The sequence below is a fragment of the Nonomuraea sp. NPDC052116 genome, from assembly GCF_040680035.1.
In the GTDB taxonomy this organism is placed as follows: Bacteria; Actinomycetota; Actinomycetes; order Streptosporangiales; family Streptosporangiaceae; genus Nonomuraea; species Nonomuraea angiospora_A.
The window spans coordinates 1-55,537 of the sequence record NZ_JBFAWA010000009.1; the positions used below are offsets into that span (position 1 = coordinate 1).

56 protein-coding genes (1 of these 56 cut by a window edge) are annotated in these 55,537 nt (G+C 71.5%); 33 read left to right on the forward strand and 23 right to left on the reverse strand.

What is annotated here, in order from left to right; genetic code table 11:
• Positions 1 to 110: 110 nt before the first annotated feature.
• Together AB0L65_RS18540 and AB0L65_RS18545 are read right to left on the reverse strand one after the other, a co-directional pair.
• On the reverse strand, positions 111 to 1,421 hold the full coding sequence (locus AB0L65_RS18540; RefSeq protein ID WP_364246669.1) for an extracellular solute-binding protein: 1,311 nt from the start codon (positions 1,419 to 1,421) through the stop codon (positions 111 to 113).
• Positions 1,422 to 1,498: 77 nt separating this feature from the next.
• A complete protein-coding gene (locus tag AB0L65_RS18545; protein ID WP_364246672.1) occupies positions 1,499 to 2,764 on the reverse strand; it encodes an ROK family transcriptional regulator in 1,266 nt (421 codons plus the stop codon).
• Positions 2,765 to 2,852: 88 nt separating this feature from the next.
• Here AB0L65_RS18545 and AB0L65_RS18550 point away from each other — a divergent pair, with 88 nt between their 5' ends.
• The 3 genes from AB0L65_RS18550 to AB0L65_RS18560 are packed head-to-tail and all read left to right on the forward strand — an operon-like array spanning position 2,853 to position 6,891.
• Complete coding sequence (locus tag AB0L65_RS18550; RefSeq protein WP_364246675.1) at positions 2,853 to 4,991, forward strand: alpha-N-acetylglucosaminidase TIM-barrel domain-containing protein; 2,139 nt, start codon at positions 2,853 to 2,855, stop codon at positions 4,989 to 4,991.
• Between the two features lie 8 nt (positions 4,992 to 4,999).
• The gene (locus AB0L65_RS18555) at positions 5,000 to 5,902 is read left to right on the forward strand and encodes an N-acetylmuramic acid 6-phosphate etherase (protein WP_364246677.1); all 903 of its coding nucleotides are present in this window, start codon (positions 5,000 to 5,002) and stop codon (positions 5,900 to 5,902) included.
• Entirely contained in the window at positions 5,899 to 6,891 is a 993-nt protein-coding gene (locus AB0L65_RS18560; RefSeq protein WP_364246680.1) for a BadF/BadG/BcrA/BcrD ATPase family protein, read from the forward strand. The genes AB0L65_RS18555 and AB0L65_RS18560 overlap by 4 nt, the downstream gene beginning before the upstream one ends.
• On the opposite strand, the gene AB0L65_RS18565 is transcribed toward AB0L65_RS18560, so the two are convergent.
• Both AB0L65_RS18565 and AB0L65_RS18570 read right to left on the reverse strand, forming a co-directional pair.
• Entirely contained in the window at positions 6,836 to 7,966 is a 1,131-nt protein-coding gene (locus tag AB0L65_RS18565; protein ID WP_350726402.1) for a nitronate monooxygenase family protein, read from the reverse strand. The two genes, AB0L65_RS18560 and AB0L65_RS18565, sit on opposite strands and share 56 nt — an antisense overlap.
• 9 nt (positions 7,967 to 7,975) lie before the next feature.
• Entirely contained in the window at positions 7,976 to 8,659 is a 684-nt protein-coding gene (locus tag AB0L65_RS18570; protein ID WP_364246682.1) for an acyltransferase, read from the reverse strand.
• Positions 8,660 to 8,769: 110 nt separating this feature from the next.
• On the opposite strand from AB0L65_RS18570, the gene AB0L65_RS18575 reads away from it, so the two are divergent.
• From AB0L65_RS18575 to AB0L65_RS18630, 12 genes are all read left to right on the forward strand, one after another.
• On the forward strand, positions 8,770 to 10,434 hold the full coding sequence (locus tag AB0L65_RS18575) for a CTP synthase (RefSeq protein ID WP_350726406.1): 1,665 nt from the start codon (positions 8,770 to 8,772) through the stop codon (positions 10,432 to 10,434).
• Positions 10,431 to 11,033 (forward strand): NUDIX hydrolase, encoded by a 603-nt coding sequence (locus AB0L65_RS18580; protein ID WP_364246684.1) that lies wholly within the window; start codon positions 10,431 to 10,433, stop codon positions 11,031 to 11,033. Before AB0L65_RS18575 ends, AB0L65_RS18580 begins: the two co-directional genes overlap by 4 nt.
• Positions 11,034 to 11,048: 15 nt before the next feature.
• Positions 11,049 to 11,954, forward strand: coding sequence for a site-specific tyrosine recombinase XerD (locus AB0L65_RS18585; protein WP_364246686.1), 906 nt, complete (start codon positions 11,049 to 11,051; stop codon positions 11,952 to 11,954).
• A gap of 118 nt (positions 11,955 to 12,072) precedes the next feature.
• The gene (locus AB0L65_RS18590) at positions 12,073 to 13,014 is read left to right on the forward strand and encodes a ParA family protein (protein WP_350726412.1); all 942 of its coding nucleotides are present in this window, start codon (positions 12,073 to 12,075) and stop codon (positions 13,012 to 13,014) included.
• On the forward strand, positions 13,011 to 13,826 hold the full coding sequence (locus AB0L65_RS18595; RefSeq protein ID WP_364246689.1) for a segregation/condensation protein A: 816 nt from the start codon (positions 13,011 to 13,013) through the stop codon (positions 13,824 to 13,826). Before AB0L65_RS18590 ends, AB0L65_RS18595 begins: the two co-directional genes overlap by 4 nt.
• A gap of 769 nt (positions 13,827 to 14,595) precedes the next feature.
• Entirely contained in the window at positions 14,596 to 15,129 is a 534-nt protein-coding gene (gene scpB / locus AB0L65_RS18600; protein WP_350726906.1) for an SMC-Scp complex subunit ScpB, read from the forward strand.
• A 234-nt stretch (positions 15,130 to 15,363) separates the two neighbouring features.
• Entirely contained in the window at positions 15,364 to 16,311 is a 948-nt protein-coding gene (locus tag AB0L65_RS18605; protein WP_364246691.1) for a hypothetical protein, read from the forward strand.
• Complete coding sequence (locus AB0L65_RS18610; RefSeq protein ID WP_350726418.1) at positions 16,308 to 17,114, forward strand: pseudouridine synthase; 807 nt, start codon at positions 16,308 to 16,310, stop codon at positions 17,112 to 17,114. The genes AB0L65_RS18605 and AB0L65_RS18610 overlap by 4 nt, the downstream gene beginning before the upstream one ends.
• A gap of 69 nt (positions 17,115 to 17,183) precedes the next feature.
• The gene (gene aroH / locus AB0L65_RS18615; protein ID WP_185073133.1) at positions 17,184 to 17,543 is read left to right on the forward strand and encodes a chorismate mutase; all 360 of its coding nucleotides are present in this window, start codon (positions 17,184 to 17,186) and stop codon (positions 17,541 to 17,543) included.
• Positions 17,544 to 17,606: 63 nt separating this feature from the next.
• Positions 17,607 to 18,695, forward strand: coding sequence for a prephenate dehydrogenase (locus AB0L65_RS18620; RefSeq protein ID WP_363963897.1), 1,089 nt, complete (start codon positions 17,607 to 17,609; stop codon positions 18,693 to 18,695).
• A 437-nt stretch (positions 18,696 to 19,132) separates the two neighbouring features.
• Positions 19,133 to 19,471 (forward strand): hypothetical protein, encoded by a 339-nt coding sequence (locus tag AB0L65_RS18625; RefSeq protein ID WP_364246694.1) that lies wholly within the window; start codon positions 19,133 to 19,135, stop codon positions 19,469 to 19,471.
• 68 nt (positions 19,472 to 19,539) lie between these two features.
• Positions 19,540 to 20,700 (forward strand): FAD-dependent oxidoreductase, encoded by a 1,161-nt coding sequence (locus tag AB0L65_RS18630; protein WP_364246696.1) that lies wholly within the window; start codon positions 19,540 to 19,542, stop codon positions 20,698 to 20,700.
• A gap of 50 nt (positions 20,701 to 20,750) precedes the next feature.
• Here AB0L65_RS18630 and AB0L65_RS18635 read toward each other — a convergent pair whose 3' ends face one another.
• Together AB0L65_RS18635 and AB0L65_RS18640 are read right to left on the reverse strand one after the other, a co-directional pair.
• The gene (locus tag AB0L65_RS18635) at positions 20,751 to 20,951 is read right to left on the reverse strand and encodes a DUF2795 domain-containing protein (protein ID WP_364246698.1); all 201 of its coding nucleotides are present in this window, start codon (positions 20,949 to 20,951) and stop codon (positions 20,751 to 20,753) included.
• A gap of 40 nt (positions 20,952 to 20,991) precedes the next feature.
• The gene (locus AB0L65_RS18640; RefSeq protein ID WP_364246701.1) at positions 20,992 to 21,837 is read right to left on the reverse strand and encodes a glycosyltransferase; all 846 of its coding nucleotides are present in this window, start codon (positions 21,835 to 21,837) and stop codon (positions 20,992 to 20,994) included.
• 108 nt (positions 21,838 to 21,945) lie between these two features.
• Between AB0L65_RS18640 and AB0L65_RS18645 the strand changes: the two genes are divergently transcribed.
• The 5 genes from AB0L65_RS18645 to aspS all read left to right on the forward strand — a co-directional run bounded on the left by AB0L65_RS18645 (position 21,946) and on the right by aspS (position 27,714).
• Positions 21,946 to 22,557 carry a TetR/AcrR family transcriptional regulator gene (locus AB0L65_RS18645; RefSeq protein WP_364246704.1) on the forward strand — a complete coding sequence of 204 codons (612 nt, stop codon included), beginning with the start codon at positions 21,946 to 21,948 and terminating at the stop codon, positions 22,555 to 22,557.
• A 19-nt stretch (positions 22,558 to 22,576) separates the two neighbouring features.
• Positions 22,577 to 23,932, forward strand: coding sequence for a carotenoid oxygenase family protein (locus AB0L65_RS18650; RefSeq protein ID WP_364246707.1), 1,356 nt, complete (start codon positions 22,577 to 22,579; stop codon positions 23,930 to 23,932).
• A 61-nt stretch (positions 23,933 to 23,993) separates the two neighbouring features.
• Entirely contained in the window at positions 23,994 to 24,716 is a 723-nt protein-coding gene (gene cmk, locus AB0L65_RS18655; protein WP_364246710.1) for a (d)CMP kinase, read from the forward strand.
• Positions 24,717 to 24,791: 75 nt separating this feature from the next.
• On the forward strand, positions 24,792 to 26,138 hold the full coding sequence (der, locus tag AB0L65_RS18660) for a ribosome biogenesis GTPase Der (protein ID WP_364247454.1): 1,347 nt from the start codon (positions 24,792 to 24,794) through the stop codon (positions 26,136 to 26,138).
• A 313-nt stretch (positions 26,139 to 26,451) separates the two neighbouring features.
• Positions 26,452 to 27,714 carry an aspartate--tRNA(Asn) ligase gene (gene aspS, locus AB0L65_RS18665; RefSeq protein ID WP_364246713.1) on the forward strand — a complete coding sequence of 421 codons (1,263 nt, stop codon included), beginning with the start codon at positions 26,452 to 26,454 and terminating at the stop codon, positions 27,712 to 27,714.
• A 24-nt stretch (positions 27,715 to 27,738) separates the two neighbouring features.
• On the opposite strand, the gene AB0L65_RS18670 is transcribed toward aspS, so the two are convergent.
• The 3 genes from AB0L65_RS18670 to AB0L65_RS18680 all read right to left on the reverse strand — a co-directional run bounded on the left by AB0L65_RS18670 (position 27,739) and on the right by AB0L65_RS18680 (position 30,740).
• Entirely contained in the window at positions 27,739 to 29,550 is a 1,812-nt protein-coding gene (locus tag AB0L65_RS18670) for an MFS transporter (protein WP_364246716.1), read from the reverse strand.
• Positions 29,547 to 30,194, reverse strand: coding sequence for an LppX_LprAFG lipoprotein (locus AB0L65_RS18675; protein WP_364246720.1), 648 nt, complete (start codon positions 30,192 to 30,194; stop codon positions 29,547 to 29,549). Before AB0L65_RS18675 ends, AB0L65_RS18670 begins: the two co-directional genes overlap by 4 nt.
• A gap of 87 nt (positions 30,195 to 30,281) precedes the next feature.
• The gene (locus AB0L65_RS18680; protein WP_364246723.1) at positions 30,282 to 30,740 is read right to left on the reverse strand and encodes a MarR family transcriptional regulator; all 459 of its coding nucleotides are present in this window, start codon (positions 30,738 to 30,740) and stop codon (positions 30,282 to 30,284) included.
• Positions 30,741 to 30,774: 34 nt separating this feature from the next.
• Here AB0L65_RS18680 and AB0L65_RS18685 point away from each other — a divergent pair, with 34 nt between their 5' ends.
• Positions 30,775 to 31,704: a cation diffusion facilitator family transporter gene (locus AB0L65_RS18685; RefSeq protein WP_364246726.1), complete on the forward strand. Its 930-nt coding sequence runs from the start codon at positions 30,775 to 30,777 to the stop codon at positions 31,702 to 31,704.
• A gap of 17 nt (positions 31,705 to 31,721) precedes the next feature.
• Here AB0L65_RS18685 and AB0L65_RS18690 read toward each other — a convergent pair whose 3' ends face one another.
• The 11 genes from AB0L65_RS18690 to AB0L65_RS18740 are packed head-to-tail and all read right to left on the reverse strand — an operon-like array spanning position 31,722 to position 41,338.
• Positions 31,722 to 31,901: a hypothetical protein gene (locus AB0L65_RS18690; RefSeq protein WP_350726448.1), complete on the reverse strand. Its 180-nt coding sequence runs from the start codon at positions 31,899 to 31,901 to the stop codon at positions 31,722 to 31,724.
• A gap of 10 nt (positions 31,902 to 31,911) precedes the next feature.
• Complete coding sequence (locus AB0L65_RS18695) at positions 31,912 to 32,499, reverse strand: 4'-phosphopantetheinyl transferase superfamily protein (RefSeq protein WP_364246728.1); 588 nt, start codon at positions 32,497 to 32,499, stop codon at positions 31,912 to 31,914.
• A 17-nt stretch (positions 32,500 to 32,516) separates the two neighbouring features.
• Positions 32,517 to 33,215: a hypothetical protein gene (locus AB0L65_RS18700; RefSeq protein WP_364246731.1), complete on the reverse strand. Its 699-nt coding sequence runs from the start codon at positions 33,213 to 33,215 to the stop codon at positions 32,517 to 32,519.
• Positions 33,212 to 34,579 (reverse strand): MCE family protein, encoded by a 1,368-nt coding sequence (locus AB0L65_RS18705; RefSeq protein ID WP_364246734.1) that lies wholly within the window; start codon positions 34,577 to 34,579, stop codon positions 33,212 to 33,214. The genes AB0L65_RS18700 and AB0L65_RS18705 overlap by 4 nt, the downstream gene beginning before the upstream one ends.
• A complete protein-coding gene (locus AB0L65_RS18710; RefSeq protein WP_363963930.1) occupies positions 34,576 to 35,580 on the reverse strand; it encodes an MCE family protein in 1,005 nt (334 codons plus the stop codon). The genes AB0L65_RS18705 and AB0L65_RS18710 overlap by 4 nt, the downstream gene beginning before the upstream one ends.
• Complete coding sequence (locus AB0L65_RS18715) at positions 35,577 to 36,608, reverse strand: MCE family protein (RefSeq protein ID WP_355191969.1); 1,032 nt, start codon at positions 36,606 to 36,608, stop codon at positions 35,577 to 35,579. Before AB0L65_RS18715 ends, AB0L65_RS18710 begins: the two co-directional genes overlap by 4 nt.
• On the reverse strand, positions 36,605 to 37,630 hold the full coding sequence (locus tag AB0L65_RS18720; protein WP_364246737.1) for an MlaD family protein: 1,026 nt from the start codon (positions 37,628 to 37,630) through the stop codon (positions 36,605 to 36,607). Before AB0L65_RS18720 ends, AB0L65_RS18715 begins: the two co-directional genes overlap by 4 nt.
• Complete coding sequence (locus AB0L65_RS18725; protein ID WP_364246740.1) at positions 37,630 to 38,664, reverse strand: MlaD family protein; 1,035 nt, start codon at positions 38,662 to 38,664, stop codon at positions 37,630 to 37,632. Before AB0L65_RS18725 ends, AB0L65_RS18720 begins: the two co-directional genes overlap by 1 nt.
• Position 38,665: 1 nt before the next feature.
• The gene (locus AB0L65_RS18730; RefSeq protein WP_364246742.1) at positions 38,666 to 39,685 is read right to left on the reverse strand and encodes an MlaD family protein; all 1,020 of its coding nucleotides are present in this window, start codon (positions 39,683 to 39,685) and stop codon (positions 38,666 to 38,668) included.
• Between the two features lie 4 nt (positions 39,686 to 39,689).
• Positions 39,690 to 40,547 (reverse strand): ABC transporter permease, encoded by an 858-nt coding sequence (locus AB0L65_RS18735; protein WP_364246745.1) that lies wholly within the window; start codon positions 40,545 to 40,547, stop codon positions 39,690 to 39,692.
• Positions 40,547 to 41,338, reverse strand: a complete 792-nt coding sequence (locus AB0L65_RS18740) for an ABC transporter permease (protein WP_350726465.1) — start codon at positions 41,336 to 41,338, stop codon at positions 40,547 to 40,549. Before AB0L65_RS18740 ends, AB0L65_RS18735 begins: the two co-directional genes overlap by 1 nt.
• A 257-nt stretch (positions 41,339 to 41,595) precedes the next feature.
• Between AB0L65_RS18740 and AB0L65_RS18745 the strand changes: the two genes are divergently transcribed.
• The 10 genes from AB0L65_RS18745 to AB0L65_RS18790 all read left to right on the forward strand — a co-directional run bounded on the left by AB0L65_RS18745 (position 41,596) and on the right by AB0L65_RS18790 (position 51,485).
• Positions 41,596 to 42,024, forward strand: a complete 429-nt coding sequence (locus AB0L65_RS18745) for a CBS domain-containing protein (RefSeq protein ID WP_364246748.1) — start codon at positions 41,596 to 41,598, stop codon at positions 42,022 to 42,024.
• A gap of 93 nt (positions 42,025 to 42,117) precedes the next feature.
• A complete protein-coding gene (locus AB0L65_RS18750; RefSeq protein ID WP_364246751.1) occupies positions 42,118 to 42,696 on the forward strand; it encodes a hypothetical protein in 579 nt (192 codons plus the stop codon).
• A gap of 213 nt (positions 42,697 to 42,909) precedes the next feature.
• Positions 42,910 to 43,788 carry an endo alpha-1,4 polygalactosaminidase gene (locus AB0L65_RS18755; protein ID WP_364246754.1) on the forward strand — a complete coding sequence of 293 codons (879 nt, stop codon included), beginning with the start codon at positions 42,910 to 42,912 and terminating at the stop codon, positions 43,786 to 43,788.
• Positions 43,778 to 44,692, forward strand: a complete 915-nt coding sequence (locus AB0L65_RS18760) for a sugar kinase (protein WP_364246757.1) — start codon at positions 43,778 to 43,780, stop codon at positions 44,690 to 44,692. The genes AB0L65_RS18755 and AB0L65_RS18760 overlap by 11 nt, the downstream gene beginning before the upstream one ends.
• Entirely contained in the window at positions 44,689 to 45,978 is a 1,290-nt protein-coding gene (locus tag AB0L65_RS18765; protein WP_364246760.1) for an alpha-glucosidase/alpha-galactosidase, read from the forward strand. Before AB0L65_RS18760 ends, AB0L65_RS18765 begins: the two co-directional genes overlap by 4 nt.
• On the forward strand, positions 45,975 to 47,255 hold the full coding sequence (locus AB0L65_RS18770; protein ID WP_364246763.1) for an ABC transporter substrate-binding protein: 1,281 nt from the start codon (positions 45,975 to 45,977) through the stop codon (positions 47,253 to 47,255). Before AB0L65_RS18765 ends, AB0L65_RS18770 begins: the two co-directional genes overlap by 4 nt.
• Complete coding sequence (locus AB0L65_RS18775; RefSeq protein WP_364246766.1) at positions 47,252 to 48,163, forward strand: sugar ABC transporter permease; 912 nt, start codon at positions 47,252 to 47,254, stop codon at positions 48,161 to 48,163. The genes AB0L65_RS18770 and AB0L65_RS18775 overlap by 4 nt, the downstream gene beginning before the upstream one ends.
• The gene (locus AB0L65_RS18780) at positions 48,160 to 48,972 is read left to right on the forward strand and encodes a carbohydrate ABC transporter permease (RefSeq protein WP_364246769.1); all 813 of its coding nucleotides are present in this window, start codon (positions 48,160 to 48,162) and stop codon (positions 48,970 to 48,972) included. Before AB0L65_RS18775 ends, AB0L65_RS18780 begins: the two co-directional genes overlap by 4 nt.
• A 72-nt stretch (positions 48,973 to 49,044) precedes the next feature.
• Positions 49,045 to 49,818, forward strand: a complete 774-nt coding sequence (locus AB0L65_RS18785; RefSeq protein WP_364246772.1) for a cyclase family protein — start codon at positions 49,045 to 49,047, stop codon at positions 49,816 to 49,818.
• On the forward strand, positions 49,815 to 51,485 hold the full coding sequence (locus tag AB0L65_RS18790; protein ID WP_364246775.1) for a thiamine pyrophosphate-binding protein: 1,671 nt from the start codon (positions 49,815 to 49,817) through the stop codon (positions 51,483 to 51,485). Before AB0L65_RS18785 ends, AB0L65_RS18790 begins: the two co-directional genes overlap by 4 nt.
• 2 nt (positions 51,486 to 51,487) lie before the next feature.
• Here AB0L65_RS18790 and AB0L65_RS18795 read toward each other — a convergent pair whose 3' ends face one another.
• The 3 genes from AB0L65_RS18795 to dhaK form a co-directional block, all read right to left on the reverse strand.
• Positions 51,488 to 51,862, reverse strand: a complete 375-nt coding sequence (locus AB0L65_RS18795) for a phosphoenolpyruvate--protein phosphotransferase (RefSeq protein WP_364246777.1) — start codon at positions 51,860 to 51,862, stop codon at positions 51,488 to 51,490.
• A 103-nt stretch (positions 51,863 to 51,965) separates the two neighbouring features.
• Complete coding sequence (gene dhaL, locus AB0L65_RS18800) at positions 51,966 to 52,583, reverse strand: dihydroxyacetone kinase subunit DhaL (protein WP_364246780.1); 618 nt, start codon at positions 52,581 to 52,583, stop codon at positions 51,966 to 51,968.
• Positions 52,583 to 53,563 carry a dihydroxyacetone kinase subunit DhaK gene (gene dhaK, locus AB0L65_RS18805; RefSeq protein ID WP_364246783.1) on the reverse strand — a complete coding sequence of 327 codons (981 nt, stop codon included), beginning with the start codon at positions 53,561 to 53,563 and terminating at the stop codon, positions 52,583 to 52,585. The genes dhaL and dhaK overlap by 1 nt, the downstream gene beginning before the upstream one ends.
• Positions 53,564 to 53,617: 54 nt before the next feature.
• On the opposite strand from dhaK, the gene AB0L65_RS18810 reads away from it, so the two are divergent.
• On the forward strand, positions 53,618 to 54,784 hold the full coding sequence (locus AB0L65_RS18810; RefSeq protein WP_364246786.1) for a cytochrome P450: 1,167 nt from the start codon (positions 53,618 to 53,620) through the stop codon (positions 54,782 to 54,784).
• Between the two features lie 18 nt (positions 54,785 to 54,802).
• Positions 54,803 to 55,537 carry the 5' portion of a lysophospholipid acyltransferase family protein gene (locus AB0L65_RS18815; protein WP_364246789.1) on the forward strand. Its footprint extends 12 nt past the window's final position, so 735 of the gene's 747 nt are visible here — the first part of the coding sequence; the start codon lies at positions 54,803 to 54,805; the stop codon falls past the right edge of the window.

Below are 55,537 nucleotides of genomic sequence, written 5' to 3' on the forward strand. Positions count from 1 at the left end.
GAACCGATGAACGCGCCCAGCAGGTCGTAGCCGGGGTCCATGCGGTCGAGCGTGACCAGGTCGCCGTCGGGGGTCGAGCGGCCCGCGGCGGGGAGACGGGCGGGCTCAGCTCACGAGCCATGATGGGCGTCCCACGACTCCTGCAGGGACTTCAGGAAGGCGTCGGGGGCCATCTTGTCGCTGGTCAGGCCCTGGATGCCGGGGGTCAGCTTGTCGATCATGCCGGGGGAGGCGAAGTCGGGGAACGGGACGATCCCGTTGCCCTGCGCGACCGGCGCGAAGACGCCCGCGATATCGCCGCGCAGCCCCGTGGCGCCCAGCTCGGCCTTGGTGTCGACCGGCATGAACCCGCCGTCGAACTCGATCTTCGCCGCCTCCGGCGAGCCGAGGTAGTCGAGGAACGCCGCGGCGACGTTCGGGTTCTTCGACTTCGACGAGATGGCGTACGCGACGCTGGCGCCCGAGGCGACCTTCGCGGGTTCGCCCGAGGCCGTGGGCATGAGGAAGAAGCCCACGTCGTCCTTCATCTCGGTCTCCAGGGTGGAGGCCGCCCAGTTGCCGGTGATCAGGAACGCGCTGCCGCCCTTGGCGAAGCTCGCCAGCGCGTCGGCGTCGCCCGTGGCGCTGGCCCCGGCGGCGATGTATCCCTTCTTCGCCCAGTCGGTCAGCGTCTGGGTGGCCTTCGTCGCGGCCGGGTTCTCGATCGTCGCGCCCGGCTTGCCGTACACCCACGACCGGTAGTCGTTGACGTCGCCGGTCACGTTGAGCAGCGCGTTCCACAGGTGGAACCCGCCGACCTGGAGCGCGCCGTTGCTCAGCGGGGTCTGGCCGGCGTCCTTGGCCTTCTGCATCGCGGCCTCGAAGTCGGCCAGCGTCTTCGGCGCCTCCTTCACGATCTTCTTGTTGTAGAAGACGCCGAGCACCGACAGCCCGCCGGGCACGGCGTACAGGTTGCCGGTCCCGAACTGCTTGGCCGACTTGTCGGAGCTGAGGACCTCGAGGCTGGCCGGCGGGAACTTGGTGGTCCAGCCGTACGCCTTGGACCACGGGCTCAGGTCGAGGATGAGACCGGCCGGGACCAGGGAGTTCATCGCGCCCGGGTTGTACTGGGCGATGTCCGGCGCCGAGTCGGACGACATCGCCAGTTTGATGGACTTGATGTAGTCGTTGAACGGCGTCATCTGGGGCTTGACGGTGACGTTGGGGTGCTTCTTGGTGAAGCCGTCGATGAGCGCCTTGGTGGGCGGGTCGTTGGTGTAGGCCAGGGTCAGGGTCACCGGGTCGTTCGGAACGGTGGTCGATACGTTGACCTTCGTCGCCGTATTACCCCCCGAACTGCTGGTGCCCGCACAGGCCGTCAGCGCGAACGCCGTCGCGACGCTGAGCGCCGCGACCGCCGCGCGCCGGGCTGGTCTCGTCATGCGTGTGACCTCTCTCCTCAGGGTGGGTGGCGTCGTGTTCTCAACGACCCTCATGGCGGCCGGTTCTCATCCGGTTCTCATCCGGCGGGTCCTGGTCTCACCAGGCCGAATCTGGTCCGTTCGATCTCGTCCAGCGAGTGCAGCAGCGCCCCGTGGACGACGGCGTCCTCCTGGAGCGCCGAGACCTCCAGCGCCGGCTGGTCCAGCGGCTCGCCGGAAAGGTGCCGCCGGAGCGCCGCGAGCAGCGGCTCGCCGCATCTGGCCAGCGGCCCGCCGATGACGACGAGCCGCGGGTTGAGGATCGCCCGGATCACGGTGATCCCCTTGGCGAAGCGCCGGGCCACCACGTCGATCGCCTCCAGCGCCGCCGGCTCGCCGTCGGCGACGGCGTCCAGCACGGCCTCGAGCGCGCGCTCTCCCGCGGCCTCGATCCGGGCCAGGAGCGCGCCGTCGGCGGCGCGTCCGGCCGCTGCCGTGGCCTGGCGCACGATCTCCGCGCCGCCGACCCGGTCCTCGAACGGGCCCAGCCCCTGTGGATGGCCCTGCGGATGGCGGGGCGTCGAGGGACCCTCGGTGAACAGGTCGAGGAAGCCGACGTCGCCGGCGTCATTGGAGGCGCCGCGGTAGAGCTCGCCGTTCAGCACGATACCGGCGCCGACCCGCTCGCCCCAGTGGATCATCACCAGGGAGTCCTCGCGCCGCTCCGCGTCCCGCCACCGCTCGCCCTGCGTGGCCAGCTTGACGTCGTTGTCCAGGTAGACGGGGCAGCCGAGCGCCTCCGTCAGCCGGCGTACGAGGAGGTCCCCGGCCAGGCCGGGCATGCTCGGGATGAGCTTGATGACCCCGGCCGCCGGGTCGACGATGCCGGGGGTGCCCACCGACGCGAACCAGAGGTCGCCGGTCGTGATGCCCGTCGCGCGCAGCGTCCGTTCCACCGTGGCCAGGAGCGTCTCCACCACCTGCTCACCGCCGGGCCCGGCGCCGAGCTGCCGCGCGTCGGAGGCCGTGACCGTGCCGGCCAGGTCCGCCAGCGCCACGCGCACGTCCTGCGGGCTGATCGACAGGCCCAGCACGTGGCCGGCCTCCGCGCGGAACCGTACGAGCTGCGCCGGCCGCCCCGCCCGGGTGGAGTCGCGGTCAAGGGGACCGAACTCGACGAGCCCTTCGGCGACCAGCGCGTTGAGCGAGCGGGTGACCGCCTGGCGGGAGAGCCCCACCGACTTGGCCAGCACGGACACGCTCATGCTGGCCGCCTTCGGCGGCGCGGCCCGCAGCTTGCGCAGGACGGCGGCGGCGTTGACCTCGCGCATGAACTGCGTGCCGGCGGCGACGACCTGCTCCATGCTCTCTCTCCCTGCGATCGGTTGCCGGTACGCTAGCATATTAATTATGGACCGTACGGAACTAATTCGTCGAGGGGTGTGACCTGCAGTGTTGTCCGGTGAGGGCCCGCCCTGGGCGGAAACCGTCCGCGGCCTGGCCCGCCGCGTGCTGGGGCCCGTGGCCGAGTCGGTACGGTTCGCCGCCCGCGACGGCGACGGGCGCGAATACGCCTACGAGGCGGCGGGCGGCGTGCTCGCCATCGCCGCGACGGATGGGGTGAGCGCCTCGGTCGCGCTCCACCACTATCTCCGGGAACGCTGCGGCACGTCCGTGGGCTGGGACACGGTGCTCCCCCTGGGGCTGACGTCGCTGCCCGACGCCCCGCCGCGCCAGGGTGCGGCGCGGGTGCGGGAGGGCTACTACTTCAACTTCTGCACCTTCAGCTACACGATGCCCTACTGGGACTGGGCCGACTGGGAACGCGAGATCGACTGGATGGCCCTGCACGGCATCACCATGCCGCTGGCCGTCACCGGTCACGAGGCCGCGCTGCACGCCGCCTACTCCGCGCTCGGTCTCGACGACCGGCGGATCCGCGGCTTCCTGGGCGGGCCGGGCTACCTGCCGTTCCAGTTCATGGGTTGCCTGGACACCTTCGCCGGCCCGCTCTCCGCCTCCTGGATCGAGAGCCACCGCGAGCTCGGCGCGCGCATCCTCGACCGCGAGCGCGCCTTCGGCATGACCCCCGTGCTCCCGGCCTTCACGGGACACGTCCCGCCCGAGCTCGCGTCGGCGGCGCGGGCCGGTCGCCGCCTCTGGCAGGGGTTCGAGACCTGGGTCCTCGACCCGGCCGACCCGCTCTACGAGCGGATCGGCGCCGAGATCGCCCGCGCGCAGATCAAGCTCTTCGGCACCGATCACCTGTACGCCGCCGACCCGTTCATCGAGATGATCCCCATCGACGCCGACCCGGCCTTCCCCGGGGCCGTGGCGGCGGCGACGCTGGCCGGCCTCCAGGCCGCCGACCCGGACGCGGTCTGGCTCATGCAGGCCTGGCCGTTCTCCTACCAGCGGGAGTTCTGGACCGAGGACCGCGTCAACGCCTTCCTCGACGCGATCCCGGACGGCCGGATGCTCGTCGCGGACCTGTGGGCGGAGCACGACCCGCTGTGGGGCCGCTTCCAGGAGTTCTCCGGCAAGCCGTGGCTCTGGTGCGCGCTGCTGAACTTCGGCGGCCGCACCGACCCGGGCGCCGGCCTGCGCGGCGTGCCCGCCGGGATCGACGCGGCCCTGGCGGCGCCGAGCCCGCCCGCCGGCCTCGGCCTGTCCATGGAGGCCACCCGCAACAACCCGGTCTTCTTCGAGCTCGTCGCCGACCAGATCTGGAACGAGGTCCCCGACCTCGACGCGTGGCTCGACGCCTTCGTGACCGGGCGCTACGGCACCCGGTGGACGGCCGGGCTGCGGGCGGCCTGGCAGGGGCTCCTGGAGACCGTCTACGACACCCGGGGCCTGCCGATCCTCCCCCAGGCGTTCGAAGGCGTCATCACCGCGGCGCCCTCGTACGAGCGCGACCCGGCCGAGCTCCGCGCCGACATCGCCGGTTTCCTGTGGTACCGGCCGGAAGCCCTCGCCGCGGCCTGGGAGCGGATGATCGAGGTGGCCGAGCGCGACCCCGGCCTGGCCGCGGGACCGCTCGGGCACGACCTCGTGGAGACCGGCATCGCGTACATGGCCAGGGTCGCCGACCGCCTCTGCCTCGACGTCCTGGACTCGGCGGGCGGCCCGGCGCAGGTCGACCGGTTCCTGCGGGTCTTCGAGGACCTCGACCGGATGCTGGCCTGCCGCCCCGAGTACACCTTCCGGCACTGGGAGGCCAAGGCCCTGTCGTGGGCCGCCGATCCGGACGACCGCGCGGTCCTGCGGGACAACGCCCGCCGCATCATCACGGTGTGGGGCACCTCGGACAGCCCGCTGCTGGACGACTACGCGGCCCGGCACTGGGCGGGACTGGTCGGCGGCTACTACCGCGACCGCTGGGAGCTGTGGGCGCGGGGTCTCGGACGCGCGCTCGCCGGCGACCCCGGCGCCGAGACGGAGCTGCGGGAACGGCTCCGCGAACGCGCTGAGCTCTTCCTGCGGGAAGGCCCGGGGCCCTCGCCGGACCGGGGCGACCTGGCCATGGAGTCACGCCGGCTGTTCACCGCCTACGCGGGCCGGACCGGCCCGTTCGAACACGATCGATGAGGAGCACGATGCCCCCGGTGGCACCACCGACCGAAAGCCGCAACCCGCGCACCGCCGACATCGACACGCTGGAGTCACCGGACGTCCTGCGGTTGCTGCTGGACGAGGACGCCACGGCGGTCGCGGCCGCCCGCGCCGCCGCCACGGCGCTCTCCCGGGCGGTGGACGAGGCGCATCTCCGGCTGGGCCGGGGCGGAGGCGTGCACTACTTCGGCGCCGGTGCGTCGGGGCGGCTGGCGGTGCTGGACGCCACCGAGATCACGCCGACGTTCGGGGTGGCGCGTGGCCTGTTCACGGCGCACTTCGCCGGCGGTCCTGGCGCGCTCACCGACTCGTCCGTGGACCGGGAGGACGCAGAGGAGCTCGGCGCCATCGACGCCGGGGCGCTCGGCGAGAACGACCTGGCGATCGGGATCACGGCGTCCGGGGCCACCCCGTACGTGGCCGGGGCGCTGCGCGCGGCCCGGGCGGCGGGCGCGCTCACCGTGCTGATCACCTGCAACCCGGCCGCGCCGCTGCGCGACCTGGCCGAGATCCTCGTCGTCGCGGACACCGGGCCCGAGGCGCTCACCGGGTCCACCCGGCTCAAGGCGGGCACGGCGACCAAGGTGCTGCTCAACGCGTTCTCGACGGCGCTCATGATCAAGTCGGGACGTACGTACTCGAACCTCATGGTCGGCCTGGTCGCCACCAACGCCAAGCTGGAGCAGCGGGCGGTGAACCTGCTCGTGGAGGCGACCGGGGAGGACGCCGCGGCCTGCGGCGCCGCGCTGGCGGAGGCGGACGGGCGGATCCCGGAGGCGCTCGTACGGCTGCTCACGGGCTGCACGCCCGGCCAGGCGCGGGAAGCGCTCGCCGCGCAGCCGGGCGTCCGCGCGGCCGTGGCCGCGCTGGGCGGGCACGCCGGATGAGCGGCTTCGCGGGCGTGGACGTCGGCGGCGGAGGCATCAGGACACGGATCGAGAGCGGCGGGGAGATCGCGTACGGCGAGGACTCGGCGCCCGTGCCCCGCACCGAGGGGCGGGTGGACCTCGACCGGCTCGCCCTCCGGATCGCGTCGGTCATAGGGGACGCGGCACGCGTCCCCGGGCGGCTGGACGGGATGGCCGTCGGCGTGACCGGGCTGCCGGGGCTGGTCAGGGAGCCGGAGGCGTTGTGGCGGACGCTGGGGGAGCGGTTCGGGCTCGGCACGCTCGTGGTCGCGGGGGACATGGTGACCACGCACGTCGGCGCGCTCGGGTTCCGGCCCGGGGTGGTGGTCGCCGCCGGGACCGGCGTCATCACGCTCGGCACCGACCTCGAGCGCGTCTGGAACCAGTCCGACGGGTGGGGCCACCTGCTCGGGGACCACGGCGGCGGCGCCTGGATCGGCGCGCAGGGCCTCCAGGCCGCCCTGCGCGCCCACGACGGCCGGTCCGGGGGCTCGGCCGCCCTGCTCGAACACCTGACGGCCCGTTTCGGCCATCCCCTGGACCTGGTGGAGCTCGTCTACGAGTCGGGCTCGCCGGCGCATCACCTGGCGTCGTTCGCGCCGTCCGTGGCCGACGCGGCCCGCGCGGGAGACCCGGTGGCGCGCGGGATCTGGACCGAGGCGGGGCGGCAGCTCGGCCAGACCGCCGTCGCCGCCGCGTCGGGGCTCGACCCGGCCTTCTCCTGGGGCGGCCGGATCTTCGACGCCGCGGACCTGCTGATGGAGCCGTTCCAGGCCACCGTGCGCGACCTGCTGCCGGGGGCCCGGTTCACCCCGCCCGGCGGCACCTCGGCCGACGGCGCGCTCGCGCTGGCCAGGGCCGCGGCGGGCGGCGAGGTCCGGCCGCGGCACCCGTACCTGTACGTCTACGCGGCTAGTCGGAGCCGGTCAGGAGCCGTAGCCGCTCCACCGCCTCCCCGAACTCGCTGATCATGTCGTAGACCACCTCGCGGGCCGGTCGCACCTGGTCGAGCTGGCCCACGACCTGGCCGACGAAGTAGTTGACCAGCTCCACCGCCCCCGGCTCGCCCTTCTCCGCCGCCGCCCCGATGCGGGCCATCGCGCCCTCGGCCACCAGCAGCTGCAGCGGCATGCCGAGCGGTCCGGGGCTCTCCTGGCCGGAGTCCCACTCCTCCGTCCAGGCGGACTTGAGCTGGCGGGCCGGCTTGCCCGTACGGGACCTGGACCTGACCGTGTCCAGCGACGAGGCGGCCAGGAACTTGCGCTTGACCGCGGGCGACGTCTCCGCCTCCTCCGTGGTCAGCCAGACCGAGCCGCACCACACCCCCTCGGCCCCGAGCGCCATGGCCGCCGCCATCTGCCGCCCGGACGCGATCCCGCCCGCAGCCAGCACGGGGACCGGGGCGACCGCGTCCACGACCTGCGGGACCAGCACCATCGTGGAGATGTCGCCGGTGTGCCCGCCCGCCTCGGTGCCCTGGGCCACGATGAGGTCCGCGCCCGCCGCCACCTGCCTGCGGGCGTGCTCGACCGTGCCGACCAGCGCGGCGACCGGCACCCCCGCCTCCCTGGCCCGGGCGACCATCTCGGGCGGAGGCGGCCCCAGGGCGCTGGCGATGAGCCCGATCGGGTGCTTGAGCGCCACGTCGATCAGCCCCGTCGCCCCGGCCGCCGTGACCCGCCTGCCGAACTCGTCCGCCGCCGCCGTCAGCGGCTGCATGGGGGCGCTCACGCCGTACTTGGACAGCAGGTGGGTGACGAAGTCGCGGTGCCGGTCGGGGACGAAGTCCATGAGGTGCGCCTGCCGGTCGAGCGCGGAGGCGTCGACCTTGCCGGGCACGAGCACGTCCACGCCGTACGGCCGGCCGCCCACCTGCCCGTCGATCCAGGTCAGCTCCGTGTCGAGCTGCTCCGGCGAGTACGCGATCGCACCCAGGACCCCGAAACCGCCCGCGTTCGTGACGGCGGCCACGACGTCGCGGCAGTGGCTGAAGGCGAACAACGGGAACTCGATGCCCAGGCGCTCACAGATGGGGGTCCGCATGATTCGACGCTAACCGGCAGAAGCTTGTTCGGTCCATCCCCCGGGGCGGGCCGGGTGCTTCAGGAGGCCGCCGGGGGCGTGCCAGCCGAGCTCCGAGGTGTAGCCGCGGACCACCTTGGCCGGCACGCCGGCGACCACGCTGTGGTCAGGGAACTCGCCGCGGACCACCGCCCCGCCCGCCACCACGCACTGGCGGCCCAGCCTCGTGCCCGGAAGGATGATCGCGCCCGCCCCGATCCACGAGCCGGAGCCGATCGATACCGGGCTGTTACGCGGCCACTGCCGGCCGATCGGCACGTCGGGGTCGTCGTAGACGTGGTTCTGGTCGGTGATGTACACGTACGGGCCGGTGAAGACGTCGTCGCCGATGTCGATCGACTGGTGGGCCACGATGTGCGAGCCGCGGCCGATCGAGCAGCCGCCGCCGATGCGCAGGATGGACTCCGGCCCCAGGTCCAGCCCGGGGCCCATGCCGCAGGACAGGGACACGCGCTCGCCGACCAGCGTGTGGTCGCCGATCTCGATCCACCGCTCGCCGAAGATCGCGCCAGGGGGGAAGGCGATGCTGACCCCGTCGCCGATCCGGCCGAATCGGTAGCCGGCCGGAGCGGCAGGAGTGATCGCGCCCGCGCGCCGGATCGCCCCGTAGGCTCGGTGAATCAGCGCGCCGACTGCCCGCCGTACCAATGACATAGGGACCAAAGTTACCGCTAGGTCAAGCCGTTCGGGCATGTCGGGGGCGTTGTTTGATATCCTGAGAGCCCGTGGACACTTCGACCACACCTCGAGCCACGGGAGCCCCTTTGCGCAGCGCATCGCAAACCAAGCATCTGTTCGTCACCGGCGGTGTCGCCTCCAGTCTCGGCAAGGGGCTCACGGCATCCAGCCTCGGTCGCCTGCTCAAGGCGCGCGGTCTCCGGGTCACCATGCAGAAGCTCGACCCGTACCTGAATGTCGACCCCGGGACCATGAACCCGTTCCAGCACGGCGAGGTGTTCGTCACCGACGACGGCGCCGAGACCGACCTCGACGTCGGCCACTACGAGCGTTTCCTCGACACCGACCTGCACGGCTCGGCCAACGTGACGACCGGCCAGGTCTACTCCAACGTCATCGCCAAGGAGCGGCGGGGTGAATACCTGGGCGACACCGTCCAGGTGATCCCGCACATCACCAACGAGATCAAGGACCGGATCAGGGGCATGGCCGCTCCTGAGGTGGACGTGGTCATCACCGAGGTGGGGGGCACGGTCGGCGACATCGAGTCGCTGCCGTTCCTGGAGGCCGTCCGCCAGATCAGGCACGAGGTCGGGCGCGACAACGTGTTCTTCCTGCACGTGTCGCTGCTGCCGTACATCGGCCCCTCCGGCGAGCTCAAGACCAAGCCGACCCAGCACAGCGTGGCGGCGCTGCGCAGCATCGGCATCCAGCCGGACGCGATCGTGCTGCGCTCCGACCGGCCCGTGCAGACGGCGATCAAGCGCAAGATCAGCCTGATGTGCGACGTGGACGAGGACGCCGTCGTCTCCGCCGTGGACGCGGCCTCGATCTACGACATCCCCAAGGTGCTCCACTCCGAGGGGCTCGACGCGTACGTGGTGCGCCGGCTCGGCCTGCCGTTCCGCGACGTCGACTGGAAGGAGTGGGAGGAGCTCCTGCGCCGGGTGCACCGGCCGGCCAAGGAGGTCACGATCGCCCTGGTCGGCAAGTACATCGACCTGCCGGACGCGTACCTGTCGGTCACCGAGGCGCTGCGGGCCGGCGGGTTCGCCAACGACGCCCGCGTCAACATCCGGTGGGTCAAGAGCGACGACTGCGAGACCCCCGAGGGCGCCGAGCGCGAGCTCGACGGCGTCGACGGCGTGCTGATCCCCGGCGGGTTCGGCGTGCGCGGCATCGAGGGCAAGATCGGCGCGATCCGCCACGCCCGCGAGGGCAAGATCCCGCTGCTCGGCATCTGCCTCGGCATGCAGGGCATGGTCATCGAGGCGGCCCGCAACATGGCCGGCATCGAGGACGCCAACTCCGCCGAGTTCGACCCCGACACCAAGCACCCGGTCATCTCCACCATGGCCGACCAGGAGGACGTCGTCGCCGGCGAGCGCGACATGGGCGGCACCATGCGGCTCGGCAGCTACACCGCCAAGCTCGGCGAGGGCACCCTGGCCAGGCAGCTCTACAGCGGCAAGGCCAAGGCCGACGAGCGCCACCGCCACCGCTACGAGGTCAACAACGCCTACCGCGAGCAGCTCGAGAAGGTCGGCCTGGTCTTCTCCGGCCTGTCTCCCGACGGCCGGCTGGTCGAGTACACCGAGCTGCCCACCGACGTCCACCCGTTCTTCGTCGGCACCCAGGCCCACCCCGAGTTCCGCTCGCGCCCCACGCGGGCCAACCCCATGTTCAAGGGCCTCATCTCCGCGGCCCTGACCTACGCCGACGCGCGAGTCTCCACCAAGGTGACCCAGTGAGAATCGAAGACACGCCCGAGGCGTGGGATGTCGTCGATTCCAAGGAACGCTTCCGCGGCCACGTCATCACGGTGGTCACGGACTCGGTCAAGATGCCCCGCGACGAGGTCGCCGAGCGCGACGTCGTGGTGCATCCGGGCTCGGTCGCCGTGCTCGCGCTCGACGACCGGGAGCGGGTCCTGATGATCAGGCAGTACCGCCACCCCACGCGCATGCTGATGTGGGAGCTGCCCGCCGGGATCCGCGACGTCGAAGGCGAATCGCTCGTCGACGGCGCGGCCCGCGAGCTCGCCGAGGAGGCCGGCTACCGGGCCGACACCTGGCACACCCTCGTCGACCTGCGCTCCTCCCCGGGCATGACCGACGAGCGGATCCGGGTCTTCCTCGCCCGCGACCTGACCAAGATCGAGACCGACTTCGTCCACCGGCACGAGGAGATCGACATGCCGGTCGAGTGGGTGCCCCTGCCCGACGCGGTCGAGAAGGCGCTCATGGGAATGATCCACAATTCCCCGGCCGTGGCCGGTATCCTCGCCGCGTACGCGGCTTCGGTTGAGGGATTCGCCCTGTTGCGCCCCGCCGACGCCCCAGAGGCGTGACCGGAAGGACCTTTCGTGGAGGCGGTGCTCTCCAGCTACCTCGCCCATCTGGCGGTGGAGCGGAGCCTGGCTGCCAACACGCTCGCGTCCTACCGTCGTGACCTGCGGCGATACGTCGAACACCTGCACGCGCGCGGCCGGGCGGAGCTCGACGAGGTGGGGGAGGCCGACGTGCTGGCCTTCCTCGCCGCGTTGCGCGAGGGCGACGGCGAGCACCCCGCGCTCGTCGCCAGCTCGGCCGCCCGCGCCGTCTCCGCCGTGCGCGGGCTGCACCGTTTCGCTCTGCGCGAAGGTGTCACGGCCCACGACCCCGCCCACGAGGTACGCCCGCCGCGCCAGCCGCGCAGGCTCCCCAAGGCCATCAGCGTGGACGAGGTCGAGCGGCTCATCGCCGCCTCCGGCCCCGACGGCGCGCCCCTGACCTTGCGCAACAGGGCCCTGCTCGAGGTCCTGTACGGCACCGGCGCCCGCATCTCCGAGGCCGTCGGGCTGGCCGTGGACGACCTCGAGGTCGACCAGGTGCGCCTGCGCGGCAAGGGCGAGCGCATGCGCGTCGTGCCCCTGGGCCGCTACGCCCGCTCCGCGCTCGACGCCTACCTCGTACGGGCCCGCCCCGGCCTGCTCGCCCACGGGCGCGGCACCCCGGCCGTCTTCCTGAACGCCAGGGGAGGCCGGCTGACCAGGCAGGGAGCGTGGGAAGTGCTCCAGGCCGCCGCCGAACGCGCCGAGCTCGACGGGATAAGTCCCCACGTTCTTCGCCATTCCTTCGCAACCCATCTGATAGACGGCGGCGCTGACGTTAGGGTGGTCCAGGAGTTGCTCGGCCACGCCTCCGTGACGACCACACAGGTCTACACACTGGTGACGGTCGACAAACTTCGCGAGGTCTACGCCGCCGCGCATCCACGTGCCCGGCAGTGATCTATAGTCTTTTGCGACGTGCGGCAGCCCTCGGCGTGCCGCCTTGCCGCCTAAAGTGGCGAGCCCATAGTGTCCGTCCGGACGGTCCGGTTCGGGATCGTCAGGGAGGTTCGAGCTGGTGACTGTGACGACCAAGGGTTCGACCCCGGGGACCCCCGACAACCCCTGGGGCGACACGAAGACCAACACGCCTTCCAACGGCGTCAATCTCGGGCCCACGCAGCGGCCCAGGCCCGTGTTCCCCGAACCGGTGCCCCCCGCGGTGCACGGCCCGGCGCGCGTGGTCGCGATGGTCAACCAGAAGGGTGGCGTCGGCAAGACGACGACCACCATCAACCTGGGCGCCGCGCTCGTCGAATACGGGCTCAAGGTGCTGCTGGTCGACTTCGACCCGCAGGGCGCGCTCTCCGTCGGCCTGGGCATCAACCCGCTCCAGCTCGACCTGACGGTCTACAACCTGCTCATGGAGCGGGGCGTCACCGCCGAGGACGTGCTGCTGGAGACCGGCGTCGAGGGCCTCGACCTGCTGCCCAGCAACATCGACCTGTCGGCCGCCGAAGTGCAGCTCGTCACCGAGGTAGCCCGCGAGCAGGTGCTCGGCCGGGTGATCAAGCCGCTGCTGCCGCACTACGACGTGTGCCTCATCGACTGCCAGCCGTCCCTCGGCCTGCTCACGATCAACGCGCTCACCTGCGCCCACGGCGTCATGGTGCCGCTGGAGTGCGAGTTCTTCGCGCTGCGCGGCGTGGCGCTGCTCATGGACACGATCTCCAAGGTCCAGGAGCGGCTCAACGAGGACCTCGAGATCGAGGGCCTGCTGGCCACCATGTACGACGCCCGTACGCTGCACGGCCGCGAGGTGCTGGCGCGCACGGTGGAGGCGTTCGGCGACAAGGTGTTCCACACGGTGATCAACCGTACGGTCCGCTTCCCCGACGCGACGGTCGCCGGTGAGCCCATCACCACCTTCGACCCGTCCTCGCTCGGTGCGAACGCTTACCGTGAGCTGGCCCGCGAGGTGCTCTCTCGCTGGTCGGCGCCTGCCACAATGGCCAGGTGACCGACGCCGAGCAGCCTCAAGGGTTCCAGGTCCACCTGGACGTCTTCGAGGGACCCTTCGACTTGCTCCTCGGCCTCATCGCCAAGCACAAGCTGGACATCACCGAGGTCTCGCTCTCCAAGGTCACCGACGAGTTCATCGCGTACATCCGCTCCCGGGGGCCCGAGTGGGACCTCGACCAGACCAGCCACTTCCTGCTGGTCGCGGCGACCCTGCTCGATCTGAAGGCGGCCCGGCTGCTGCCCTCGGGCGAGGTCGAGGACGAGGAGGACCTGGCGCTGCTGGAGGCCAGGGACCTGCTGTTCGCGCGGTTGCTGCAGTACAAGGCGTACAAGGAGGTGGCGAAGCTCTTCGCGGGGCGGATGGCGGAGGAGGCGCTGCGCTTTCCCCGTACGGTGCCGCTGGAGCCGCAGTTCGCCAACCTCCTGCCCGAGCTCATCCTGGGCATCGGGCCCGAGCAGCTCGCCAGGATCGCCGCCAAGGCCTTCACCCCCAAGCTGCCCCCCACCGTCAGCGTCGGGCACATCTACCAGCCCCTGGCGAGCGTCAAGGAGCAGGCGGCCATCCTCGTCATGCACCTGCGCCGCCTCCGGCGCGCCACCTTCCGCACGCTGGTGGCCGACTGCACGGGCACTTTCGAGGTCATCGCCCGCTTCCTGGCGGTGCTGGAGCTCTTCCGGGAGTCGGCGGTTACCTTCGAACAGGTCGAAGCGCTGGGGGACTTGCACGTAACCTGGACGGGCGCTGACGACGGGGACGTCGCGGTGGGGGACGATTACGAGGAATCCGCGGAGAAACCACGCAATGACTGACAACCCACTGCCCACCCCTCGCCGATCCCCGGACTCCGAGCCCCCGCTCCCCGCCTGGATGTCCCTCCCCGGCTCCCTCGCCCAACCCTCACCCCCTGAGGCGGAGGACACAGCCGAACCGCCATCCCCGCCCCCACCACCGCCCCCAGCCGACGCCCCGCAACCGGACGACGCCGCGATTACGGACGACGCCGCGATTACGGACGACGCCGCGCAATCGGCCGACGCTCCGTTTACGGGCGACGCCCGACCGACTGACGGGACGCCGCCGACGGACGAGGCGGGATCGACCGACGGGACGCTGCTGACGGATGTGGCGGGACCGACGGACGGGGCGACGCTCGCGGTGGAGGCGCTTTCGGCCGACGGGCCGCTTTCGCAGGAGGCGCCGCCGGACAGCGCACCGACGCCGGACGCTCCCTCCGCCACCCCGGGCGCGGGTCCTTCGGGCGCCGGGTCGGCGGGTAGCGGTGCGGTGGAGTTCGGCGCAACGCGTGCGGCCGAGGAGGCGGGCGCTGCGGAGGCGGGCGCTGTGGAGGCCGGTGAGGCGCTGGCGATTGACGGTCGCGAGGCGAGCGGCACGGCCACCGCCCCGGCCGCTCCGGAGGCCGGTGAGGCGTCGGCGGGTGACGAGCGTGACGCAAGTGGCGTGGATGCCGCCCCGGCCGCGGCTCCCTCGGGCGCGGGTCCGGGGTGGGGTGTGGAAGGCCTCGAAGAGGAGCCCGGGGACGCGGAGGAGGGGCAGGAGCGCGCGGGGGAAGGGCCGACGTTGGCGGCGGCGTTGGAGGCCATCCTGCTCGTCGTCGATGAGCCCGTGGCCGAGATCACCCTGGCCCAGGTGCTGGAGCGGCCCACCCACGAGGTCGCCGCCGCATTGCGGGGCCTGGCGGCGGAATATACCGCTGCCGGCCGAGGTTTTGACTTGAGAGATGTCGCGGGCGGCTGGCGTTTTTACACGCGTGCCGACTGCGCACCCCTGGTCGAGCGGTTCGTACGCGACGGCCAGCAGACGCGGCTCACCCAGGCCGCGCTGGAAACACTTGCGGTCGTGGCTTACCGGCAACCGGTGAGCCGGGCCCGCGTCGCCGCGGTACGCGGCGTGAACAGTGACGGCGTCATGCGGACGCTCGTCGCGAGAGGGCTGGTCGAAGAGGCCGGCACCGACCCGGAGAGCCAGGCAGTGCTCTACCGGACAAGCTCATACTTCCTTGAACGTCTGGGACTGCGGGACCTCAGCGAGCTCCCCGAGCTCGCGCCCCTCCTCCCCGACGACGTGGAAAACCTCGAGGAGACAACAAAGTGATCAACAGGCGTAGCACCCCGTCCGGTGATGGACGCGGTCGTGGACGTACCGGCGGCTCGGGTCAGGGCCGAGCGGGACGTCCCGCCTTCCGCTCCGATTCCAGTTCAGGGTCCCGTTCCGGCGGCGGCTTCCGCGGCGGATCCGGGGACTCCCTCCGCGCCGACCGGAGCGGCTCGCGCGCCGGATCCGGCGGCCGCGAGCAGAGGCAACCCCGCGGCGAGCGCTACCCGGCGCGTGACGACCGCGGCAGCCGTTACGAAGACCGCGGCAACCGGACCGAAGACCGCGCCGGCCGGAACGACGACCGTGGGAGCCGGTACGAAGACCGGGGAAGCCGGTACGACGACCGCAACGGGCGCGGTGAGCGCCAGGAGCGGCCCTACGGCGACCGGGGCGGATACCGCTCCGAGCGCCGCGACGACGAGCGCGGCGGCCAGCGTGGCGGCGGTTTCCGCGACGACCGCCGTGGTTACGGCGCCGGGCGTCGTGACGACTCCGGCGGCGAGCGCGCCCGCGGTTCCCGCGACGAGCGTGGCGGCTCCGGAACCGACCGACGCGACGAGCGCGGCGGGTACGGCGCCGGCCGACGTGACGACCGTGGCGGTTACACGGCCAACCGGCGTGACGACCGCGGCGGTTACGGTGCCGGCCGACGCGATGACCGTGGTGGTTACGGTGCCGGACGGCGCGATGAGCGCGGCGGTTCCGGTGCTGGGCCGCGCGATGAGCGAGGCGGCTTCGGTGCCGGGCGGCGCGATGAGCGCAGTGGTTACGGTGCCGACCGACGCGACGAGCGTGGCGGTTACGGTGCCGGGCGGCGTGACGACCGCGGCGGGTACGCGGCCGGCCGACGCGATGACCGTGGCGGTTACAGCGCTGGACGGCGCGATGAGCGCGGCGGCTTCGGTGCCGGGCGGCGCGATGACCGCGAGGGCTTCGGTGCCGGCCGGCGCGACGACCGCGGCGGTTCCGGTGCCGGGCGGCGTGATGAGCGCAGTGGCGGTGGCGGGTTCCGGGTCGATCGGAGTGGGCGCAGGGACGGCGGAGCTCCGGCTTCCTCGCGTGCCCGGTTCGGCAGGCGGGACGGCGATGCCCCCCGCACCGCCGACCGCGCCCCCCGTACCCCCCGCCGCGACGACGTGCAGACGATCGGCAGCGGCAGCCCCCAGCGCGACCGCGTGAAGGCCGCTCGCCAGCCCCTCCGCGACCGCGACTTCTACCCCGACGACTACACCGACGAGCGCGACACCACCGAGGTCCCCAACGGGGTGCGGCTGCAGAAGGTGCTCGCCCAGGCGGGCGTGGCCAGCCGCCGGGCCTGCGAGGAGATGATCGGCGACGGCAGGGTCACCGTGAACGGCCAGGTCGTGCGGCGGTTCGGCGCCAAGGTGGACCCGGCGACGCAGGTCATCCACGTGGACGGCAAGCGCGTCCCCACCGCCCCCGACCTCGTCTACTACGCCATGAACAAGCCCATCGGCGTCGTCTCCACCATGAGCGACCCGCAGGGCCGCCCGTGCCTGGCCGACTACGTGGAGGAGCTGGCCCCGAGGCTGTTCCACGTGGGCAGGCTGGACACCGAGACCGAGGGCCTGCTGCTGCTCACCAACGACGGCGAGCTGGCCAACCGGCTGACGCACCCCAGCTACGGCGTGCAGAAGAAGTACTGGGCCAAGGTGCCGGGCCCGATCCCGCGCGACCTGGGCCGCAGGCTCAAGCAGGGCATCGAGCTGGAGGACGGCATCGTCAAGGCCGACAGCTTCGCGATCGTGCAGGAGCACGGCCAGCAGGCGCTGGTCGAGGTCGTCCTGCACGAGGGCCGCAAGCACGTCGTCCGGCGCATGCTGGAAGTGGCGGGCCACCGGGTGATCGACCTGGCCAGGATCGAGTTCGGCCCGGTGAAGCTGGGCCGTACCAAAGCCGGGACGGTCAGGGCGCTGACCTTGAAAGAGGTCGGTGAGCTTTACGCGGCCGTGAAGCTGTAATCTGGCCGGACGCAGGAGCCCGTGCGAACCTCCGCACGGGCTCTCCCGCTATGGAAGGGGACAAACCACATGGTGCGGGCGATCCGCGGGGCGATCCAAGTGGAAGCCAACGACCGCGACTCGATCATCGCAGGCACGACCGAGCTGGTCACCGCGATCATGGAGCGTAACGAGCTGACCACCGACGACGTGATCAGCGTGCTGTTCACGGCCACGCCCGACCTGACGGCCGAGTTCCCGGCGCTCGCGGCGCGCAAGCTGGGCTTCCACGAGGTGCCGCTGATCTGCTGCACCGAGATCGACGTGCCGGGCGCGCTGCCCCGGGTGGTACGCCTCATGGCCCACGTCGACCTCGACCGCCCGCGCTCCGCGATCCAGCATGTCTACCTGCGTGGCGCGGTGAAGTTGCGGCAGGATATCGCCCAGTAACGCCCGGCGATTACGTCAGGGCATACTCACGCCCACTATGGCCCGATAAATCAGGACACCGAGATGGAACTTCGCACCGCGCTCGTCGTCGGCACCGGCCTCATCGGCACTTCCGCTGCCCTGGCGCTGCGCAAGCGCGGCGTACGCGTGCTGCTCGCCGACCGCGATCAAGCCGCCGTACGGCTGGCAAGGGAGCTGGGCGCGGGCGAAGACTGGGACCCGGACGAGCAGCACACCGGCGAGGTGGACCTGGCGATCATCGCGGTCCCCCCGGCCCACGTGGCGACCGAGCTGCTGGAGCTGCAGCGGATCAACGCCGCCAGGTTCTACACCGACGTCGCCAGCGTGAAGGCCGAGCCCCTGCACCGGGCCACGCAGCTCGGCTGCGACCTGACCTCCTACGTCGCCTCCCACCCGCTCGCGGGCCGCGAGAAGTCCGGCCCGGGGGCGGCCAGGGCCGATCTGTTCCTGGGCCGGCCGTGGGCGCTGTGCCCCACCGACGAGGCCGACCCCGAGGCCAAGGCGACCGTGCTGCGGCTGATCGAGCTGTGCGGGGCCAACGCGGTCGAGGTGAGCGCGTCCGAGCACGACCGCGCGGTCGCCGTCGTCTCCCACGCGCCCCACGTCGCCGCCTCCGCCGTGGCGGCCCGCCTGGCCGACGCCACCGACGTCGCGCTCGGCCTGGCCGGTCAGGGCGTGCGTGACGTCACCAGGATCGCGGGCAGCGACCCGAGCCTCTGGCTCGGCATCCTGTCCGGCAACGCCTCCCCGGTCGCCGAGGTGCTCGAAGCCGTCGCCGCCGACCTGGCCGACGCCGCCAGCGCCCTGCGCGCCCTGGCCGAGGGCGACGGCACCGCCACCAACGACATCACCCAGCTGCTCAAGCGCGGCGTCGTCGGCCACGACCGCATCCCCGGCAAGCACGGCGGCCCGGCCTCCTCCTACGCCGTCGTCCAGGTCGTCATCGGCGACCGCCTCGGCCAGCTCGCCCGCCTCTTCCAGGTGTGCGACGAGGTCGGGGTCAACGTCGAGGACGTGCGCCTGGAGCACGCCCCCGGGCTGCCCCTGGGCATCGCCGAGCTGTCGGTCGAGCCCGACGCCGTGTCCATGCTGGTCGAGGCCCTGCGCGAGCGCGGCTGGGAAGTTCCCTAAAGAGGCGGATCGTCCTGTCAGAGCCCTGGCGCGACCGGTGTGGGGAGAAGAAAGAAAACGCCCCAAGGCCGCCTGGTCGGCGAGAACTCCAGCCGGTACCGGCGCCCTGCTAGCACCCCGCCCGCCTCCCTTCCACTGGTTATCGAACACTCTATCGCCTGGCCTATGATTCCCAGCTGAATATCGACGCGGAAGACACGTCATGTCACCAGACGGAACGTCTTCGACGACGCGATGCGCCGGCGGGCCAACGCGTCGCCGACGTCATAGACGTACGTGCCGTATTCCCAGCTCCAGGCCCTGCCCGCCGAGCCCGAAGCCCTGAGGGCGCGCGTCGTCGCGGACGTGCGCGCCTGGATCGACGGGGCCGCGGAGGACGCCAAGACCTCCGACCCGAGTGCCAAAAGGAGGACTGGCTGGTCCACCTCGACCGGTACGTGGCCGAGTACATGACCCGGCTGCTGTACGAGAACCCGGTGCCGTTCAAGGTCAGATCCGCCGCGTACCAGGCGTTGAGGACCACCAAGGGCGTCGGTGACCTCGGCCAGGTGAGGGACCCGCTGAACCGGCCCGGTCAGAAGGTCGCCCTGCCGGTCTACGAGCGGAAGAGTTCGGTGCTCAAGGAGCAGTTCATCGTGGACACCCGGACGATGACGCTGCTGGCCCACTACACCGACCTCCAGGACGGCGGCAAGCAGCTGGCCGGCAAGACCGCGGTCGAGACGTACAAGGTCGGCTGGACCGACGACAAGCCCGCCGTGCCCGCCGCCGGCTAGCGCCGGCCCCGATGTCACATCCGAGCCTCCTCGATCCGTCTTCAGGCCGGATCGAGGAGGTAAGGACAATGACCGACATTCTGGTACTCGGAGCCGGCTACACCGGAGTCGTCGCGGCCATCAGGACCGCCGTCAGGACCCGCCGCACGGGCGGCCGGGTGCGGCTGGTGAACGCCTCGCCGAGGTTCACCGAGCGGCTCAGGCTGCACCAGACGGCGGCCGGGCAGCGGCTGACGGACTTCCCGCTGGAGGACGTGGTCGCGGGCACCGGCATCGAGTTCGTCCAGGGCCGGGTGGCCGGGCTGGACGTCGAGCGGCGGCAGGCCCGGCTGGCGGACGGGCGCGTGCTCGGCTACGACAAGCTGATCTACGCGCTCGGCACCGTCACCGACGCCTCGGTGCCCGGCGTCGCCGAGCACGCCTTCGTCTACGACGACTACGCGGGCACCGTACGGCTCGCCGAACGCCTCGCCGCCCTCGCCTCGAGCCCCATCGCGGGCACGGTGGTCGTGGCCGGCGGCGGGCTGACCGGCGTCGAGTCGGCGGCGGAGATCGCGGAGGCGCACCCGCACCTGCACGTGGTCCTGCTGACCAGGGGGCGGCCCGGCTCCATGATGGGCGAGCGGGCCCGCGCCCACCTGGACGCCGTGCTGGAGCGGCTGGGCGTCGAGGTGCGGACCGGCGCGGACATCACCAAGGTGCTGCCGGAGGGCGTCGAGCTGGCCGGGGGCGAGCTCGTCCACTCCGACGCGACACTGTGGACCACCGGCACCAGGGGGCTGCCGCCGGCCGCCGAGTCCGGGCTGACCGTCGACGGCCGCGGCCGGATCGTGGTGGACTCCGCGCTGCGCTCGGTGTCCCACCCCGACGTGTACGCCGTCGGCGACGCCGCCGCGGTCAGCCAGTCGTACGGCGTGCTGCACGGCACCTGCCAGGGCGGCATCCCCACCGGCCTGCACGCCGCCGACTCGCTCGCCGCGACCCTGCGCGGCAGGACCCCGAAGGCGTTCCGGTTCGGGTACGTGCATCAGCCCCTCTCCCTGGGGCGGAAGGACGCGGTCATCCAGTTCACCCGACGGGACGACAGCCCGCGCAGGTGGTACCTGAAGGGCCGGGCGGCGATCACGTACAAGGAGACCGTCAGCAGCAGCCCGATCCCCACGTTCAGGCTGCTGAAGCGGGGTCTGGTGCCCGTGTGGGCGTTCGCGCTGACCGGAGGGCTCGGGTGAACGGCACGACGGGCGGGGCCCAGGGCCCCGCCCGTCGCGTTCTTGCGTGATCAGCGCCTGGTCGTCAGGGCCTCGGTCACGTCACTCGGGTCGTCGAACATCTCGTGGTCGGGCAGGGTCTCCAGGGCCTTGATGATCTCCTTGCTCGCCTTGCGCTCGCGAGCGGCCCTGATCAGGTCCTGCTTGTTGGCCGGAAAATCCACGCCGCTCAGGTTCTTGAGCAGGTCGATCGGGTTCGGTATCGTTGTCATAACTCTGTGCTGCCCGACTGTCACGATATGTAACATTCGGTCAGTAATCGTGCCGTTCTAGCCGCTGTCGTGCCCGTTCCACCTCGGCCGGCAGTTCCCGCCGCTCGGCCAGTGCCCGCGACAGCCTCGGCGCGGCCGTACGCAGCCCCTCCCAGCCCGCCGGGCCGGCGCGGAGCGCGTCCAGCGACCGCCGCGCCACCACCCGCCACGGGCGGCGCAGCACCGCGGTCAGCACGGCGTCGCACGTGGCCAGCACCTGCCTGTCGCGCGGGTCCCCGGGCCGGGGCGGGTGGTGGTGGGCCACGACCTCGTCCACGTACGCCAGCCCCCACCCCTTCGCGGCCAGGTCCACGGCCAGCCGCTCCTCCTCGCCGATGGAGAAGAGCACGTCGTCGAACCCGCCCGCCTCCAGGAACGCCTCCTTGCGCACCACCGCCCCGAACACCGGGAACCCCAGCACGCTCGGCCCCGGCAGGTCCGGCTCCACGCCGAGCGGTGAGTCGCGCATCGCCTCCGACACAGCGTCCAGGCGCTCCTCCGGCCCCACCAGCACGCGTGCCCCCAGGACGGCCAGCCGCGGATACGCGTCCAGCACGTCCGCGGCCCGCTCCAGCGCCCCCGGCGCCCACCAGGAGTCGTCGTCGGCGAAGGCCACGTACGGGGTATCGGCCAGGCGGACGCCGAGGTTGCGGGCCGGCGCGCCCAGGTCCCTGCCCGCCTCCACCACGTGAACGTCCGGGAAGTGGCGCCGCACGAACCCCGCCGTCCCGTCGGTCGACCCGTTGTCGACGAGGATCGCCGGGGGCGGGTGCAGGGGAAGCGTGCGGGCCAGTGCCCGCAGCCTGTCCTTGCAGGCCACGACCACGGTGACGCGCGGATCGTTCACAGAGAGCCACTTACCGTGCCGCGCTCTCTTACTCCTCTCGGTTGACGCGCTCCCCGGAAAGGGGTATCAAGGGCGGTAACAGTGTTACCGAGAGGAAACGGCGTTACCGTGAGCACTGCGTACCAGCAGGCCCAGCAGGAGGGACAGAGCGTCGTCCGGGCCGCGATCCTCGACGTCGCCACGCACCTGCTCGCCACCGAGGGGCCGGCGGCGCTGACCGTGCGGCGGATCTCCGGCGAGGTCGGCTGCTCGACCAAGGTGATCTACACGCTGTTCGGCGGCAAGGACGGGCTCAGCCAGGCGGTGTGGCTGGAGGGGTTCGCGCGGTTCGAGCGGTGGCTGCTCGAGGGGATGGGCCCGGATGATCCCCTGACCGGGCTGCGCAAGGGCATGGCGGCCTACCGCGCCTACGCGCTGGCCGAGCCCGACTACTACCGGGTCATGTTCCAGGGGGCGATGCCGGGGTTCAAGCCGGACCAGGAGTCGGTGCAGGCCGCCAGGCGGACGTTCGACCTGCTGCTGCGGCGCGTGGAGGAGTGCCTGGAGGCGGGGGTGCTGCGCGGGGGAGCGGCCCGGGAGATCGCCGATGTGCTGTGGATGGCCATGCACGGCGCCGTAAGTCTTGAAATTTCTGGCTATTTCGAGCCCGACGAGGTGGCACAGCGCTACCAGCTGCTCTGCGCCTCGGTCCTCGCGCCTTTCCTGGCCCAAGGCGCCTGACCCACGAGAGGAACGTGACATGACGCCCTTCACCGGCGGGTTCGCGCCCGTGACCGATGAGATCACGGCCTTCGACCTGGACGTCACCGGCCGCATCCCGGCCGAGCTGAACGGCCGCTACCTGCGCAACGGCCCCAACCCGCTCAGCCTCGACGACCCCACGGCAAGCCACCTGTTCCTCGGCGAGGGCATGGTGCACGGCGTGCGGCTGCGCGACGGCCGCGCCGAGTGGTACCGCAACCGCTGGGTACGCAGCGCCCGCGTCGCCGAACGGCTCGGCGAGCCGCCCCGGCCGGGGCCGCTGCACAAGAACTGGGACTTCGCCGCCAACACGCACGTCATCGGGCTGGCCGGGCGCACGTTCGCGACCGTCGAGGCCGGGCCCCTGCCGTACGAGCTGGACTACGAGCTCGACACCGTCGGCACGTGCGACTTCGACGGCGGCCTGCCCGGCGGGTACGCCGCGCACACCCACCTCGACCCGGTCAGCGGCGAGCTGCACGCGCTGGCCTACTTCTTCGGCTGGGACCACCACCAGCACATCGTGATCGACCCCAAGGGGTCGGTGACGCGGATCAGGGACATCCCCATCGCCGACGCGCCGATGCTGCACGACTTCGCGCTCACCGAGCGGTACGTGGTGATCTACGACCTGCCGGTCACGTTCAGCCAGGTCCATGCGGAGAAGGGCGTTCCGCTGCCGTACGCGTGGAACGACGCCCACGGCGCCCGGGTCGGGCTCATGTCGCGCGAGAGCGGCGACGTGCGGTGGGTGGAGGTGGACCCGTGCTGGGTGTTCCACACGCTCAACGCCTACGACGACGGCGACGAGGTGGTCGTGGACGTGGTCCGCTACCCCAAGCGGTTCGTGGACGCCCGGCTCGACCTGGGCGGACTGCCGACGCTCGACCGGTGGACGATCGACCCGGCCGCCGGCAAGGTCCGGCAGACGCGGCTGGACGACCGGCCGCAGGAGTTCCCGCGCATGGACGAGCGCCGCACCGGCCGGCCGTACCGCTACGGTTACACCTCGGCCGCCCGCGACCTTCACGACGTGCTCTACCGGGCCGACAGCGAGCTGGAGGACCTGCCCGACCAGGCCTTCGACAACACGCTCATCAAGCACGACCTGGTGCGGGGGACGCAGGAGTGGCGGCAGTTCGGGCGGGGCGCGTACGTCGGCGAGCCCGCGTTCGTGGCCTCCGGCGCGGCCGAGGACGACGGGTACGTGCTCGCCCTCGTCAACAACGAGGCCAGGGGAGCGGCCGACCTGATGATCCTGTCCGCGCAGGACTTCACCGGCGAGCCCGTCGCCACCGTCCACCTGCCGGCCCGTGTCCCGCTCGGCTTCCACGGAAGCTGGATCGCCGACTGAGCCGGACACGGTAGCCTCTTCAGGTTGGGGTTCTTGAGAAGCTCGTGAAGAGGGAGAGGCCGTGACCGGTCTGGTCGTCGCCATGGACGGTCCTTCGGGGTCGGGTAAGTCGAGCGCGTCGCGCGGGGTCGCCCGGGCGCTGGGCCTGCGCTACCTCGACACCGGGGCGATGTACCGGGCGATGACCTGGTGGATGCTCCGGCAGTCCGTCGACCTGACCGACCCCGCCGCCGTGGCCGCCCGCTGCGGCGAGCCGCGCATCGAGTCCGGCACCGACCCCGACGGTCCCACGATCCACGTCGACGGCGTCGACGTGGCGGGTCCGATCAGGGAGTCCGAGGTCACCAGCGCGGTCTCCGCCGTGGCGGCCGTCTCCGAGGTCCGGGCCCGCCTGGTCGCGCTCCAGCGGGAGCTCATCGGGGCCGGTGACATCGTGGTCGAGGGCCGCGACATCGGCACGGCCGTCTGGCCCGAGGCTGCCGTCAAGGTCTACCTGACGGCCAGCCCGGAGGCCCGTGCCCGGCGGCGCAACGCCGAGCTGGCCGGCTCGACGGTGGCGGCGCAGCAGGAGGCCATGGCCAAGCGTGACACCCTCGACTCGACCCGCAAGACGGACCCACTCTCGATGGCGGATGGCGCCGTCGAGCTCGACACCACGCCGTTGAACCTGGAAGAGGTCATCGCTGAGGTGTTGAGACTGGTCGCAGAGCGGAGGAGCTCGGAAGGAGAGAGCGGAGCCAACGAGTTCCGAAGCGGCCGCGACCATGTACACGAGCGCACCTGAGGGTGCGGTACTCACAAAGGATGAAATTTCGTGCCAACGGGGGATTGGGTCGAGGCCGGCCTCGACGACCTTGAGATCACCGAGCACGGCGACACTACGCCGTTGCCGGTCGTCGCCATCGTGGGGCGGCCTAATGTAGGCAAGTCCACGCTGGTCAACCGCATCATCGGCCGCCGCGAGGCGGTCGTGGAGGACGTGCCGGGCGTCACGCGCGACCGGGTCACGTACGACGCCAACTGGCGTGGCCGCCGCTTCACGGTGGTCGACACCGGCGGCTGGGACCCCGACGCCACCGGGATGAACCTGCGCATCGCCGAGCAGGCCCAGGTCGCCGTCGAGCTGGCCGACGTGATCGTGTTCGTCGTCGACGCCACCGTGGGCGCGACCGACGCCGACGAGGTCGTGGGCTCGATCCTGCGGCAGTCCGGCAAGCCGGTCGTCCTGGCCGCCAACAAGGTCGACAACCAGCCGCTCGAGCTGGAGGCCGCCGCGCTGTGGTCGCTCGGCCTCGGCGAGCCGTACCCCGTCTCGGCCCTGCACGGGCGCTCCAGCGGCGACCTGCTCGACGTGGTGCTCGACGCGCTGCCCGAGACGCCCGCGCTCGGCTTCGAGACCGAGCGCGGCCCGGCCCGCGTCGCGCTGCTCGGCAAGCCCAACGTCGGCAAGTCCTCGCTGCTCAACAAGCTCGCGGGCGAGGAGCGGGTGCTGGTCGACCCCATGGCCGGCACCACCCGCGACCCGGTCGACGAGCTGATCGAGCTGGGCGGGCGCACCTGGCGGTTCGTCGACACGGCCGGCATCCGGCGGCGCGACCGCGAGCTGCAGGGGGCCGACTTCTACGCGGCCATGCGCACCCGCGCCGCGCTGGAGCGCACCGAGGTGGCCGTCGTGCTCATCGACGCCAGCCAGATCCTCACCGAGCAGGACCTGCGCATCATCGGCCTGGTCATCGAGTCGGGCCGGGCGATGGTCGTCGCCTTCAACAAGTGGGACCTGGTCGACGAGGACCGCCGCTACTACCTGGAGAAGGAGATCGATCGGCAGCTCGTCCGCACCCCGTGGGCGCTGCGGGTCAACATCTCCGCCCTGACGGGCCGGCACATCGACCGGCTGGTGCCCGCCCTGGAGAAGGCGCTCGACTCCTGGTCCACCCGGGTGCCCACCGCCCGCCTCAACGCGTTCCTGACGGAGCTGGTGCAGCAGACACCGCCGCCGGTGCGGGGCGGCAAGCAGCCCAAGATCCTCTTCGCCACGCAGGCCTCCGTGGAGCCGCCGAAGTTCGTGCTGTTCACGTCGGGATGGCTGGAGGACACCTACCGGCGCTTCATCGAGCGGCGCATCCGGGAGGAGTTCGGGTTCGCCGGCTCGCCGATCGAGGTCACGATGAAAATCCGGGAGAAGCGGGCCAAGAAGGACAAGTAACGCGTGCGGCGCCCGGGGAATGGCTTTGCCGTTCCCCCGGGCCCGGCCATAGGATCTACGGCAACGCGTCGACGGAGACGAGTAGCCAGAGGTCCGCAGGGGTCGAGAGAGCCGCCGGTAGCTGCGAAGGCGGTCCCGTGCTCCGCTGGTGAAGACACTCCCGAGTGCGGGGAGGAAATGCCCCGCCGGCCTGACCCCCGTCATCGGGTCGTCGAGGCCGCCTCCGCTGAGGCGGCGAAAGTGCGGTGGCACCGGGAGCTCCCTTCTCCCCCGCACTCCCAAGGGGTCATGCAATTCCTCGTGAGGAGCTGTAATGATCTCTCGTGTCATGTCGGCGGAGCTCGCTGAGCACGCCGGCCAACGAGTGACGATCGCCGGCTGGGTCCATCGCCGCCGGCAGCTGAAATCCGTGTCCTTCCTCGTCGTCAGGGACCGTACCGGCCTGGCCCAGGTGGTCGCCGCGAGCGACCTGCCCGGCGAGGAGAGCGTCGTCGAGGTCACCGGCACCGTGACCGCCAGCCCACAGGCGCCCGGAGGCGTCGAGCTGGTCGAGCCGGAGATCGAGGTGGTGACGGAGCCGTGCGCGGCGCCGCCGTTCGACCTCTACCGGCCCGTCGTGTCGGCCGGGCTGCCGACGATCCTCGACCACGCGCCGGTCGCGCTGCGGCATCCGCTGCTCAGCGCGCCGCTGGAGATCTCGGCCGCGAGCGTGGCGGGCTTCCGCGAGACGCTCGACGGGCTCGGGTTCACCGAGATCCACACGCCGAAGATCGTCGCCTCGGCCACCGAGTCGGGCGCGAACGTCTTCGGCATCGACTACTTCGGCAGCCGCGCCTACCTGGCCCAGTCGCCGCAGTTCTACAAGCAGGCGATGGTGGGGGTGTTCGAGCGGGTCTACGAGGTCGGTCCCGTCTTCCGCGCCGAGCCGCACGACACCGTACGCCATCTGGCCCAGTACACCAGCCTCGACGCCGAGCTGGGCTTCGTCCGGGACCACCGCGACGTGATGGCGGTGCTGCGGGAGGTGGTGGCGGGCATGCTGGAGTCGGTACGGTGCCGCGCCCCGTCCGCCGTCGAACGCGCCGGGGCGGTCCTGCCCGAGGTGCCCGCCGAGATCCCGGCCATCCACTTCACCGAGGCGCAGGAGCTGACCGGCTCGGCCGAGCCGGACCTGTCGCCCGCGCAGGAGCGGTGGCTGTGCGAGTGGGCGGCGAAGGAGCACGGGTCGGAGTTCCTGTTCGTCACCGGCTACCCGATGTCCAAGCGGCCCTTCTACACCCACCCGGACCCCGCGCGGCCCGGCTGCTCCAACGGGTTCGACCTGCTGTTCAGGGGGCTGGAGCTGGTCACCGGCGGGCAGCGGCTGCACCGGTACCCGGACTACGTGGCCGCGCTGGCCGCCCGGGGCGAGGGCCTGGAGGCGTACGAGGGGTACTTGCAGGCGTTCCGGTACGGGATGCCGCCGCACGGCGGGTTCGCGCTCGGGCTGGAACGGTGGACGGCGCGGCTGACCGGGGCCGCCAACATCCGCCAGACCACCGCCTTCCCCCGCGACCTGCACCGCCTGTCCCCGTGACCGACGGCTCTCCGCGCCCGCCTCTCAGGCGGGCGTGGAGGGCGCGTCGTGCCGGGCGCGGGGCATCAGCAGCGCGACGGCCGCGCCCAGCAGGCAGATGAACGCCGTGACCAGGAACATCTCCGTGTACTCCGTGTGCAGCGCCGCCTGCACCTTCGCGGTGTACTCGGCCAGCTGCCGCTGGTACGTCACCGTGTCCACGCCGAACGGCAGCGGTGTGTCCAGATGCGCGGTCAGCGACTGGAACCGGTAGAAGCCCCACGCCGACACCGCCGCGATGCCGATCAGCATGCCCATCATCCTGGCCACCACGACCGCCGCCGACGCCACGCCGTGCTGGGCCGCCGAGGTCACGCGCAGCACCGCCGACGAGACCGGGGCGATGACCAGACCCAGCCCCAGACCGGCGACCACCAGGTCGACGTCCACGAGGAGCCCGGCGCTCTCGAGCTCTAGCGGCCACCGGCTCATCAGCCAGTAGCCGGCCGCGCCGAGCACCATGCCCGCCACCGCGACGACGCCGTCGCCCAGCCTGCGGGCCAGGAGGCCGCCCAGCAGGGCGCCCACGGTGAGCGCGGCCAGGAACCTGGCCAGGACCAGCGACGCTCCCAGCGCGTCCTCGCCGAGCAGGGTCTGGGCGGTGAACTGGACGAACACCATGGTCACCAGGAGCGCCGCCCCGGCCAGGAAGCTCACGGCCAGGGTGGCGAGCAGAGGGCCCTTGCGGGTGGCGGAGAGGTCGAGCAGGCGTACGGGGGAGCGGATCTCCCACCACACGAAGATCCCGGCCGCCAGCGCTCCGGCGGCGATCACGGGCAGGCCCCACGGGGGGAGCACGGTCTTGGCGGGGTCGGGGTTGTACAGGCCCACGACCAGCAGCGCGAGCGCCAGCGCCAGCAGCGCCCCGCCGACGACGTCCACACGCCGTTTCCCCTCGGCGACCTCCACCCGACCGCCATCGGCGGCCGTCCCCGTGGCCGCGCCGGAGTCGCCCGCGCGATGCGCCGCCGCGTCGGCACCGGTGTCGACGGCCGTCTCGCCTGCGGCTCCGCCGGGCTCGACCTGGCCGGCCGTGCCGCCGGTGGGGGTCGTGGAGAGTGCGGCGTCAGAGGTGCCGGCTGAGGGCGCCGCCGCGCTGGACGTGCTCGCTGACGGGAGTGCCGTGCCGGGAGTGGCCTCTGGGGAGAGCACGGGCTCGGGGGTGGTCGTGGTGGCGTGTGGCAGGTTGGGGCGGGCGGGTGGGCCGGAGGGGACGGTGAAGTGGACCGCGACGGCGGCCAGCGCGGCGAGCGGGAGGTTGATCCAGAAGATGGCATGCCAGCCGCCCAGCTCCACCCCCGCCACCACGGTGCTCGGGATCAGCGCCAGCACCCCGCCGTACAGGGGCCCGAGGGCGCTCCCGAGCTCCTGCGCCGCCCCCACGGCCCCCAGCGCCACCGGCCGCTCGCGCTCGTCCCAAAGGTCGCCGATGAGCGCCATCGTGATCGGCAGCAACGCCCCGCCCGCCACCCCCTGCACCGTGCGCCCGGCCACCACCATCACCTCGCCGGCGGCCAGCGCCGTCAGCACCGAGCCGAGCGCGAACGCCGCCAGGCAGGCGTGGATCAGCGGCCGCCGCCCGTAGCGGTCGGAGAGCTGGCCGAGGAGCGGCATCGCGGCGACGTACCCGAGCAGGAACCCCGTCACGATCGGGGTGGCCCGCTCCAGGTGGTTCAGCGGGATGCCCACGTCCTCGGCGATGTCGATGAGGACCGTGACCACCACGTACGCGTCGAGCGCGGCCAGCAGCACCACCGCGCCCCCGGCGCCGAGGACGACCCGGCGGGCGCGTCTCATCCGGCGGCGGGCGGCGTGATCGTGACCGGCGCGTCGTAGTCGCTGAACGACACCGTCACCGTGCCATCCTGCAGCGGCAGGCTGGCCTTGGTCAGGCGGCTGGTGGTCTTGTCGAGCCAGACCTTGCCGTTCACGGCCTGCGTGACGCCGGGGATGATCTGGCCGATGGCCTGCCCGGGGAAGGCGGTGGCCACCCGGTACGCGTCGCCCTCCAGCGCCTCCACCTGGGGCTCGGTCGCGGAGGCGAGCAGCTGCGCGATGCCCTTGGTCGGCTCGAGGATCACCGAGGGGTCGTAGAACTGCGCGAGCTGCTGCCGCGTCATCTTCTGGAAGCCGCCCGTCGGTCCCTTGAAGTGCACGGTGTCCCCGACCAGGGCGAAGCTGACCTCCTGCAGGCTGCCCAGGATGTCGATCGTGATCGTGCCGTCGGCGTCACCGGCGGCGGTGAGCCTGCCGTCCGCCTTCTTGACCGGCACCTTGGGCTTGCCCTCGGTCGCGATCGAGAAGCTGGCCGACTTGACGCCCTTCATGGCCTCGGAGGCCTTCTTCATCAGGTCGGGACCGGCGGGCAGCTCGCCGCCGCCGCCCGACGAGCACGCCGACACCAGCGCGAGAACGGCGACGATCAGAAGCTTTCTGAGCATGTGCGGATCGTATCCACCGCCTGGGAACGCCGTGCGGCGTCGCGGATATCGGTTGGGTGTCAGCGCAACTGTTTCAGCGCAATTTCTTCAGCGCAGTTTTTTCAGGCGCTCGACGATCGGCCCGTAGGCCGCCTCGATCGCTTCGAGCTGCTCGTCGGTGAGCCGATCGACGAAGTGCTCGCGCACGCTCGCCACGTGGTCCGGCGCCACCCGCTGGATCGTCTCCCAGCCCTCGTCGGTCAGCACCGCGAACGTGCCCCGCCGGTCGTCGCGGCAGTCCTCCCTGGTCACCAGTCCCTTGGCCTCCATGCGGGAGATCTGGTGCGACAGCCGGCTGCGTGACTGGATCGTCGCGTCGGCCAGGTCGCTCATCCGCATCCGCCGCCCCTCGTTCTCCGAGAGGTTGACCAGGATCTCGTAGTCGTTCAACGAGAGCTGGTGCTCCTGCAGCTCCCGGTCGAGCCGGTGCATGAGGAGCTTGTGCAGCGCCAGATGCGTGCGCCAGGCACGCTGTTCGGCGGGTGAAAGCCAACGAGGCGCGCTCATGATCTCCAATCTAGCGCACGTAGAGTGAGGCGCTATGGAGCAGCGGGAATCGGGGGAGAGCCTGAGCACCGTCCTGGTGGCGGGTGCGGCCAATCTGACGATCGCCGTGGCCAAACTCTTCGCGGGTCTCCTCAGCGGCTCGGCGGCGATGCTGTCGGAGGCGGCCCACTCGGCCGCGGACACCGTGACCGAGCTGTTGTTGCTGGTGGCGGTGCGCCGCGCGGGCCGGCCGCCGGACCGGCGGCATCCGTTCGGCCACGGCAAGAGCGGGTTCTTCTGGGCCATGATGGCGGCGGTCGCGACGCTGGTGGGCGGGGCCGGGTTCTCGATCACGCACGGACTGCACGTGATCGAGAAGGGCGAGGAGCTGAGGAACCTCACCCCGTCGTACATCGTGCTGGCCATCGCGTTCGCCATCGAGGCCGTCTCGTTCACCAAGGCCCTCTCCCAGCTGCGAAGGCAGGCCGCCAGGCACGAGCTCGACCCGGTCCGGCTGGTGCGGATCACCTCCGACACCCCGTTGAAGGCCGTGCTGTTCGAGGACGCGGCCGCCCTCGTGGGCCTGGTCATCGCGGCCGCCGGGCTGGCCGGGTCGCAGCTGACGGGCTCGGCGCTGTGGGACGGCCTGGCGTCGGCCGGGATCGGCCTGCTCCTGCTGGTGGTGGCGCTCATCCTGATCCGGTCGAACATCTCGCTGCTCATCGGCCAGGCCGCGCCCGCGCACGTCGAGGAGGGCATCCGGGCCGAGCTGACGGCCCAGCCGGAGGTGGAGGAGGTGGTCGAGCTGCTCACCATGATGATTGGGCCCGGCTCCATCCTGGTGGCCGCCAAGATCGACTTCGTGGACGTGGCGAGCGCGGCGGGTGTGGAGATCGCCTGCGACGAGGTGGACCGGCGGCTGCGGGAGCGCTTCTCGGGGATCAGCCAGGTCTTCCTCGACCCCACTCCGACCCGCCGCCGCTGACGGGGGCAGGGGACGGGTCAGCTGAAGTAGTGCATGGCGATGGCGACGCCGATCACGTGCATCAGCACGACGATGACGATGAAGGAGATGAACACGAACTTGGCCGGCCCGTGCTCGAACGTCTTCCCCTCTTCGAGGGGCCGCCGCTGGGCCATGCGGTCGGCGATCCGCTCCTCCAGGGATTTCCGGTAGAACATGTGGACAAGTCTATCCGGGGATGGGCACCCTCCTCGCGGGGGTGTCCGTGACAACGGCCACTCTGATGTCCGGCCCCACGCTCCACTCGAGCAGGTGGCGGCCCTCGAGGTCGTCGCCGCCCGCGCGGAGCCTGTCGAGCGTCAGCTCGCCGCGCTTGATCAGCGCCTCCTTGCGCGTCCAGTGCCGGATCAGCTCGTCGTTGCCGGTGACCATCGCCCGCTCGCGCGGGGTGAGCACCCGTTCCGCGAGCAGCGGGTCCAGCGGCCCCGGCGGCACGTGCTCCGCGTCCACGCCGACCTTGCCGGGACCGGCCGCCGCGCACACGTAGCCGCGCGTGTGGCTGAAGCTGACGCCCAGCTCGGGCGCCTGCTCGATGTACGGCTTCCCGTGCCCGAGGCCGTGCAGGTCGCAGCGCTGCAGCAGGGTCAGCCCCTGCGGCTCGACGTCGAGCACGGCGGCGGCGCACAGCCGTACGAGCAGGTGAGCGGCGACGAAGCTGGCCCGATCCGCCTCGAACCTGAACCGCCCGGCCCGCTCGGTCTCCACCTCGGTGAGCCAGTCTTCCGGGGCGCGCACCTCGTCGGGGCGGCCACCCATCGCTAAAGAACCGATGGTCAGTCCTTCTTCTTGTCGCCGGTGAGGTTGTACTGGTCCTCCGAGGCCGCGCCGAGAACGGTCACGTCATGGATCTTCCAGGTCCCCTTCTCCTTCACAAGGCTGATCTTAAGGTGCGAGTCCTTGACGGAGCGGATCGCTTCGGAGGTGTTCACCTGCTGGTCCACCACGACGATGGCGTGCGCGGTGGCCTCGTCCACGTCGGCCAGGTAGACCTCGCGCACCGTGGCCTGCGAGGTGGCCTTGAGCTTGACGATGACCTGCGCCATCGCTCCGCCGAACGCCGCGTCGTAGGTGGCCAGGAAGTCGCCCGTGGCCTGGGCGGCGAGGGTGGAGCGGGTGTTCTGGAGGTTCTGGTAGTCGTAGCTGAGCAGCGCCTTGCTGAACGCGCTCGCCGCCCCCGACACCTCCAGGCGCAGCGCGCGCTCGGACTCGAGCCTGGCCCGCGCGTCCTCGGCCTGCGAGGCGGAGATCCACTGCAGCACGGCGGTGGCGGCGAGCGCGGCCACCAGCATCGCCGCCAGCGTCCCGAGCACCCGGGCCCGCGTGACGCGCCCACCGCCCTTGCCGCCCGCCGCCTCTTCGGTTTCGTTGGGCGCCGCCTCCGCCACCGTGGGCTGCTCCTCCTCGGAAGAGGCCGCCTCGGAGGGGGCCTCATCGGTGCGGGCGTCCTCGGCGAGGTCCTGCTTGGTGGTCATCTCGACTCCTCACGGCGGCGGGCGGCCCGGCCCGTCGCGATCCAGCCCACGATGCCACCGCCGGCCACCACGGCGAGGAATATCCCGGCAATCAGCGGGGTGGCGTTCGGCGGGGTGCGGGACACGGGCCCGGCGGCCGCCGCGCCGCTGGGCGACGGGGTGGCCTCGGGCCGCTGTTTCGGTTTCTCGGTGTTCCTCGCCACCGGGCGCGCGGACTCGGCGGGCGAGGCGGGTGGGGCGGTGTCCGCCGGTCCGGCGGCGTCCTGATGGGGATCTGTACGGCGATCTGCGCGGGAGCCGTCGGAGTCCGGGGAAGCGGCGGGGGAGGGGCAGGAGCGCAGGGCGGGCACCGTCGGAGGCCCGACCGCGCCGGCGTACTCCTCGGCCGGGGTCGGCCCGCCCGGCACGCTGAAGATGAACGCCGCCCTCCCGTAGACGGTGTCGCCGTGCCGGTCGCTGATGTCGTCCGCCAGGCTGAGCGCGGTCGGGACGATGCTGAGCAGGTGGTGCACGTTCCGCTCGGTCTGCGCCGAGAACGCCGGTCGATGCGGCTGCCCCAGCGCCGTCAGCAGGCAAGAGAACCCCGGCCTGGACTTCTTGACGGCCGCGTCCAGCCGGGCGAACACCCCCGGCCCCCGGTCGAGGAAGGTGTTCAGGTCGGCACGGGAGGCGCGCAGCGTGCTCGTCACCGTGCTCAGGTCGGTGATCCCGGAGGCCAGCTCGCCCCGCTTGCCGGCCAGCGTGTGGGTGAGCCGGGTGAGCTGCACCGACAGGTCGTCGAGGACGGCGGCGTTGTCGGCCAGCGTGCCGGTCAGGGAGTGGGCGTCGTCGATGATGTTCCTGATCGCCGGGGCCCGCCCGTCCAGCGCGACGGCCAGCTCATGGGTGATCGTCTTCGCGTCCCGGGGCGGCACCGCGTTCAGCAGCTTGCCGACACCCTCGAACAGCTTCTTGTAGTCGAGCGGCACCGACGTCTTGGCCAGCGGGATCGTGTCCCCGGCCGCGAGCGTGGGGCCCTTCACGCCGGTGGCGGGCGGCGAGAGCTCCACGTACGGCTCCCCGATGGCCGACTTGCGCCGCACCTCGGCCGTGGCGCCCCGGGGCAGCCGGATCCCCCTGTCGATGTCGAGACCGACCACGATCTTGCCCGGCGCCAGCCGCACGTCGCCGATCTTGCCGACCCGCACCCCCAGGTACGCCACGTCGAACCCCCGGATGAGCCCCGGCGACGACACGAACTCGGCCGAGACCCGGTAGGGCCGCTCGATGGCGTCGAGCCGGATGATCGTGCTGAACGCCCAGACGGTCATGACCACGCCCAGGACGGCGAAGAAGCCCAGGTTCAGATAGATCCGGTTTTTCATCGCGGCGGCTCCAGGAGCAGGCGGAAGTCCTCGATCCGGTTCGGCAGCAGCCCCTGCGACGACTTCTTGGGCAGCAGGACGCCCTTCAGCCACAGGTAGATCAGCACCTGCCCGTTGGCCGTGATCGGCGGCGCGTCGATGAACTTCTGCAGCCGCGCCACCAGCGTCTTCAGGTCCTCCTTGCCCCGCTGCATCGCCGACGAGATGGCCTCCAGTTCCAGCAGCAGCGTCCGCAGCCGGGCGGCGTGGCGCGGGTAGACGGTGAGGTTGGCCTCCTTGGCGAGCCGGGTCAGCGCGATGATCGTCTTCTTGACGTGCTTGCGCCCGTGCGCGATCCGCGCGGTGGCCGCGGCCAGCGTGCCCGGCAGCCGGTCCAGCTCGCCGCTGCCCTTGGCGAGGTCGTCGCCCAACTTGGCCAGGGCGTCGATGCTGGTGCCCAGGTCCTGGCGGGCCGCGGCGTAGGCGTCGGTGACCTCTGCCGTCTGCTTGATCAGCTTGTTGACGTCGTCGCCCTTCCCTGCGAAGGCGGTGGAGGCCGCGTCGAGGATGGCGTTCACGTCCTGCGCGCCGAGCGCCTCGATGAGCGGCCCGGCCTTCGCGGTGACCTGCTCGATGTCCGGTTCGACCGACGTGTCGGCGATGGTGGCGCCGTTGCTCAGGTACGGCCCCGTGGCCAGGTCCTTGCCCGCGGGCGGCGTGAGCAGGACGTAGTTCTCGCCCAGCACCGACGTCTTGGCCACGGTGGCCGTGCTGCCCTCCGGCACCCGGTACCTGGACACGATCGACATCGTCACCTTGGCCCGGTAGCCCTCCAGCCGGATGTCGGTGACCGTGCCCACCCGTACGTCGGAGATCTGCACGCTGTGCCCGGCCACCAGGCTCTGCACGTCGTCGAAGACCGCGTGCAGGGTCAGGTCGCCGGTGGTCGCGCCGAGCGTCTGGAGCGAGCACGACGCCGTCACGGCGAGCGCGAGGATCGCGGCCAGCAGGCGGGCCCTCATCGCCGCCTCCCCTGCTGCTCGTAGGGGCAGTTGCTCAGCCCGGCGGGCAGGCACGGCACCCGCCCCAGGTTCAGCGATTGGAACAGCGGCGTCAGCCACGCCTTGGTCATCGCGTTGAGCACGACGCGGATCTTCAGCACGTGCTGCTTCCTGTCCCACGAGTCGATCACCACGTCGGCGAAGTCGGCCGCGCCCTTGATCGCCTGCGCCACGGACGCGCTGTTGGCCCGCATGGTCAGCACCAGCTCGGCCAGCGTCCCGGCGGCCTGGGGGAGCCGCTCGGAGTACTGCTCGATGATCACGTCGCCGCGCCGTACGAAGTCCGAGATGCCGGTGATGAAGTCGCGCAGCCGCCGCCGCTCCTCCGCCAGGATCGAACTGGCCTCGGCGAACGCGTCGATCGCGCCCGTCACCTGGCTCTCGCGCCGGTTGAGGCCGGTGGCCAGCCGGTTCAGCCCCTTGGCCAGGTCGACGAGCTGCTGGTCCTGCTTGGCCAGGGTGCCGGTGAGCCGGGAGGTGTCGTCGATGGCGTTGTTGATGGTCTTGCCGCGCCCCCTGACCCCGTCGGCCAGGTCGCTCGCCACGGAGCCCAGCTTCTTGTCGTCGAGCGCGTCGGTGAGCTTGGTGAACGCGTCGAGCGCGTCGTCGATCTCCACCGGCAGGTCGGTGCGCTCCAGGGGGATGACCGTCCCCGGCGCGACCTTCTGGTCGCCGGGCTTCCACGGGGGGTAGAGGACGACGTTCCGCTCGCCGAGCGTGTTCTGCGGCGCGACCACGGCCTTCACCTTGGCCGGGAGCGGCACCTGCCGGTCCACCAGCAGGTCGACCCTCACCTTGTCCCCATCGATCCGGATCTTCTCGACATATCCGGCGTCCAGCCCCATCACCTTGACCCGCGCCTGCTCGTACAGGGAGGGCGCCTTGCGGAAGATCGCCACCAGCCGGTACGGCTCCGGCCCCAGCACGGTGCACCCCGACGTCAGGAACACCCCGGCCACGGCCAGCAGAACCGCCACGAGTCGTCTCATTTGGCGCTCTTCCTGTCCTTGGAGATGGCGGCGAGCACCTCCGGGTTGATGGGGCCGAGGCCCGTGGCTATGGCCTCGAGCCACGGGCCTTGGCCGCCCATCGTGGACAGGCCGGAGAACGTCGGGCCCGCCCATGCCAGGAGCGAATTGAACTGCTTGTTGCTGCCGCTGAGCCGGGTCGTGATGGCCGCGTTGTCGTCCAGCACCTGGACGAGGGTCTTCTCGTGCTCGTTGATCAGCTTGGTCGTGCTGCGCACCAGGTCGCTGCCGTCGCCCAGCAGCGTGCGCAGCTCCGCGCGCCGCCGGCGCAGCTCGGCCAGCATGACGCCGATGGCGTCGATGAGCCGCGCGAGCTGCCTGTCCTTCTTCTCCAGGACGTCCATGATCCGGGTGCCGTTGTCGATGAGCCGCTGGAGCTGCGGCTCGCTCTTGCTGATCGTGTCCGACAGGTCGCCGATGTTGCGCAGCAGCCGGGTGATACGACCGCGCTTGCCGAGGTCGACCTTGTCCAGCTCGGTGAGCAGGTCGTCCACGGCGTCGGTGTCCAGGCGCTGGACCAGCCGGGTGGCGTCCTTGATGGCGTCGTTGATCAGGGTGGGCACGCCGGTCCGCGTCACGGGGATGCGCCGCTGCCCCTCGGGGAGCTGGTCCATGAACGGGGCCGTGACGGGGCCGGTGAGCTTGACGTACCGGCCGCCGAGCAGGTTCGACAGGGCGATGTCGGCCCGGGTGCCGCGGCCGAGCCGTACGCCGTCGTCCACCTTCCAGGTGACCACCACGTCGCCCTGCGCGTAGTCGGCGCGGACCTCGGTGACCTTGCCGACGCGCACCCCGGCGACCCTGACGTCGTTGCCGGTGCGCAGCCCGCCGGAGTCCACGAACACCCCCGACATGGAGTAGCCGCCCTCCAGCAGCCCCAGGTTGCCGACCAGGAACGTGCCGACGAGGATCGCGGCGAGCGTGGCCAGCGACACGAGGCCGACGACGATCCGGTTGCGGTCGCGGAAGGACTTGAGCGCCATCACTCGCCCACCAGGAGCTTCTGCAGGTCCTTCGTGCTCTGGACCCGGGTGTTGCGCAGCGGCGGCGGCGCCTGCATCCCGTACGGGCAGGGCGCGGCGCTCAGCGCCACGCACGGGACCGCGGTGATGAAGTAGCGGCCGCGGTCCACGGTCTGGTACGCGCGGGCGAACAGCGGCTGGAACGTGCTGACCGTCCTGTCGATCTCGTTCACGTGCCGCCTGATGCCGCCGGTCAGCCCCGACAGGTTGTCGACCAGCCGGCCGAGCTCGTCGGCGTTCTTGCCGAGCACCTCGTTGGAGGTGTGCACGGTCGTCGACAGCTCCACCAGCGACTCGTCGATCAGCTCGCGGTTGTCGGCGAACGCCTCCGACAGCGTGACGAGGTTGTCGACGAGCTGCTCGATCTGCTTGTCGCGCCGGGCGACCACGCCGGTGACGGTGGCGTAGTCCTTCAGTAACTGCTCGATGGTCTTCTTGCGCTCGGTGACCGTGGTGGTGATGGCGTTGACGTTGTCGAGCAGCCTCGGGATGTTCCGCTCGTTGCCCTTGAGCGACCTGGCCGCGGCGGTGAGGAGCTGGTTGATCTGGTCGGGGTCCAGGCTGCGGGTGAGCGGGCCGAGGTCGCTGACCAGCTGGCCGATGTCCACGACGGAGGAGGTACGGGTGATGCGCGCCCCGGAGGTCAGCTTTCCGGGCGCGGTGCCGGGCAGCAGGTAGACCACGCGCTGCCCGACGGCGTTGCGCCAGCGGATGGCGGCCTCGGTGTCGGCGGGCACGGTGATCCCCTGCTGCACCTCCATGGTCACCTCGGCCCGCCCGTCCACCACCTTGATCGTGTCCACCTGGCCCACGGGCGCTCCGGCGATCTTCACCTGGTCGCCCTCGTTCAGCCCCGACACGTCGTCGAACACGGCGACCAGCGGGTAGCCGGCGCCCGTGCTCACCCGGGCGATCTGCACGCCGATCACCGCGATCAGCGCCACGCACACGCCGACGAAGACCGCGAACCGCGCGAACGTCCAGGCCCGGCGCATGTCAGCGCCTCCCGTCGGTCGGGCCGCAAATGCCGACGATCAGCTCGCAGACGTCGGTCGCCACGAACGCCTCGACCTGGAGCTGGCGGGTGTTGCCCGGCCCGGGCGCCTCGATCAGCTCGTTGAGCAGGTCGACCAGCCTGTTCAGGCCGCGTACGCCGTCGCCGGCCAGACCGAGCTGGGCGTAGATGAGCGCGGCCACCCGCTCGGTCGAGTGCACGCCGGCCCGCAGGTCCTGGCGGTGCTTGGCCAGCCCGTGCGCCGCCAGGCCGGAGACCGAGGTGACCTCGTCCAGCAGCGCGCGCACCTTGTCGGCCCGCGCGAGCAGGTCGGGGGTGATGACGTTGACGTCGGAGGAGATCGAGACCAGGTCGTCGCCCTTGTCCTGCAGGGCCGTGCCCAGCAGGGCGGCGTCGTGCAGGAACTGCCGGGCCCGGCCGCGCTGCCGGTGCGCGACGCCGACGAGCGTGCCGGCGTCGCCGATCAGCTCGCGCAGGTTCTCGCCCTCGCCGTCCAGGCCCTGGGCCAGGGTGTGCACGATGACGGTGACCTCGCGCGGGTCGACGGCGTCCAGGCCGCGGTAGGCGGCGCCGAGCGTGTCGGACAGGTCGAGCGGGCCCTCGGTGTCGGTGATGACGGCGCCGCCGGCCAGGTAGGGGCCGGTGGTCTCGCCGGAGCCGGGCTTGAGGTCGAGGAACTTGGGGCCGAACACCGAGGCCGGCTCGACGGAGGCGACCGTGGACCCCGGCACCTTGACGCCCGGGTCGAGGTGCATGGTCACCACGGCCCGGCCCTTGGCGTCCAGCGACACGCTCGTCACCCTGCCGACCGTGATGCCGCGGATCTTGACGGGGGAGCCGGCGTCCATGCCCTGCCCGGCCCTGGCGAACACGGCGTCGATCCTGGTCCCGCTCAGCTCGGTGGCGGTGCGCACGACGTACAGGGTGGCCGCGGCGAGCACGACGAGCACGGCGAACGCGATGCCCACCCGGGCGGCGAGGGAGAGTTGGAATCGGCCCACCGGCTCACCCCGTCAGCGGTATGTTGCCGCCGCTGCCCCAGAACAGGTACGACAGCAGCAGGTTGAGCAGCACGATCGTGACGATCGACTGGCGGATGGCGCGGCCCGCCGCCACGCCCACGCCCACCGGGCCGCCGGTGGCGTGGAAGCCGTGGTAGCAGTGGATCACGATGACCGCGAAGGCGAACACGCCGACCTTGGTGACGCTGAACACGATGTCCCGGACCGGCAGATACAGATAGAAGTAGTAGTCGTAGACCCCCGGCGCCAGGCCGAACAGCACCGTGCACATCAGCCGGGTGGCGAAGAAGCTGGCGAAGAGCGCGATCAGGTAGATCGGCACCAGCGCCAGCAGCGCCGCCACGACCCTGGTGCAGATCAGGTACGTGAAGGCGTTGATGCCCATGACCTCCAGCGCGTCGATCTCCTCCGAGATCCGCATCGCGCCCAGCTCCGCCGTGAACGACGAGCCCACCTGCGCCGCCAGCGCCGTCGCGGCGATGATCGGGGTGATCTCGCGGACGTTCGCGAAGCTGCCGACCAGGCCCATGAACGACTCCGCGCCGATCGCCTGCAGCCCCTGGTAGCCCTGCAGGCCCACGGTCGCGCCCACGACGAACGCCATCGTGAACACCACGAAGATCATGCCGCCGCCGATGACGGTCGCCCCGACGCCCACCACGACGTCGCTGACCTGCCTGATGACGACCTTGAAGAACTTGAGCCGCAGGACGACGTCGCGTACGGAGTAGAACAGCACCTTCCACACGAACAGCGGCCAGTCGGCCAGCGTCGCGAACCGCTCGGCGACGTCCCGCCCCCGCAGCGCGAGCCGCAGGCCGGCCGTGCGCGTCACCATCATCACAGCGACCTCGGCGGGTAGGCCAGGAAGTAGACGGCCGAGATCACGTAGTTGAACGCGAACACCAGCATGAACGTCACCACGGTCGCCTGGTTGACCGCCCGTCCCACGCCGACGGGGCTGGAGGCGCACGTCATGCCCTTGTAGCAGGCGACCGCCGCCGCGATGAACCCGAAGATCCACGCCTTGAACAGCGTCACGTACAGGTCGGAGGCGACGACCAGGGAGAACGCGCCGTCGAAGTACGCGCCCGGGGTGACACCCTGCACGACGACGTTGAAGAAGTAGCCGCCGCTCGCGCCGGCCAGGATGACCAGCGGGCACAGGCAGACCGCGACCGTGCTGGCCGCCCACATGCGCGGCGTGACCAGGCGGTGGATCGGGTTGACCGACATGACCTCCATCGCGCTCAGCTCGTCGCGGATGTGGCGCGCGCCGATGTCGGAGGTCATCGCGCTGCCGCCGGCCCCGGCGATCAGCAGCGCGCTGGCCAGCGGCGCCACCTCGCGGATGAGCCCGACGAAGACCGCGCTGCCGGTCGCGGAGCTGGCGCCGAGCTGCCTGGCCAGCTCGCCCACCTGGAGCGCCACGGTGGCGCCCAGCGGCAGGGCGACCAGCAGGACCGGGACGCTGGTGACCCGGGCCAGGAACCAGCACTGCTCGACGAACTCCCACCACCAGCGCCTGATGTCCCAGGTCCTGCGCAGCCCCTCCAGGACGATGACGAACAGCTCACCGATCTGGCCGAGCGTCGAGCCGGCCCGGCGTCCGATGTACCCGGACAGGGTCATCGGCGACCTCGGGTTACCGCCATGACCACCTCCGCCGCCTACGGATGAGATGAGTGGCAACCCTACTGACGGGTTATCTAGTAGTCGATGCTTTCGTGGGAATTTGCGCGAAAGGTATGAGACGCAGGTCACATGTTGTCAGCCAGGCACGAAAAGTGACCGCCCCGTTACAACCCGGATCCCCTTGACGGCATCCCCGTGGGGTTGTTTGCCTGTACGCAAGGCCTGGAAGACTGAGGTGCAAGAGGTGGTGCAACATGCTCATCGGGACGATTCTTCGCGCCAAGGGAAGTGATGTGGCGACCGTGTCGCCCGGGGCGACAGTGCGCGAGCTGCTGGCCACGCTCGCCGAGCGCAACATCGGTGCCGTGGTGGTCTCCACCGACGGCCTCACCATCGAGGGCATCGCGTCCGAACGCGACGTCGTGCGCCGCCTGCACGACCGCGGCCCGGCGATCCTCGACGGCCCGGTATCCGCGATCATGACCACTCAGGTGCGCACGGTGGGGCCCGGCGAGAACGTCGACTCGCTGCGGCAGATCATGACCACGCAGCGGTTCCGGCACATGCCGGTGGTCGAGAACGGCCGGCTCGTGGGCATCGTGAGCATCGGCGACGTGGTCAAGAGCGCGATCGAGGAGCTGGAGACGGAGAAGGCGTCGCTCGTCGACTATCTCCACCGTTGATAGGGATGGCACCCTTGGTCCGTGATGTACGGACCTCCTGAATATCCGCCTGAGTATCCGCGGGCGACAAGCAGTCCGACGATCATCGTGCTCGTGGCCGGACTCGCCGCTCTGCTCGGGTTCCTGCTGGGGGTCTTCGTGGGGTTCGGCGCGTCCGAGTCGTCCGAGGAGCCCGCCCCCCGGGTCACGGTCACGGTCGAGGGCACGCAGCCGCCGGAGCCCGAGGCCACCGGCCCCGGCCCGTCGTCGCCGGTCCAGCCCACACAGCCCACGCAGCCCACGCCGCCGCAGGGGACGCAGCCACCGGCCACTCCGCCGGGCGCCACCCCGCCCGGGCCCGGTCAGACGGCGCCCGGTCAGACGGCGCCCGGTCAGACGGCGCCGGGGCAGACGGCGCCCGGTCAGACCGGCCCGCCGGGCGGGGGGACCGGCAGTCCCGCGTTCAACAACGTGTCCATGCGGACGCTCGTCGTGGGCACGGACATCCAGCCGGGCACCTACCGCACGGCGGGCCCGACCGCGGGGATCCCCATGTGCTACTGGGCCAGGCTGCGGACCGCCACGGGGGACGAGATCGCGAGCGGCATGCCGACGGGTTCGGCCAGCGTCACCATCCTGGCCACGGACAAGGCGTTCAGGACCGCCGGATGCGCGGAGTGGATCAGAGCATGATGCTTTTGTGCGTCAAACTCTGGACAAAGGTGCAGGAATGCGCAATTCTGTGCGGCAAGCAAGAAGGGAGGCACGCCTGGAGCGTGCTGGCGTGACGTCCTACGGTTATGGGCCACGCCACTCCGGTGTCCCTGGCCAGGACGCGACTCGGAGAGTGCGGAACAGCGCGCAGCGCCATTGATCCGCACCCGTTCCGTTCGCGAGGAGTGCCTGTTGCGCCGTCTCCCTGCTCTCATCTCTGCGCTTATCTCTGGGGCCGCCCTGGCCGCCCTGGTCACCGTCCCCGCCGCCGAAGCCGCCGCGACCACCGAGGCCAGGGCGCTGCCCGCCCCCGTCGCCTGCAACGGCTGCTGGAAGCCCGCGCTGAACACGTCCTGGCAGTGGCAGCTCTCGTCCCTGCCGGCCAAGCCGTACCCGAACGTGCAGATGTTCGACATCGACGGCTTCGCCGCCAAGGACGGCGCGATCGTCAAGTCGCTCAAGGCGGACAAGCCGGGCCGGGGCGTCGTCTGCTACATCAGCGCGGGCACGTTCGAGGACTGGCGTCCGGACGCGGGCCAGTTCCCCAGCGAGGTGCTCGGCAAGCCGCTGGAGGACTGGCCGGGTGAGCGCTGGCTCGACGTCCGCACGTACACCGGCAAGCTCGGCCAGATCATGAAGGCCCGGCTCGACATGTGCAAGGCCGCCGGGTTCGACGCCGTGGAGCCCGACAACGTCGACGGCTACAGCAACGCCAGCGGCTTCCCGCTCAAGGCCGCCGACCAGCTCGCCTACAACACCTGGTTCGCCAACGAGGCCCACAAGAGGGGCCTGTCGGTCGCGCTCAAGAACGACATCGAGCAGATCCCGGCGCTGCTGCCGTACTACGACTTCGCGGTGAACGAGGAGTGCTGGGAGCACACCGAGTGCACCACCGCGCAGAACGACGACTACGGATACGACCAGTTCGTCAAGGCGGGCAAGGCCGTGTTCAACGTCGAGTACAACCTGGCCACCTCGGCCTTTTGCGCCAAGTCCAACGCTCAGAACTTCAACTCGCTGAAGAAGAAGTACGAGCTCGACGCCTACCGCGTGCCCTGCCGTGGCGCGTGACTTCGACCTGCTGGTCGTCGGTGACGCCAACCCCGACGTGGTGCTCTCCGGAGCGCCGCGCGGGTTGGCGTACGGCCAGCGTGAACAGCTCGTCTCCGGCGGCGACCTGGTGCTCGGCGGGTCCGGCGCGATCACCGCGTGCGGGGCGGCCCGGCTGGGCCTGCGGACCGCTTTCGCGGGGCGCGTGGGCGACGACGCGGCCGGGCGCTTCGTGCTGGACGCCCTGGCCGACCGGGGCGTGGATATCTCCCGCTGCGTGATCGACTCCCGGCCCACGGCCATGACCGTGGTGCTGGCCGACGGTTCGGACCGGGCCATCCTCACCTCGCCCGGCTGCCTGCCGTACCTGACCGTGGAGGACCTGCCGCGTGGCGTGGCCCGCCACGTCCACGTGTCGTCATATTTCCTGCAACCGGGGCTCGCGCCCGGCCTGCCGGGCTTCCTGGCGGAGGAGCGGCGCGCGGGCGCGACCACCTCGCTGGACACCAACGACGACCCCGCCGGGGAGTGGGAGGGGCTCGGGGAGGTGCTGGCCGAGGTGGACGTGTTCCTCCCGAACGCCGCCGAGGCCCGGGCCGTCGCCGCCCGGCTCTTCGACACCGGCCCCGAATGCCTCGAGGCCGCGGCGGCCCGGATCGGCGGGCTCGGCCCCACCGCGGTCGTCAAGGACGGCGGCGACGGCGCGCTGGCGTGGCAGGCGGGCGAGCTGACCCGGGCCCCCGCCGTCCCCGTCGAGCCGGTGGACACCGTCGGCGCCGGCGACAGCTTCAACGCCGGCCTCCTCGCCGCGCGGCTGCGCGGGATGAGCCTGCGCGAATGCCTGCGCGTGGCCGTGACCTGCGGATCCCTTTCGACCCAGGCCGCCGGCGGCACCGCCGCCCAGCCCACCTGGAAGGACCTATGAAGATCGTCTTTCTCGGCGCCGGGAGCGTCGAGTTCACTCAAGGGCTGCTGGCGGACCTGGTCGCGTTCCCCGATCTGGGGGAGTTCGAGGTGGCGCTGCACGACATCCACCCCGAGCGGCTGGACACCGCCGAGGCCGCCGCCCGCGTCATCGCGGCCGGGCGGCCGGTCAAGATCTCCGCGCACCTCGACCTGCGCCAGGCTCTCGAAGGCGCCGACTTCGCGATCAACATGATCCAGGTCGGCATGATCGACGCGACCCGCGTCGACTTCGAGGTGCCCGCCCGGTACGGGTTGCGCCAGACGATCGCCGACACCATCGGCGTGGGCGGCATCTTCCGGGCATTGCGCACCTTCCCGGCGCTCGACCGGATCGGGCGGGCCATGGCCGAGGTGTGCCCGGACGCGTGGCTGCTCAACTACACCAACCCGATGGCCATGAACGTCTGGTACCTGGCCGCCGCCACCCCCGTGCGCAACGTGGTCGGGCTCTGCCACTCCATCTACTGGACCGCCCACGACCTGGCCGAGCTGGTCGGGGTGCCGCTGGAGGAGGTGTCGTACCTCGCGGCGGGCGTCAACCACCAGTCGTGGATGCTGCGCTTCGAGTCCGGCGGCCAGGACCTCTACCCGCGCCTGGACGAGGCCATCGAGCGCGACCCCGGCCTGCTGCGCCGGGTGCGCGTGGACATGTACCGCAGGCTCGGCTACTACCCGACCGAGACGAGCGAGCACTCGGCCGAGTACGTGCCCTGGTACCTGCACGACGAGAGCGAGATCGAGCGCCTGCGGATCCCCGTGGGCGCGTACATCGGCATCAGCGAGGAGAACGTACGCCAGTACGAGGCCACCCGCGACGCGCTGCGCGCGGGCCGGCCGATCACCGTGGAGGGGACCATGGAATACGCCCCGCAGATCATCCACAGCGTCACCACCGGCACCAGCCGGGTCGTCTACGGGAACGTCCAGAACAGGGGCCTGGTCGGAAACCTGCCGGACGGCTGCGTGGTGGAGGTGCCGTGCGTGGCCGACGCGCTCGGCGTCCGCCCGATGGCCGTCGGCGACCTGCCCGCGCAGTGCGTGGCGCTCAACCGCGCCTACGTCAACGTCAACGAGCTGACCGTGCGCGCCGTCACCGAGGGGCGGCCCGAGCACGTGAGGCACGCCATGATGGCCGACCCGAACACCGCCGCCACCCTCACCGTCGAGCAGATCGACGAGCTGTGCGGCGCGCTGATCGAGGCCCACGGCGAGCTGATGCCCGAGTCCCTCAGGAGCCGGTCATGAAGAGTCCGGCCCTGAAGGGCATGGCGGCGCTCGTCCTGGTCGCCGGGCTGGTGACGGCCTGCGGCTCCTCCTCCGACGACGCCTCGGGCCCGGTCGAGATCACCTGGTGGCACGGCCAGACGGAGCTGCAGGCCAAGGTCATCGAGGAGCTGGCCGCCGAGTACTCCAAGGCCCACCCGGACGTGAAGATCACGCCCGCCGTCGGGTCCACGAACGTGGACGACATGCTGCAGAAGGTCCAGGCGGTGCTGGCCGGCGGCAAGGCGCCCGACATCGCGTACATGTACGGCACGTGGATGCCGAACCTGGCGCGCAACCCCAAGGTGTACGACCTGGCCGCCACCGTGAAGGCCCCCGGGTTCGGGTGGGACGACTTCTGGCCGTCGGAGCGGGCCGTGTCGGAGGTGAACGGCAAGGTCGTCGGAGTCCCCGCGCTGGTCGACAACCTGGCCGTCATCTACAACAAGAAGCTGTTCGACGCGGCGGGGCTGCCGTACCCGTCCAAGGACTGGACCTGGGACGACTTCCGCGCCACGGCGAAGAAGCTGACCGGCGGCGGCGTGTACGGCACCGCGTACCCCGTGACCGGTCTCGAGGACACCGTGTGGCGGTTCTGGCCGATGATCTGGCAGCAGGGCGGCTCGATCCTGACGCCGGACGGCAAGAAGTCGGCGTTCAACACGACGCAGGCGACGCAGGCGCTCGACCTGTGGAGTGCCATGGCCCAGCAGGATAAGTCCGTATATCTCGATCAAAATGGTGAGAAGTTCGTGCCGCTGTTCCAGAGCGGCAAGATCGGGATGATCGCGGCGGCGCCGTACGCGCTGCTCGACATCATCGACCACAAGATCTCCTACGGCGTGCAGGTGCTGCCCGGCTACAACGGCAACCACGAGACGGTCGCCGGGCCGGACAACTGGGTCGTGTTCGACAACGGCGCGCGCCGGGCCAAGGCCGCCGCCGAGTTCCTCACCTGGCTCACCCGGCCGGAGCAGGACGCCCGGTGGTCGCTCGGCCTGGGCAACCTGCCGCTGCGCAAGGCCACGACCGCGCTGCCGGCATACCAGAAGTTCGTCAAGGACTTCCCCGGCATCGACGTCTTCACCGCGAACCTCGAGAACGCCAAGCAGGCCAGGCCGCCCCTGCCGGCGTACCCGGAGTTCTCCGAGAAGGTCGGCAACGCGATCGCCCAGTCGCTGGTCGGCGGCACGCCGGCACAGCAGGCCCTCACCAAGGCCGCGACCGAGGCCGACGCGGTGCTGGGGCGCTCGCGATGACGGCCCCGACGATGAGCAGGACGGCGCGGGTGAGCGCGCCGTCCGCGCGGCGGAGCCGGTTGGTCCCCCAGCTGACCGGGTGGGGCTTCGTGTTCCCCGCGACGCTCGTGATCGTCGGGCTCAGCCTGTTCCCCGCAGTGTGGGCGCTGCTGCTCTCGCTGCGGGACGGCGACCTGCTCACCGGCGGCGACTTCGTCGGGCTGGCGAACTACGGCGACATGCTCGGCGACGCCGAGCTGGCCGCGTCGGCCGGGCACACGCTGCTCTACACCGTGCTCTTCGTGCCCGGCTCGGTGGTGCTCGGGCTGGCGCTGGCGCTGGCGCTCAACCTCAAGATCCGGCTCATCGGGTTCTACCGTACGTGCTTCTTCGTCCCGTACGTCGTCTCCGCCGCCGCCACGGGCATCCTGTCGAACTTCGTCTTCGACCCCGACTTCGGCATCGTCAACGCCGGGCTGAAGGCGCTCGGCCTGCCCGCGATGGGGTTCCTGCAGGACCCCGACCAGGCGATGCTCACCCTGGTCGCGATCTCGCTCTGGGGCGGCGTGGGGATGCCCGCCGTGGTCTACCTGGCAGCCCTGCAGGACATCCCGCGCGAGCTGATCGAGGCGGCCCGGGCGGACGGCGGCGCCGGGCGGCACGTCCTGCGCCACGTCGTGCTGCCGCAGCTGCGGCCGGCCACGGTCTTCCTGCTGATCTGGCAGACGATCACCGCGCTGCAGCTGTTCGACCTCGTCTACACCACCACCAAGGGCCAGCCGCTCGACTCCACGACGACCATCGTGTTCTACCTCTACCGGCAGGCGTTCCAGCTCTTCCACTCCGGCTACGGCACGGCCATCGCCTATGTCCTGTTCATCGTGACGCTCGCCGTGTCGGGCGCGGTCCTGTGGAGGGGTGCGAAGTGACGCGCCGCAGCCTCGCCCATCTCTTCCTGATGCCGCTCGCGCTGCTGTTCGTGGCGCCGCTGGTGTGGATGGCGCTGACCGCGTTCATGCCGGACGCCGACATCAACACCTACCCGCCCAAGCTCTGGCCCGAGCACTTCACGCTGGACGGGTTCAGGCGCATCTTCACCGAGGACGAGTACCCGCTCTGGCTGGCCAACACGGTGATCGTGGCCGGGTCGGCGGTGCTCGGGCACGTGGTGCTCTGCTCCCTGGCCGGGTACGGCTTCGCCCGGATCAAGTTCCGCGGCCGCGGGGTCGCCTTCGCGGCGGTCATGGCCACCATCATGGTGCCGACCCAGGTGCTGATGATCCCGACGTTCCTGCTGTTCAAGAACATGGGCCTGATCGACACGCTGGGGGCGGCCATCGTGCCGTGGCTGGCGTCGGCGTTCGGGGTGTTCCTCATGCGGCAGTTCTTCCTGTCGCTGCCCAAGGAGCTGGAGGAGGCCGCCATCATCGACGGCTGCTCCCCCCTGGGCGTGTTCTTCCGCGTGGTGCTGCCGCTGGCCCGGCCCGCGCTGGCCACGCTGGTGGTGTTCACGCTGCTCGGTGCCTGGAACGACCTGATCTGGCCGCTCATCGCGATCTCGTCGGAGTCGGGCTACACGCTGCAGCTCGGGCTGGCCACCTTCGCCGGCGCCCGGCACACCGAGTGGTCGGCGCTGATGGCCGGCAACGTGGTCGCGGTGCTGCCGCTCGTGCTCGCGTTCATCCTGGCGCAGCGGCACTTCGTGGCCACGATGAGCTTCAGCGGACTCAAGGGCTGAGGTTGTTGGCAGTGGTGGGGTGTGCGTAGGAGGATGCGCACAGCCCACCCCACAGCCCACCGGGAGGATGACATGTCGGTCTTGCGGAGCTTCGTTGACAGCGTGCGCAGCGGGGCGATCGAGGTGATCGACCTCACGGCGCCCCTCTCGTCCGAGACGCCGATCCTCCAGTTGCCCGAGCCGTTCGGCAACACGATCCCGTTCCGCCTGGAGGAGATCAGCCGCTACGACGACCGCGGCCCCGCCTGGTACTGGAACGACATCCACACCGGCGAGCACACCGGCACCCACTTCGACGCCCCCGTCCACTGGGTCACCGCCCGCGACGGCCAGGACGTCTCCCAGGTGCCCGTGCGCAGCCTCATCGCGCCCGCCGTCGTGCTCGACTTCGCCGCCGAGGCGTCCAAGGACGCCGACTTCCTCCTCCAGATCGACCACGTCAAGGAGTGGGAACGCGCCAACGGCCCGCTGCCCGACGGCGGCTGGCTGCTCTACCGCACCGGCTGGGACACCCGCTCCGCCGACCAGGCGGCCTTCCTGAACGCCGACGCCTCCGGCCCCCACACGCCCGGCATCTCGGTGGAGTGCGCCAGGTGGCTGGCCTCCGAGACCCCGATCGCCGGGATCGGCGTCGAGACCGTCGGCACCGACGCGGGCGCCGCCCACTCCTTCGACCCGGCCTTCCCGTGCCACTCCTTCCTGCTGGGGGCGGGCAAGTACGGCCTGACCCAGCTGCGCAACCTCGACCGGCTGCCGGTGACCGGCGCCGTCGTGGTCGCGCCGCCGCTGCCCATCGTGGGCGGCTCCGGCAGCCCAGTGCGCGTGCTGGCCCTGGTGGAACGTTGATCGTCGCGGAGGCCGTGGGGCGGGCCCTGGCCGCCTGCGGCGTCGGGACCGCCTTCGGGGTGGTCGGCAGCGGCAACTTCCACGTGACCAACGCCCTGGTGGCGGGCGGCGTGCGCTTCGTCGCCGCCCGCCACGAGGGCGGGGCCGCCACCATGGCCGACGCGTACGCGCGGATGAGCGGGCGGGTCGGCGTCGTGTCGGTGCACCAGGGGCCGGGCCTCACCAACGCTCTGACCGGCCTGACCGAGGCGGCCAAGAGCCGTACGCCGCTCATCGTGCTGGCGGGGGAGGCCACGGAGGTCCAGTCCAACTTCCACATCGACCAGGCCGCGCTCGCGACGGCGGTCGGGGCGGTGGCGATGCGTGTCACCTCGGCGGAGGAGGCGGTGTCGCGGGTGGCCGAGGCGTGCCGGGTGGCGGTGGAGGAGCGGCGCACGGTCCTGCTGAACCTGCCGCTCGACGTCCAGGCCGCCCCCTTCGAGGGTCCTGTCGATGTGATGCCGCCCGCGATCGCTTCGGTGGGCTCTTCCGGAGGTTCTTCGGCGATCCCTCCGGCAGGTCCTTCGGTGGGTCCTTCGCCGGCGGAGGTGGGGGAGCTGGCGCGGTTGCTCGGCGCGGCCGAGCGGCCGGTGTTCATCGCGGGGCGCGGTGCCCGGCACGCGCGGCGGGAGTTGGAGGAGCTGGCCGGCCTCGCGGGCGCCCTGCTGGCCACCTCGGCCGTCGCGAAGGGGCTGTTCCGCGGCAGCCCGTGGGACCTCGACGTGAGCGGCGGCTTCGCGACGCCGCTGGCCGCCGAGCTGATCCGCGGCGCCGACCTGGTCGTCGCGTGGGGATGCGCGCTGAACATGTGGACCACCCGCCACGGCACGCTCGTCTCGCCGGGCGCGAAGGTCGTGAAGGTCGATCTCGACCCGGCGGCGTTCAAGACCCATGTGCCCGCCGACCTGGGTGTCGCGGGTGACGTGGCGCGCGTCGCGGAGGCGCTGGCCGCCCAGGTCGCGCCCCGATCGGGCTACCGGTCGCCGGAGCTCGCCGCCCGCGTGCGGGCCGAGGGGCGCTGGCGGGACGTGCCGTACGAGGACGAGAGCGGCGGCGGCCGGATCGACCCCCGGACGCTCAGCATCGGGCTGGACGACCTCCTGCCGCGGGAGCGGATCGTCGCCATCGATTCCGGAAATTTCATGGGATATCCGTCGATGTTCGTGGATGTCCCGGATGAGGGTGGGTTCTGCTTCACACAGGCGTTCCAGTCGATCGGGCTGGGCCTGGCGACGGCGATCGGCGCGGCGATCGCCCGGCCGGACCGGCTGCCGGTGGCCGCGCTCGGCGACGGCGGCGCCCTCATGGGCATCGCGGAGCTGGAGACCGTCGTCCGGCTCGGCCTGCCCATGGTGATCGTGGTGTACGACGACGAGGCGTACGGGGCCGAGGTCCACCACTTCGGGCCGCACGGTCACCCGCTCGGGACGGTCACGTTCCCACCGGCCGACCTCGCCGCCATCGCCCGGGGTCACGGCTGCGCCGCCGTGACGGTCGGCGGGCCCGGCGACCTGGCGGGCGTGGCCGAATGGGTGGACGGGCCCCGCGACCGGCCGCTCCTGGTGCACGCCAAGGTCACGGCGGAGCACGGGTCCTGGTGGCTGGAGGAGGCCTTCAAGGGCCACTGAGCTCAGAGCTTGCGGTAGGTGCGGGCCTCCTCGGCCGCCTCCAGCACGTCGGCCAGCGGCACGCCCGCGCCCGCCGCCACCGCCGCGGCGATCGCGCCCTCCACGAACGGCACGTCCGCCACCACCACCCGCCCGTCCTCCTCCAGCAGGCGGGCGGTCAGCACCGAGCTGCCCAGGTCGGGGATGAGCACCACCCCGTCACCCTGGTCGACGCTGCGCAGCGCCGCCTCGATGAGGTCCAGGCTCGTGCCCAGCCCGCCGTCCGCGGTGCCCCCGGCGGCCGCCACGGGCGCGTCGGGACCGGCGATCCCGCGGGCCAGCGCCGCCGCCTCGGCCGCCAGCCCCGCGCTGTGCGCGACGAGCACCAGCCCCACCATCACCCGGCTCCGCCTGGGATCACGCGATCAGCGGGCCCGCCCATCACGCCACCACCGAGATCAGGACCGCCCGTCACGCCACCACCGACGCCAGGACCGCTCATCACGCCACCACCGACGCCAGCGCCGCCATGAACAGAGCCGCCGACGCCGCCCCCGGGTCCTCGTGCCCGATGCTGCGTTCGCCCAGGTAACTGGCCCGGCCCTTGCGCGCCTGCATCGGGATCGTGGCCTTCGCCCCCTCCTCGGCCGCTTCGGCCGCCCGTTCGAGCGCCTCCTTCACCCCGATCCCGTCACGCACGGCCAGAGCGAGCGCCCGGGAGGCCGGGACCAGCGCGTCCACCATGGTCTTGTCGCCCAGCGCGGCCTTGCCCAGCCGTTCGAGCGCCACCACCCCGGCCTCGAACGCCCCCGAGAACCCGGCCAGCGTCACCGGCGACTCCAGCGACTTGCCCATCTGCCGGAACACGGACCCGTACAGCGGCCCGGAGGCGCCCCCGACGCGGCGGATCAGCGTCGCGCCCGCCGCGGCCAGCACCTCGCCGGGAGTCCCCGGCGGCGACTCGGCCAGCGTCTTGCGGACCTCGGTGAGGCCGCGGTCGAGGTTCGTGCCGTGGTCGGCGTCGCCGATCGCCGCGTCCAGCCGGGTCAGCCGGTCGCGGTCCCTGTGCACCAGCCTGGCCGCCTCCTCGAACCAGGCCACGAACACGTCGGTGTCCATCAGCGCCCCCAGCGCAGCCCCGGCGTCTCGACCGGAGCGTCCCACAGGCGGGTGAGCACGTCGTCGAGCAGGCAGATCGACACGGAGAAGCCCTGCATGTCGAGGCTGGTCACGTAGTTGCCGACGAGCGAGCGCGACACCCGCGCGCCCTTGCCCCTGACGAAGGCCGCGACCTCCGCGAACACCACGTACAGCTCCATGAGCGGGGTGCCGCCCATGCCGTTGACCATGACCAGCAGGTCGCCGCGGAGCGGCAGGTCGCCGTGGATGGCCTCCATGGCGATCGCGGCCAGCTCGCGCGCCGACACCATCGGCACCCGGGCCCGCCCCGGCTCGCCGTGGATGCCGATGCCCAGCTCCACGTCCGTCTCCGGCAGGTCGAACGTCGGCTTGCCCGCGTGCGGCGTCGTACAGGAGGTCAGGGCGATGCCGAACGACCTGCTGCGCTCGTCCACCTCGCCCGCCACCGCGGCGATCTGGGCCAGCGGCGCGCCCTGCTCGGCCAGCGCGCCCGCGAGCTTCTCCACGAACAGCGTGGCCCCGGTGCCGCGCCGGCCCGCCGTGTAGAGGGAGTCCTGTACGGCCACGTCGTCGTCGACCAGCACGCTGGCCACCTCGACGTCCTCGATCAGCTCGGCGGCCATCTCGAAGTTCAGCACGTCGCCGGTGTAGTTCTTGACGATGTGCAGGACCCCGGCGCCGCCGTCGACCGCCCTGGTCGCGTCGATGATCTGGTCGGGGACCGGTGAGGTGAAGACCTCGCCGGGGCAGGCCGCGTCGAGCATGCCGTACCCGACGAAACCGGCGTGCAGCGGCTCATGCCCCGAGCCGCCGCCCGAGACCAGGCCGACCTTGCCGGGCCGCGGTCCCTCGGCCCGGTAGACCACACGGTCGCGCATTCGCAGCGAGGGGTGGGCCGCGGCCATGCCGTTCAGCGCGTCATCGACGACGGAGTCGGCCGTGTTGATGAGCTTCTTCATGGTGAGAAGATCTGCCCATTTTCACGAGGGCGCAAGCGTCGTAGCGTGGGCGGGATGGAGGTCGTCTACAACCCCTACGACCCGGCGGTCAACAGCGACCCGTACCCCGTCTACGCGTGGTTACGCCGGGAAGCGCCGGTCTATCACAACGCCGAGCACGGCTTCTGGGCACTGTCGCGGCACGCCGACGTGTCCGCCGCGCTCGGCGACAGCGCCCTGCTGTCCAGCGACCACGGCCCCGTGCTCGACCCGGCCGCGTGGGGGCCGCAGGCGCGTACGTACCTGTCGTTCGTGGCCATGGACCCGCCGGACCACACCCGCATGCGGGCCGTCGTCTCGCGGGCCTTCACCCCGCGCCGGGTGGCCGCAATCGAGCCCATGATCAGGGAGATCGCGCGGGGCTCCATCGAGGAGGGCGTCGAGCGGGGGACGTTCGACTTCGTCCGCGACTTCGCGGCCAAGCTGCCGCTCGACGTGATCTCCGAGCTGGTGGGGGTGCCGCCGTCCGATCGGGCGGACGTCCGCCGCAAGTCCGACATCCTCGTGAAATATGGCCCTCAGGGCAAGATGGCGGACACGGGGCTCAGGAGCATCCTGTCCCTCGGCGACTACTACGCCTCGATCGTCGCCGACCGCCGGGCCGCTCCCCGTGACGACCTCGTCTCGGCGCTCGTCGCCGACGGCGGGCTGAGCCCCGAGGAGATCGTGGCGTTCCTGTTCCTGCTGATCGGGGCGGGCTCGGAGACCACCACCCACCTGCTGAGCGCCGCCTGGTACTGGGCGTGGCGCCACCCCGGCCAGCGCGCCGCCGCCTTCGGCGGGGCGATCACGGGGTGGGTGGAGGAGTCGCTGCGGTACGACACCCCCGCGCACGGCATCGCCCGCCGCCTCACCGAGCCCGCCGAGTGGCACGGCGTCCGGGTCCCCGCCGACGCCAAGGTGTGGATCCTGATCGGCTCCGCCAACAGGGACGAGTCGGTCTTCCCCGACCCCGACGTCTACGACCTGGGCCGCGACACCTCCAGGTCCGTCAGCTTCGGCGTCGGCCGCCACTACTGTCTCGGCGGTCCGCTCGCCCGGCTGGAGGCCCGGGTGGCGCTGGAGGAGCTGACGAAGGCCGTCTCGCCCTCGTACGAGATCGACCCGGACGGCATCCGGCGCATCTCGCACGGGAACGTGCGCGGGATGGTCCGGCTCCCGACTACCGTGGCACCCGCCTGAGTAGGCTACCTTCTGCTCATGGCTGAGATCGTGTACCCGCCGGTGATCGCCGCCGCGCGGACCCTGTTTCGCGTGCTCGACGTCCGGTTCCACATGGAGGGTACGGAGCACGTGCCGCAGACCGGGGGAGCGGTGCTGGTGAGCAACCACATCAGCTACCTCGACTTCATCTTCGCGGGATTCGCCGCGCTGCCCTCGCGGCGGCTGGTGCGCTTCATGGCCAAGCAGGACGTCTTCGAGCACCGGATCTCCGGGCCGCTGATGCGCGGAATGAAACACATCCCGGTGGACCGGGGGGCGGGCGCGGGCTCGTACGCCACGGCCCTGCGCATGCTGAAGGCCGGCGAGGTCGTCGGGGTCTTCGCGGAGGCGACGATCAGCCGGTCGTTCACCGTCAAGGAGATCAAGAACGGCGCCATCCGCATGGCCCAGGCCACCAACACGCCCATCATCCCCGTCGCGCTGTGGGGCAGCCAGCGCTTCTGGACCAAGGGCCGGCCCCGCAAGCTCACGCAACGGCACATCCCGCTGACCATCGTGGTGGGGGAGCCGATGCACCCCAAGCGCGGCGAGAACGTCAACGACCACACCGCCGACCTGCACAAGCGGCTGTCGGGGCTGGTGGACCAGGCGCAGCGCACGTACCCGGAGGTGCCGCAGGGGGTGTGGTGGCAGCCCGCGCACCTGGGCGGCACGGCCCCGACGCCGGAGGAGGCGGAGGCCATGGACGCCGCCGAGGCCGAGGCCCGCGCC

Bases quoted from the DNA above. Each gene is read 5' to 3' on its own strand.
- dhaL (WP_364246780.1), bottom strand. From the start codon at position 52,583: ATGGACACCGACGTGTTCGTGGCCTGGTTCGAGGAGGCGGCCAGGCTG.
- AB0L65_RS18675 (WP_364246720.1), bottom strand. From the start codon at position 30,194: ATGCTCAGAAAGCTTCTGATCGTCGCCGTTCTCGCGCTGGTGTCGGCG.
- AB0L65_RS18545 (WP_364246672.1), bottom strand. From the start codon at position 2,764: ATGGAGCAGGTCGTCGCCGCCGGCACGCAGTTCATGCGCGAGGTCAAC.
- AB0L65_RS18565 (WP_350726402.1), bottom strand. From the start codon at position 7,966: ATGCGGACCCCCATCTGTGAGCGCCTGGGCATCGAGTTCCCGTTGTTC.
- AB0L65_RS18735 (WP_364246745.1), bottom strand. From the start codon at position 40,547: ATGATGGTGACGCGCACGGCCGGCCTGCGGCTCGCGCTGCGGGGGCGG.
- AB0L65_RS18690 (WP_350726448.1), bottom strand. From the start codon at position 31,901: ATGTTCTACCGGAAATCCCTGGAGGAGCGGATCGCCGACCGCATGGCC.
- AB0L65_RS18670 (WP_364246716.1), bottom strand. From the start codon at position 29,550: ATGAGACGCGCCCGCCGGGTCGTCCTCGGCGCCGGGGGCGCGGTGGTG.
- AB0L65_RS18540 (WP_364246669.1), bottom strand. From the start codon at position 1,421: ATGACGAGACCAGCCCGGCGCGCGGCGGTCGCGGCGCTCAGCGTCGCG.
- AB0L65_RS18570 (WP_364246682.1), bottom strand. From the start codon at position 8,659: ATGTCATTGGTACGGCGGGCAGTCGGCGCGCTGATTCACCGAGCCTAC.
- aspS (WP_364246713.1), top strand. From the start codon at position 26,452: ATGATCTCTCGTGTCATGTCGGCGGAGCTCGCTGAGCACGCCGGCCAA.
- AB0L65_RS18785 (WP_364246772.1), top strand. From the start codon at position 49,045: ATGTCGGTCTTGCGGAGCTTCGTTGACAGCGTGCGCAGCGGGGCGATC.
- AB0L65_RS18680 (WP_364246723.1), bottom strand. From the start codon at position 30,740: ATGAGCGCGCCTCGTTGGCTTTCACCCGCCGAACAGCGTGCCTGGCGC.
- AB0L65_RS18740 (WP_350726465.1), bottom strand. From the start codon at position 41,338: ATGACCCTGTCCGGGTACATCGGACGCCGGGCCGGCTCGACGCTCGGC.
- aroH (WP_185073133.1), top strand. From the start codon at position 17,184: ATGGTGCGGGCGATCCGCGGGGCGATCCAAGTGGAAGCCAACGACCGC.
- AB0L65_RS18650 (WP_364246707.1), top strand. From the start codon at position 22,577: ATGACGCCCTTCACCGGCGGGTTCGCGCCCGTGACCGATGAGATCACG.
- AB0L65_RS18685 (WP_364246726.1), top strand. From the start codon at position 30,775: ATGGAGCAGCGGGAATCGGGGGAGAGCCTGAGCACCGTCCTGGTGGCG.
- AB0L65_RS18560 (WP_364246680.1), top strand. From the start codon at position 5,899: ATGAGCGGCTTCGCGGGCGTGGACGTCGGCGGCGGAGGCATCAGGACA.
- AB0L65_RS18695 (WP_364246728.1), bottom strand. From the start codon at position 32,499: ATGGGTGGCCGCCCCGACGAGGTGCGCGCCCCGGAAGACTGGCTCACC.
- AB0L65_RS18770 (WP_364246763.1), top strand. From the start codon at position 45,975: ATGAAGAGTCCGGCCCTGAAGGGCATGGCGGCGCTCGTCCTGGTCGCC.
- AB0L65_RS18620 (WP_363963897.1), top strand. From the start codon at position 17,607: ATGGAACTTCGCACCGCGCTCGTCGTCGGCACCGGCCTCATCGGCACT.
- dhaK (WP_364246783.1), bottom strand. From the start codon at position 53,563: ATGAAGAAGCTCATCAACACGGCCGACTCCGTCGTCGATGACGCGCTG.
- AB0L65_RS18630 (WP_364246696.1), top strand. From the start codon at position 19,540: ATGACCGACATTCTGGTACTCGGAGCCGGCTACACCGGAGTCGTCGCG.
- AB0L65_RS18745 (WP_364246748.1), top strand. From the start codon at position 41,596: ATGCTCATCGGGACGATTCTTCGCGCCAAGGGAAGTGATGTGGCGACC.
- AB0L65_RS18810 (WP_364246786.1), top strand. From the start codon at position 53,618: ATGGAGGTCGTCTACAACCCCTACGACCCGGCGGTCAACAGCGACCCG.
- AB0L65_RS18555 (WP_364246677.1), top strand. From the start codon at position 5,000: ATGCCCCCGGTGGCACCACCGACCGAAAGCCGCAACCCGCGCACCGCC.
- AB0L65_RS18795 (WP_364246777.1), bottom strand. From the start codon at position 51,862: ATGGTGGGGCTGGTGCTCGTCGCGCACAGCGCGGGGCTGGCGGCCGAG.
- AB0L65_RS18700 (WP_364246731.1), bottom strand. From the start codon at position 33,215: ATGACCACCAAGCAGGACCTCGCCGAGGACGCCCGCACCGATGAGGCC.
- AB0L65_RS18775 (WP_364246766.1), top strand. From the start codon at position 47,252: ATGACGGCCCCGACGATGAGCAGGACGGCGCGGGTGAGCGCGCCGTCC.
- AB0L65_RS18765 (WP_364246760.1), top strand. From the start codon at position 44,689: ATGAAGATCGTCTTTCTCGGCGCCGGGAGCGTCGAGTTCACTCAAGGG.
- AB0L65_RS18710 (WP_363963930.1), bottom strand. From the start codon at position 35,580: ATGAGGGCCCGCCTGCTGGCCGCGATCCTCGCGCTCGCCGTGACGGCG.
- AB0L65_RS18715 (WP_355191969.1), bottom strand. From the start codon at position 36,608: ATGAGACGACTCGTGGCGGTTCTGCTGGCCGTGGCCGGGGTGTTCCTG.
- AB0L65_RS18705 (WP_364246734.1), bottom strand. From the start codon at position 34,579: ATGAAAAACCGGATCTATCTGAACCTGGGCTTCTTCGCCGTCCTGGGC.
- AB0L65_RS18725 (WP_364246740.1), bottom strand. From the start codon at position 38,664: ATGCGCCGGGCCTGGACGTTCGCGCGGTTCGCGGTCTTCGTCGGCGTG.
- AB0L65_RS18635 (WP_364246698.1), bottom strand. From the start codon at position 20,951: ATGACAACGATACCGAACCCGATCGACCTGCTCAAGAACCTGAGCGGC.
- AB0L65_RS18720 (WP_364246737.1), bottom strand. From the start codon at position 37,630: ATGGCGCTCAAGTCCTTCCGCGACCGCAACCGGATCGTCGTCGGCCTC.